The 44,554-nt window shown below is 68.8% G+C and carries 47 protein-coding genes and 1 tRNA gene; 26 read left to right on the top strand and 22 right to left on the bottom strand.

What is annotated here, in order from left to right; translation table 11 throughout:
• Window positions 1-141: 141 nt before the first annotated feature.
• Both ACZ7GZ_RS36220 and ACZ7GZ_RS36215 read right to left on the bottom strand, forming a co-directional pair.
• Window positions 142-477, bottom strand: a complete 336-nt coding sequence (locus tag ACZ7GZ_RS36220; protein ID WP_031172594.1) for a Rieske (2Fe-2S) protein — start codon at window positions 475-477, stop codon at window positions 142-144.
• The gene (locus tag ACZ7GZ_RS36215; protein WP_363216110.1) at window positions 474-731 is read right to left on the bottom strand and encodes a hypothetical protein; all 258 of its coding nucleotides are present in this window, start codon (window positions 729-731) and stop codon (window positions 474-476) included. The genes ACZ7GZ_RS36220 and ACZ7GZ_RS36215 overlap by 4 nt, the downstream gene beginning before the upstream one ends.
• 113 nt (window positions 732-844) lie before the next feature.
• Here ACZ7GZ_RS36215 and ACZ7GZ_RS36210 point away from each other — a divergent pair, with 113 nt between their 5' ends.
• Window positions 845-1,828, top strand: a complete 984-nt coding sequence (locus ACZ7GZ_RS36210; RefSeq protein ID WP_471031026.1) for a helix-turn-helix transcriptional regulator — start codon at window positions 845-847, stop codon at window positions 1,826-1,828.
• On the opposite strand, the gene ACZ7GZ_RS36205 is transcribed toward ACZ7GZ_RS36210, so the two are convergent.
• On the bottom strand, window positions 1,791-2,837 hold the full coding sequence (locus tag ACZ7GZ_RS36205) for a helix-turn-helix transcriptional regulator (RefSeq protein WP_471031024.1): 1,047 nt from the start codon (window positions 2,835-2,837) through the stop codon (window positions 1,791-1,793). The two genes, ACZ7GZ_RS36210 and ACZ7GZ_RS36205, sit on opposite strands and share 38 nt — an antisense overlap.
• Before the next feature lie 184 nt (window positions 2,838-3,021).
• Window positions 3,022-4,128: a sugar ABC transporter substrate-binding protein gene (locus tag ACZ7GZ_RS36200; RefSeq protein ID WP_471031021.1), complete on the bottom strand. Its 1,107-nt coding sequence runs from the start codon at window positions 4,126-4,128 to the stop codon at window positions 3,022-3,024.
• A 410-nt stretch (window positions 4,129-4,538) separates the two neighbouring features.
• On the opposite strand from ACZ7GZ_RS36200, the gene ACZ7GZ_RS36195 reads away from it, so the two are divergent.
• Entirely contained in the window at window positions 4,539-6,542 is a 2,004-nt protein-coding gene (locus ACZ7GZ_RS36195) for a fibronectin type III domain-containing protein (protein WP_471031019.1), read from the top strand.
• A gap of 54 nt (window positions 6,543-6,596) precedes the next feature.
• Here ACZ7GZ_RS36195 and ACZ7GZ_RS36190 read toward each other — a convergent pair whose 3' ends face one another.
• The 5 genes from ACZ7GZ_RS36190 to ACZ7GZ_RS36170 form a co-directional block, all read right to left on the bottom strand.
• On the bottom strand, window positions 6,597-7,046 hold the full coding sequence (locus tag ACZ7GZ_RS36190; RefSeq protein WP_450801484.1) for a heat shock protein transcriptional repressor HspR: 450 nt from the start codon (window positions 7,044-7,046) through the stop codon (window positions 6,597-6,599).
• Window positions 7,047-7,051: 5 nt separating this feature from the next.
• The gene (dnaJ, locus tag ACZ7GZ_RS36185; protein ID WP_471031016.1) at window positions 7,052-8,224 is read right to left on the bottom strand and encodes a molecular chaperone DnaJ; all 1,173 of its coding nucleotides are present in this window, start codon (window positions 8,222-8,224) and stop codon (window positions 7,052-7,054) included.
• 36 nt (window positions 8,225-8,260) lie between these two features.
• On the bottom strand, window positions 8,261-8,932 hold the full coding sequence (gene grpE / locus ACZ7GZ_RS36180; RefSeq protein WP_471031015.1) for a nucleotide exchange factor GrpE: 672 nt from the start codon (window positions 8,930-8,932) through the stop codon (window positions 8,261-8,263).
• Complete coding sequence (gene dnaK / locus ACZ7GZ_RS36175) at window positions 8,929-10,776, bottom strand: molecular chaperone DnaK (RefSeq protein ID WP_471031014.1); 1,848 nt, start codon at window positions 10,774-10,776, stop codon at window positions 8,929-8,931. The genes grpE and dnaK overlap by 4 nt, the downstream gene beginning before the upstream one ends.
• 94 nt (window positions 10,777-10,870) lie before the next feature.
• Window positions 10,871-11,890 carry an MraY family glycosyltransferase gene (locus tag ACZ7GZ_RS36170; RefSeq protein WP_471031011.1) on the bottom strand — a complete coding sequence of 340 codons (1,020 nt, stop codon included), beginning with the start codon at window positions 11,888-11,890 and terminating at the stop codon, window positions 10,871-10,873.
• A 199-nt stretch (window positions 11,891-12,089) separates the two neighbouring features.
• Here ACZ7GZ_RS36170 and ACZ7GZ_RS36165 point away from each other — a divergent pair, with 199 nt between their 5' ends.
• Together ACZ7GZ_RS36165 and ACZ7GZ_RS36160 are read left to right on the top strand one after the other, a co-directional pair.
• Window positions 12,090-14,357, top strand: a complete 2,268-nt coding sequence (locus ACZ7GZ_RS36165) for a (Fe-S)-binding protein (protein WP_471031009.1) — start codon at window positions 12,090-12,092, stop codon at window positions 14,355-14,357.
• A gap of 306 nt (window positions 14,358-14,663) precedes the next feature.
• Entirely contained in the window at window positions 14,664-15,404 is a 741-nt protein-coding gene (locus ACZ7GZ_RS36160) for an SDR family oxidoreductase (protein WP_471031008.1), read from the top strand.
• A gap of 53 nt (window positions 15,405-15,457) precedes the next feature.
• Here ACZ7GZ_RS36160 and ACZ7GZ_RS36155 read toward each other — a convergent pair whose 3' ends face one another.
• Window positions 15,458-15,730: a hypothetical protein gene (locus tag ACZ7GZ_RS36155; protein ID WP_471031005.1), complete on the bottom strand. Its 273-nt coding sequence runs from the start codon at window positions 15,728-15,730 to the stop codon at window positions 15,458-15,460.
• Window positions 15,727-15,960 (bottom strand): hypothetical protein, encoded by a 234-nt coding sequence (locus ACZ7GZ_RS36150; RefSeq protein ID WP_471031003.1) that lies wholly within the window; start codon window positions 15,958-15,960, stop codon window positions 15,727-15,729. The genes ACZ7GZ_RS36155 and ACZ7GZ_RS36150 overlap by 4 nt, the downstream gene beginning before the upstream one ends.
• A 162-nt stretch (window positions 15,961-16,122) precedes the next feature.
• Here ACZ7GZ_RS36150 and ACZ7GZ_RS36145 point away from each other — a divergent pair, with 162 nt between their 5' ends.
• Window positions 16,123-16,371 (top strand): GntR family transcriptional regulator, encoded by a 249-nt coding sequence (locus ACZ7GZ_RS36145; protein ID WP_471031002.1) that lies wholly within the window; start codon window positions 16,123-16,125, stop codon window positions 16,369-16,371.
• A gap of 33 nt (window positions 16,372-16,404) precedes the next feature.
• Here the strand turns inward: ACZ7GZ_RS36145 and ACZ7GZ_RS36140 are convergent, their stop codons facing one another.
• Complete coding sequence (locus ACZ7GZ_RS36140) at window positions 16,405-16,728, bottom strand: antibiotic biosynthesis monooxygenase family protein (protein ID WP_471030999.1); 324 nt, start codon at window positions 16,726-16,728, stop codon at window positions 16,405-16,407.
• Window positions 16,729-16,835: 107 nt separating this feature from the next.
• Between ACZ7GZ_RS36140 and ACZ7GZ_RS36135 the strand changes: the two genes are divergently transcribed.
• Window positions 16,836-17,909 carry a Yip1 family protein gene (locus ACZ7GZ_RS36135; RefSeq protein ID WP_471030997.1) on the top strand — a complete coding sequence of 358 codons (1,074 nt, stop codon included), beginning with the start codon at window positions 16,836-16,838 and terminating at the stop codon, window positions 17,907-17,909.
• 648 nt (window positions 17,910-18,557) lie between these two features.
• On the opposite strand, the gene ACZ7GZ_RS36130 is transcribed toward ACZ7GZ_RS36135, so the two are convergent.
• From ACZ7GZ_RS36130 to ACZ7GZ_RS36115, 4 genes are all read right to left on the bottom strand, one after another.
• Complete coding sequence (locus tag ACZ7GZ_RS36130; protein ID WP_471030995.1) at window positions 18,558-18,770, bottom strand: hypothetical protein; 213 nt, start codon at window positions 18,768-18,770, stop codon at window positions 18,558-18,560.
• 47 nt (window positions 18,771-18,817) lie between these two features.
• Window positions 18,818-19,327, bottom strand: coding sequence for a phosphoribosyltransferase (locus tag ACZ7GZ_RS36125; protein ID WP_471030992.1), 510 nt, complete (start codon window positions 19,325-19,327; stop codon window positions 18,818-18,820).
• 14 nt (window positions 19,328-19,341) lie between these two features.
• On the bottom strand, window positions 19,342-19,917 hold the full coding sequence (gene dcd, locus ACZ7GZ_RS36120) for a dCTP deaminase (RefSeq protein ID WP_471030990.1): 576 nt from the start codon (window positions 19,915-19,917) through the stop codon (window positions 19,342-19,344).
• A gap of 156 nt (window positions 19,918-20,073) precedes the next feature.
• Window positions 20,074-20,232 carry a hypothetical protein gene (locus tag ACZ7GZ_RS36115; protein ID WP_471030989.1) on the bottom strand — a complete coding sequence of 53 codons (159 nt, stop codon included), beginning with the start codon at window positions 20,230-20,232 and terminating at the stop codon, window positions 20,074-20,076.
• Window positions 20,233-20,512: 280 nt separating this feature from the next.
• Here ACZ7GZ_RS36115 and ACZ7GZ_RS36110 point away from each other — a divergent pair.
• Together ACZ7GZ_RS36110 and ACZ7GZ_RS36105 are read left to right on the top strand one after the other, a co-directional pair.
• A tRNA-Gly gene (locus tag ACZ7GZ_RS36110) sits at window positions 20,513-20,586 on the top strand.
• Window positions 20,587-21,124: 538 nt separating this feature from the next.
• A complete protein-coding gene (locus ACZ7GZ_RS36105) occupies window positions 21,125-21,643 on the top strand; it encodes a hypothetical protein (protein WP_471030986.1) in 519 nt (172 codons plus the stop codon).
• 39 nt (window positions 21,644-21,682) lie between these two features.
• Here the strand turns inward: ACZ7GZ_RS36105 and ACZ7GZ_RS36100 are convergent, their stop codons facing one another.
• The 5 genes from ACZ7GZ_RS36100 to ACZ7GZ_RS36080 form a co-directional block, all read right to left on the bottom strand.
• Window positions 21,683-22,162, bottom strand: coding sequence for an ASCH domain-containing protein (locus ACZ7GZ_RS36100; protein ID WP_470810838.1), 480 nt, complete (start codon window positions 22,160-22,162; stop codon window positions 21,683-21,685).
• Window positions 22,159-24,225: a GNAT family N-acetyltransferase gene (locus ACZ7GZ_RS36095; RefSeq protein WP_471030983.1), complete on the bottom strand. Its 2,067-nt coding sequence runs from the start codon at window positions 24,223-24,225 to the stop codon at window positions 22,159-22,161. Before ACZ7GZ_RS36095 ends, ACZ7GZ_RS36100 begins: the two co-directional genes overlap by 4 nt.
• Window positions 24,226-24,426: 201 nt before the next feature.
• Complete coding sequence (locus tag ACZ7GZ_RS36090) at window positions 24,427-25,575, bottom strand: tyrosine-type recombinase/integrase (RefSeq protein ID WP_471030982.1); 1,149 nt, start codon at window positions 25,573-25,575, stop codon at window positions 24,427-24,429.
• A complete protein-coding gene (locus ACZ7GZ_RS36085; RefSeq protein ID WP_470810841.1) occupies window positions 25,575-25,787 on the bottom strand; it encodes a helix-turn-helix domain-containing protein in 213 nt (70 codons plus the stop codon). The genes ACZ7GZ_RS36090 and ACZ7GZ_RS36085 overlap by 1 nt, the downstream gene beginning before the upstream one ends.
• 132 nt (window positions 25,788-25,919) lie before the next feature.
• On the bottom strand, window positions 25,920-26,177 hold the full coding sequence (locus tag ACZ7GZ_RS36080) for a helix-turn-helix domain-containing protein (protein WP_471030980.1): 258 nt from the start codon (window positions 26,175-26,177) through the stop codon (window positions 25,920-25,922).
• Between the two features lie 477 nt (window positions 26,178-26,654).
• On the opposite strand from ACZ7GZ_RS36080, the gene ACZ7GZ_RS36075 reads away from it, so the two are divergent.
• From ACZ7GZ_RS36075 to ACZ7GZ_RS36010, 14 genes are all read left to right on the top strand, one after another.
• On the top strand, window positions 26,655-27,506 hold the full coding sequence (locus ACZ7GZ_RS36075; protein ID WP_471030978.1) for a helix-turn-helix domain-containing protein: 852 nt from the start codon (window positions 26,655-26,657) through the stop codon (window positions 27,504-27,506).
• 7 nt (window positions 27,507-27,513) lie between these two features.
• A complete protein-coding gene (locus ACZ7GZ_RS36070; protein WP_471030977.1) occupies window positions 27,514-28,203 on the top strand; it encodes a zinc finger domain-containing protein in 690 nt (229 codons plus the stop codon).
• 700 nt (window positions 28,204-28,903) lie between these two features.
• Window positions 28,904-29,362, top strand: coding sequence for a plasmid mobilization protein (locus tag ACZ7GZ_RS36065; protein ID WP_471030975.1), 459 nt, complete (start codon window positions 28,904-28,906; stop codon window positions 29,360-29,362).
• A gap of 375 nt (window positions 29,363-29,737) precedes the next feature.
• Window positions 29,738-30,400 (top strand): HAD-IA family hydrolase, encoded by a 663-nt coding sequence (locus tag ACZ7GZ_RS36060; RefSeq protein ID WP_471030972.1) that lies wholly within the window; start codon window positions 29,738-29,740, stop codon window positions 30,398-30,400.
• Window positions 30,401-30,506: 106 nt separating this feature from the next.
• Window positions 30,507-31,709: a helix-turn-helix domain-containing protein gene (locus ACZ7GZ_RS36055; protein WP_471030970.1), complete on the top strand. Its 1,203-nt coding sequence runs from the start codon at window positions 30,507-30,509 to the stop codon at window positions 31,707-31,709.
• A 188-nt stretch (window positions 31,710-31,897) separates the two neighbouring features.
• A complete protein-coding gene (locus ACZ7GZ_RS36050) occupies window positions 31,898-32,341 on the top strand; it encodes a recombinase family protein (RefSeq protein WP_471030968.1) in 444 nt (147 codons plus the stop codon).
• Window positions 32,338-32,544: a hypothetical protein gene (locus ACZ7GZ_RS36045; RefSeq protein ID WP_471030965.1), complete on the top strand. Its 207-nt coding sequence runs from the start codon at window positions 32,338-32,340 to the stop codon at window positions 32,542-32,544. The genes ACZ7GZ_RS36050 and ACZ7GZ_RS36045 overlap by 4 nt, the downstream gene beginning before the upstream one ends.
• Complete coding sequence (locus ACZ7GZ_RS36040) at window positions 32,544-32,747, top strand: hypothetical protein (RefSeq protein ID WP_471030962.1); 204 nt, start codon at window positions 32,544-32,546, stop codon at window positions 32,745-32,747. The genes ACZ7GZ_RS36045 and ACZ7GZ_RS36040 overlap by 1 nt, the downstream gene beginning before the upstream one ends.
• 104 nt (window positions 32,748-32,851) lie before the next feature.
• Window positions 32,852-33,739 (top strand): glycosyltransferase family 8 protein, encoded by an 888-nt coding sequence (locus ACZ7GZ_RS36035; protein ID WP_471030960.1) that lies wholly within the window; start codon window positions 32,852-32,854, stop codon window positions 33,737-33,739.
• Window positions 33,736-34,617 carry a phosphotransferase family protein gene (locus ACZ7GZ_RS36030; RefSeq protein ID WP_471030957.1) on the top strand — a complete coding sequence of 294 codons (882 nt, stop codon included), beginning with the start codon at window positions 33,736-33,738 and terminating at the stop codon, window positions 34,615-34,617. Before ACZ7GZ_RS36035 ends, ACZ7GZ_RS36030 begins: the two co-directional genes overlap by 4 nt.
• Entirely contained in the window at window positions 34,614-35,345 is a 732-nt protein-coding gene (locus ACZ7GZ_RS36025; protein ID WP_471030955.1) for a glycosyltransferase, read from the top strand. The genes ACZ7GZ_RS36030 and ACZ7GZ_RS36025 overlap by 4 nt, the downstream gene beginning before the upstream one ends.
• Window positions 35,346-35,359: 14 nt before the next feature.
• On the top strand, window positions 35,360-36,238 hold the full coding sequence (locus ACZ7GZ_RS36020) for a PIG-L deacetylase family protein (RefSeq protein WP_471030954.1): 879 nt from the start codon (window positions 35,360-35,362) through the stop codon (window positions 36,236-36,238).
• Window positions 36,235-36,849, top strand: a complete 615-nt coding sequence (locus tag ACZ7GZ_RS36015; protein ID WP_388327475.1) for a hypothetical protein — start codon at window positions 36,235-36,237, stop codon at window positions 36,847-36,849. Before ACZ7GZ_RS36020 ends, ACZ7GZ_RS36015 begins: the two co-directional genes overlap by 4 nt.
• A gap of 7 nt (window positions 36,850-36,856) precedes the next feature.
• The gene (locus tag ACZ7GZ_RS36010; protein ID WP_471030953.1) at window positions 36,857-37,918 is read left to right on the top strand and encodes a glycosyltransferase family 4 protein; all 1,062 of its coding nucleotides are present in this window, start codon (window positions 36,857-36,859) and stop codon (window positions 37,916-37,918) included.
• Here the strand turns inward: ACZ7GZ_RS36010 and ACZ7GZ_RS36005 are convergent.
• Window positions 37,888-38,931 carry a phosphotransferase gene (locus tag ACZ7GZ_RS36005; protein WP_471030950.1) on the bottom strand — a complete coding sequence of 348 codons (1,044 nt, stop codon included), beginning with the start codon at window positions 38,929-38,931 and terminating at the stop codon, window positions 37,888-37,890. The genes ACZ7GZ_RS36010 and ACZ7GZ_RS36005 overlap by 31 nt on opposite strands.
• Window positions 38,932-39,611: 680 nt before the next feature.
• Here ACZ7GZ_RS36005 and ACZ7GZ_RS36000 point away from each other — a divergent pair.
• The 4 genes from ACZ7GZ_RS36000 to ACZ7GZ_RS35985 all read left to right on the top strand — a co-directional run bounded on the left by ACZ7GZ_RS36000 (window position 39,612) and on the right by ACZ7GZ_RS35985 (window position 44,259).
• Window positions 39,612-40,049: a hypothetical protein gene (locus tag ACZ7GZ_RS36000; protein ID WP_137207577.1), complete on the top strand. Its 438-nt coding sequence runs from the start codon at window positions 39,612-39,614 to the stop codon at window positions 40,047-40,049.
• Window positions 40,046-42,124 (top strand): hypothetical protein, encoded by a 2,079-nt coding sequence (locus tag ACZ7GZ_RS35995; protein WP_471030947.1) that lies wholly within the window; start codon window positions 40,046-40,048, stop codon window positions 42,122-42,124. Before ACZ7GZ_RS36000 ends, ACZ7GZ_RS35995 begins: the two co-directional genes overlap by 4 nt.
• Window positions 42,125-42,605: 481 nt before the next feature.
• Window positions 42,606-42,887: a hypothetical protein gene (locus ACZ7GZ_RS35990; RefSeq protein WP_471030946.1), complete on the top strand. Its 282-nt coding sequence runs from the start codon at window positions 42,606-42,608 to the stop codon at window positions 42,885-42,887.
• A gap of 277 nt (window positions 42,888-43,164) precedes the next feature.
• Window positions 43,165-44,259, top strand: a complete 1,095-nt coding sequence (locus ACZ7GZ_RS35985) for a DUF4238 domain-containing protein (RefSeq protein ID WP_471030944.1) — start codon at window positions 43,165-43,167, stop codon at window positions 44,257-44,259.
• The last annotated feature ends 295 nt before the right edge of the window (window positions 44,260-44,554 follow it).

The raw sequence follows: 44,554 nt of genomic DNA, 5'->3' as shown, positions 1-44,554 counted from the left end.
CCCCCCCCCCCCCCCCCCCCCCCCCCCCCCCCCCCCCCCCCCCCCCCCCCCCCCCCCCCCCCCCCCCCCCCCCCCCCCCCCCCCCCCCCCCCCGCTGCGGGGGGAAGCACCTGAGCGATCTTTTACGACGGGGGAATCGCGTCAGGCACTGCGGGGGGTGGCTGAGATGGTCCTGAGGTCCTGGTCCGTCGGCTCGGCGAGCCGGTGGTCCCGCTGGTCGAGGTTCACAAAGATCATTCCGTACCGGATGGCACATCGCACCGGCTGGGGCGCGCCACGCGGCTTGCGCAGGCACCGGTACGCCCGCACGTCCTCGTCATCGTCCCGGGTGACGACGACCGGCTCTCCGAACACGGTCACCATCAGCGAGTCACCACTGTGGGGGATGGCGGTGACCAGGTCGATGAAGTGCCAGCCGGAGCGGTAGGCCGTGGCCATTTCACGGCGGAAGGAGCGGTCGTCGGGTGGAGTGGTCATGACTCGGCGACCCATGTGCTGTCCCTGGGAGCGAACCACGTGCTGTCACCCGGGGCAGCGGAGGCCTTGACGACCCACGTGCTGTCACCGGCACCGGCAGCAGACACGGTGCTCGTGCGCCAGGTACTGTCGCCCGCCGCATCCGCCTTCGTCCCCGCGAGGCCATTCAGCGCCCCGAAGGCCACCACGGCGGAGAAGGCGGCGACAAGCGCCGAGCGAAGCATTTTCTTACGCATAGTCGGCTTCGTCCTCATGTGAAGGTCACCTCTCCCCCGTCCGAATACGACGATGGCCCATTCCGGCACGTCATGGCCACACAAACGATGCATCATGTTCCTGCACGTTCAGGACCCTGGGGGGTGGAGATTTGGCAACGAACGGGACTAAGCGGACACATCCCCACGGGCTGACCGACCTGTGCGAGGACGGACGCCGTCTTTACGGGAACGCTCTCCGAACGGGACGCCTAGCCCGTACGGATGCCGAACCAGCACCGTGTCTGATGGAGTTCGCCCTTCTTCATCCCGATCCTGACGACCCGAACTGGCTCCGCCCGGTACCCCCGTCCATCGCCCTGGCCCAGCGGCTCACCCCCATCGAGCACGAGATCACCCAGCGAAGGCGGCAGTCGATCGAACTGGCCGATGCTTTCGAGCCGTTCATGAGCATCAGTGCGCAGCCCACGGCGACCACACACTCGATCACCGTGCTGGAAGGCCTCGACCGGATCAACGCGGCACTCGATCTGGCCACGGCCCAGTGCCAGACCGAGATGCTCACCGTCCAGCCCAGCCGCCGCCGCCTCGAACACACCCTCACTCAGGGGCTGAAGCGCGACAGACCACTGATCGAGCGGGGCTGCCGTATCCGGACGCTCTATCAGCACCCCGCCCGCTACAGCCCCGAGACGCTCGCCTACGTGGCCCAGTTCACCGACGGCAAGGTGGAGTACCGCACCATCGACGAACTCGTCGAGCGGCTGATCATCTGCGACGAGACCGTGGCCTTCATCCCGACCCGCGACGACGGGGAGATAGCCCTCGAACTCCGGCACCCGGGACTCGTCCGCTACCTGATCAAGGTCTTCGAGTTCATGTGGTCCCGCGCGGTCCCGCTGAGCGCCGGCGCCCCCTACGAGACCGCCCCCGACGGCATCCCGGAGATCCAGCACTCCATCGCCAAGCTTCTGGTGGAGGGTCACGTGGACGAGGCCATCGCCCGCCGCCTCGGGATGAACGTCCGCACCTGCCGGGCCCACATCGCCAAGCTGGCCTCGGCCCTCGGCAGCGGCAGCCGCGCCCAGCTCGGCTATCTCATCGCACGCTCCGGGATTCTTGATCAGGAGCCCTGAGCGCCCCCGCCGGCAGCGCGGGGCCGCGGTGGCCGTCCAGGCCGACCTGGGCGATCCGGACGCCCAGTTGGGTGCGGCTGGCCGCGCCGAGGGTCTCCGAGAGGCGGGCGATGTGGGCGCGGCAGGTGCGCACACTGATGCCGAGCCGCTCGGCGATCACGGCGTCCTGGTGGCCCTCGGCGAGCAGCGCGGCGATGGACTGCTCGCGGTGCGAGATGCCCTCGATGCCGGTGTCGGGGAGGGGGGCGGTGAGCGGGATGGCGAGGCGCCAGAGGCGTTCGAAGACCGTGACCAGGTACTCGACCAGGGCCGGATGGCGCAGCTCCAGGGCCATCGTGCGGTCGGCGTTGGCGGGGATGAAGGCGACCGTGCGGTCGAAGAGGATGAGCCGGTCGATGACCTCGTCCAGGGTGCGGGCCTCCACCGTGTCGCCCATCAGCTCCAGGTAGTTGAGCAGCCCCTGCCCGTGCCGGGCCACGTGCGTGTACAGGTCGCGCATGCGCACGCCCCGGCCGCGCAGCGCCAGCGCCCGGTGCAGCCCCTCGGTCAGCTCGGCCTCCCGGCGGATGCCGCCGGGCTGCACGGTGAGCACCTCCGTCGTGCACGCCTCGGTCGCCTCGTCCATCGCGGCCTGGATCCGGGACAGCCCGTCCAGTACCCGGATCGCGCTGCCCTCGGCGGGCGCGGCGAGCGCGCCCAGCTGACGGCCGAGTCCGGCGTACCACTCGAAGGCGGCCACCGCCGAGCCCACCCGCCGCTGACTCTCGCTGACCTCGTCGTAGACCCCGCGCAGCAGCCTGGTCATGACCTCCTGCGGGGAGGTCGGCACCAGCCAGTCCATGTCGTCGGGGTCCGGGTGCAGCAGGGCCAGTTCCAGCAGGCAGGGCACCGTCTCGGCATCAGTGCGCGGCACCCGCCCGCGGCGTACCGCCCGGGAATACACCCGATCCCCGGCCGCGCACAGTCGGTCGGCGCCGTGTGGATGCTCGTCCGCCCCGCGCCCGGCCATCGCCCATTTCACCCCCGGTGTGCTGCCACTTCCGCAGCGCAACTATGCGCGGCGCCGACCGGGTCCGCAACACGGCTCGACTCAACGGGGCCCGCGGCAAACGCGTCTATGTCCGGGTATCGACCAGGCTCCGCCCCTCGCCTTGCAACAAGCTGAAGCGCTTCGCCGGGGGCGCGGGGGACGCCTACTTCAGGCCGAGCGTCGCGCAGGCCACCTTGTACTTGGGGGTGCAGATGTCGCCCACGGAGTAGATGCCGTCCGCGATGACCGTGGACTTGATGGTGCGCTTGGTCAGGGCGATCGGCTGGATCAGCTTGGCCGGGATGTCCTTGGCGGTGGGGCTGTCGACCTTGTCCTGGGTGAGCGCGTCGAACTGGATGTCCTTGCCCTGGACCCTGGCGACGGCCATCTGCGCGGCGGCCTCGGCCTCGTCCGGGTAGGCCTTGTAGACGCTCATGTACTGCTCGCCGGCCACGATCCGCTGGACCGCGTCGAGTTCCGCGTCCTGGCCGGTGACCGGGGGCAGGCTCGTGACCCCCGCCGCCTTCAGGGCCTTGATGACACCGCTCGCCATGCCGTCGTTGGCGGCGTAGACACCGGCGATGTTGTTCTTGCCGATCTGGCCGATCGCCTGGGTCATGTGGGCCTCGGCGATCTCCGGCTTCCAGTCCGTGGTGTCGTACGACTCCGCGATCGTCACCTTGCCGTTCAGCTCGGAGAGCGCGCCCTGCTTGAACTGCTTGGCGTTCGGGTCGGTGGGCGAGCCGTTCACCATGACGATCTTGTCGGAGGTGTCGGTGTTCGGCCCGAGGGCCTCCAGCAGGGTCCGGCCCTGCACCTCTCCGACGAGCTCGTTGTCGAAGGAGACGTAGGCGTCGATCGGGCCCTCGGCGAGACGGTCGTAGGCGATGACCGGGATGCCCGCGTCCTTGGCCTTCTGCACCCCGGCGGCGACGGCATGCGAGTCGACGGCGTCGAGCAGGATGATGTCGACCTTCTCGTCGATCATCTTCTGCAGCTGCGAGGCCTGCCGGGAGGCGTCCGCGTCGGCGTTGTCGTACTCGACCTTGCCCCGCTTGTTGGTGAGTCGGGCGACCTTGTCCTTGATGATCGGGTAGTCGAACCTGTCGTAGCGGGTGTTCGCCTTCTCCGGCAGCAGCAGGCCCACGGTGATGTCGTCACCCTTGCTCGGGCTCGCGCTCGCGCCGTCCCCCGTCGCGTCCAGCACGCCGCATCCGGCGAGCGAGAGGGTCATCGTGGATGCGGCCACGGATATGGCGATACGACGCATTCGAGAGCTCACTTCAGGTGCGTTCCGGACGTAGGGCTGCTATACGCCCCAGGTGTCTGAAAAGACAACGCGCAGGCCACACCCGGCGTCAAGCGGAACTACTTAACGAGTCCGCAACATCACCCTCAGCTGACACTGTGAAGGACGAACGGAATCTTCTCCAAACACTCTTTACGGACCCTTCGTCCAAGGGGTGTTCAGGAGACGGCAAAGGAGACGGCAAGAGAACGGGAACACCGGGGCGCAGCCGATGTGGATGATCGCGGTCGAGATGGCCGGCGACATGCTCTCCGGCTGACCGGCCAACAGCGTTTCAAAGATCGGCAAAGATCCGCACAACCAACCCCCTCGCTCGCGAGTCGTGATCACCGCGGCCGTCCGCCGCTTCCCCGACTCGACCAGAGGACCGAATGATCCCAGCCAGATGCGCGACCGCAGCCGCCGTCGTACTCGCCACCGCCGGCGGCCTGCTGGGCGCGGCCACCGCGTCCGCCTCCGCCGCCACGGCCTGCGCCTCGCCGACGTACAAGCGCACGTTCTACGCGAACACCACGTTCTCCGGCACTCCGAAGAAAACGGACTGTGACAGCGCCATCGACCAGAGCTGGAGCGGCGCTCCCGCCTCCGGCCTGCCGAAGGACTACTTCGGCGTCCGCTGGACCGTCACCCGCGACTTCGGCTCCGGCGGGCCCTTCGCGTTCGCCGTCTCCGGGACCGACGGCATCCGGGTCTACCTGGACGGCGTCCGCAAGGTCGACCTCTGGTCCGGCACCTCGGGTGCGCGAGCCAGGACCGTCGACGTCAGCGTCCCCCAGGGCAGGCACACCCTGCGGCTCGACTACGTCAACTGGACGGGCGCGGCGAGCGTGAGGTTCGGCTACACCCCGCGCACCTCCGCCACCGTCGACAAGGTCAAGCCCCTCGTTCCGGCCGGGACTTCGGTCCGCTACGACCCCGCGACCGGCAGGGCCGGGATCAGCTGGGCGAGGAACGCCGAGATGGACCTCGCCGGTTACCGCGTCTACCGGCGGCCGAAGGGCTCGTCGTACCCCGCCGAGCCGCTGGCCACGACCACCTCCACGGCGTACACCGACACCACTTTGCCGAAGACCGGCGCCGCCTACTACTACGAGGTCCGCGCCTACGACAGGGCGGGCAACGAGTCGGCGGGCACGGCGGACCAGGGCGTGACCACCGTGGACACCACCGCTCCGGCCGCGCCCGCCGACGCCGCGGACTGGTCCATGGACCCGGTTCGCGAGGTCACGCTGTCCTGGAGCCGGAACACCGAGCCCGACCTCGCGGGCTACCGGGTGTACCGCTCCGTCGCGCGGCCCGTCACGACGACCCCGGACCACCTGCTGAGCGGTGACACGCTGCTGCAGTCCACGTGGTGGACCGACCGTCCGCCGCAGACCGGAGACCGCTACTTCTACGTCGTCACCGCCGTCGACACCGCCGGCAACGAGTCGGCGCCGTCCGGTGTTTCCGAGTACTACACCCGCGACGAGACCCCGCCCGCCTACGTCCCGGACGTGACGGCCGAGGACGGCGAGCGGGGCGTCACCCTGAACTGGCCCTGGGGCCCCGAGGGCAGCGGCGTCTCGCGGTTCCTCGTCTACCGGGACGGCGACCGCCTCACCGAGGTGGCCGGCACCTCGTACACGGACACCGGCGTCGAGCGCTCGACCACACACACCTACACCGTCCGGTCCCTGGACGACGCGGGCAACGGCGGCCCCCTCTCGGCCCCCGTCACCGTCCAGCACGTCGGCGACTACACGCCCCCGCCCGCCGTGACCGGGCTGACCGCCACCCCGCAGGGCAACGGCGTCCTGCTCGACTGGGACGACAGCACCGCCGCCGACGTGGACCACTACGAGATCCACCGGGGCGTGTACCGCGACGGCACCTGGACCTACACCGACATCACGCCCAGCCTCCCGTTCGGCACCGTCTGGTCCGGGAACCGGGACGTGAGCCTGCCCGACGGCGAGCACCTGCGCTATGTGGTCGTGGCCGTCGACCGGGACGGCAACGCCCTGGACACCGGCGCCTCGACCGGCGTGGAGGTCACCGAGCTGGACCTGATGCCGGCGGAGACCTATCCGGACGATTCCGGCCATCTGTGGATGCGGGTCCTGGACACCGCCGAGGGTCCCGACATCGACGCCTCCGCCTACGGGGACGACCCGAAGGGCACCCCGACCGGCTACCACGTGTACCGCTGGGACCGCGACGCCGGCGCCTACGTACGGCTGACCGGCACGCCCGTCGGCTTCGGCACCGGCTACCGGGACACCACCGCGCCGGCGGCCGACACCGTCTTCTACAAGGTCACCGCCGTCTACGCCGACGGCACCGAGTCGGACCCGGTCGGCGCTCACGTGTTCCGGATCGGCATCGCGCCCTGAGGCACGGGAAAAGGGGCCCGGAGGTCTCCCTCCGGGCCCCTTGCCACCGCTGTCTCAGTCGCTCTGCTGCCGTTTCGGCCGCCACACCACCAGCGCGCTGGTCTGCTGGACCTCCTGGTACGGGACCAGGTCGCGGCGGTAGGAGGCGTGGACGGCGGCCTCGCGCTGCTGCATCGCGGCCGCCGCGCCGTCCAGGGCCGCCTCCAGTTCCACGACGCGGGACTGGAGGGCGGCGACCTGGTTCTCCAGTTCGATGATCCGCTTGATGCCGGCCAGGTTGATGCCCTCGTCCTGCGACAACTGCTGCACCTGGCGGAGCAGTTCGATGTCGCGGGCCGAGTAGCGCCGGCCCCGGCCCGCGGTGCGGTCCGGGGAGACCAGGCCGAGGCGGTCGTACTGGCGCAGCGTCTGCGGGTGGAGTCCGGAGAGCTGGGCCGCCACCGAGATGACGTAGACCGGGGTCTCCTCGGTCAGTTCATACGGGTTACGTCGACGGCCGTCCATCTCTCTCAGTCTCCCTTCGCGGCCTCGAACAGCTCCGCCCGCGGGTTCTCGCCCGCGGTCGCCTCGCGATACGCCTCCAGTGCGTCACGAGCCTTCCCCGACAGGTCCTTGGGGACACGCACCTCGACGGTGACCAGGAGGTCGCCGCGGGTGCCGTCCTTGCGGACCGCGCCCTTGCCGCGGGCGCGCATGGTGCGGCCGTTGGGCGTGCCGGGCGGCAGCTTCAGGGTGACGGACGGGCCGCCCAGGGTGGGGACCCTCACCTCGCCGCCGAGCGCGGCCTCGACGAAGGTCACCGGGACGGTCACCGTGAGGTTGTCGCCCTTGCGCCCGAACACCGGGTGCTCGCCGACGTGCACGACCACGTACAGGTCGCCCGCCGGTCCACCCCGCTCGCCGGGCGCGCCCTTGCCGCGCAGCCGGATGCGCTGCCCGTCGGTCACGCCGGCCGGGATGCGGACCTGCATCGTGCGCGAGGACTTGGCGCGGCCGCTGCCCTTGCACTCCATGCAGGGGTGCTCCGCGATCAGCCCGCGGCCCTTGCAGTCGGGGCAGGGATCGGTGAGCGAGAAACCGCCGCCCGAGCCCCGCGCCACCTGCCCGGTGCCGACGCAGGTCGGGCACACGCGCGGTGTGCCGTTCTTGTCGCCGGTGCCGGAGCAGGCCTTGCAGGGTGCCTGGGAGGACATCCTGAGCGGCACCGTGGCGCCCTCGATGGCCTCCGTGAAGCTCAGCGTGACCTCGGTGTCGATGTCCTGGCCGCGCCGGGGCTGGGTGCGTGTGCCCGTGGCTCCGCCGCGGTTGAACAGGCCCCCGAAGACGTCACCGATTCCGCCGCCGAAGCCGCCGGAACCCCCGCCCTGGGCGCCGCCTCCGAAGAGGTCGCCCAGGTCGAAGTTGAAGGAGCCGCCGGTGCCCGGCCCGGGGCGGAAGCCGCCGTTGCCGAACAGGGCGCGTGCCTCGTCGTACTCCTTGCGCTTCTTGGGGTCGCCGAGGATGTCGTTCGCCTCGGAGATCTCCTTGAAGCGCTCCTCGGCCTTGGTGTTGCCCTTGTTGGCGTCCGGGTGGAACTCGCGGGCGAGCTTCCGGTACGCCTTCTTGATCTCGGCCTCGGTGGCGTCCTTGGGGACGCCGAGGACCTTGTAGTAGTCCTTCTCGATGAAGTCCTTGGTGCTCATCCTCGACGCCCCTCCTTCCTGTCTGCGGTGATTACGTCAGCCCTCGTCCGGGCCACCGTTCTCCTTGTCGTCGGCGGAGCCGGCCTGCTTCGCCTCGGTGTTCTCCTCGGCGCCCTCGGCCTTGACGGTCTGCGCGCCGGGCTGCGGCTCGGCGACGGCCACCCGCGCGGGGCGGATGGTGCGCTCGCCGATGCGATACCCGGGCTGCAGGATCGCCACGCAGGTCGTCTCGGTGACGTCCGGCGCGTAGGAGTGCATCAGGGCCTCGTGGATGGTCGGGTCGAAGGGCTCGCCCTCCTTGCCGAACTGCTGCAGGCCCATCTTGGCCGCGACGGTCTCCAGCGACTCGGCCACCGACTTGAAGCCGCCGACCAGTTCGCCGTGTTCCCGCGCGCGGCCGATGTCGTCCAGCACGGGCAGCAGCTCGGTCAGGAGGTTCGCGATGGCGATCTCCTTGACCGCGGCGCGGTCCCGCTCGACCCGGCGGCGGTAGTTCTGGTACTCGGCCTGGAGGCGCTGGAGGTCGAGCGTGCGCTCGTTCAGCGCCGTACGTACCTGGTCCAGCTGGGCCACCAGGCCCGCGTCTGCGTTTCCGTCCCCGGCCGGGGCCGCCCCCTCCTCGGGGGCGGCCTTCGGCTCGGCGTCGTCGGAGGTGGCGCCGGAGGGGACGTCGGGCTTCTCCTCGAAGCCCGGGGTCTCCTCCGTCACGCGGCACCGTCCTTGCGCTCGTCGTCCACGATCTCCGCGTCCACGACGTCGTCGTCAGCGGCCTTGCCGCCCTGGGCGGCGCCCTCCGGGCCGCCGGCGGCCTGCGCGGACTGGGCGTCGGCGTACATGGCCTGGCCCAGCTTCTGCGAGACGGCCGCGACCTTCTCGGTGGCGGTGCGGATCTCGGCGGTGTCCTCGCCCTTGAGCTTCTCCTTCAGCTCGGCGACGGCCTCCTCGACCTCGGTCTTGATCTCGCCCGGGACCTTGTCCTCGTTGTCCTTGAGGAACTTCTCGGTCTGGTAGACGAGCTGCTCGCCCTGGTTGCGGGTCTCGGCGGCCTCGCGGCGGCGGTGGTCCTCCTCCGCGTACTGCTCGGCCTCCTGGCGCATGCGGTCGACCTCGTCCTTCGGCAGCGAGGAGCCGCCGGTGACGGTCATCTTCTGCTCCTTGCCCGTGCCCAGGTCCTTGGCGGTCACGTGCATGATGCCGTTGGCGTCGATGTCGAAGGAGACCTCGATCTGCGGGACGCCACGCGGCGCCGGCGGCAGACCGGTCAGTTCGAACATGCCGAGCTTCTTGTTGTACGCCGCGATCTCGCGCTCGCCCTGGTAGACCTGGATCTGCACGGACGGCTGGTTGTCCTCGGCCGTCGTGAAGATCTCGGAGCGCTTCGTCGGGATCGTGGTGTTGCGCTCGATCAGCTTGGTCATGATGCCGCCCTTGGTCTCGATGCCGAGGGACAGCGGGGTGACGTCGAGGAGCAGGACGTCCTTGACCTCGCCCTTGAGGACACCGGCCTGGAGCGAGGCGCCGATGGCGACGACCTCGTCCGGGTTCACACCCTTGTTGGCCTCCTTGCCGCCGGTCAGCTCCTTGACGAGCTCGGCGACGGCGGGCATACGGGTGGAGCCGCCGACCAGGACGACGTGGTCGATCTCGTTGATGGAGATGCCGGCGTCCTTGATGACGTTGTGGAACGGCGTCTTGCAGCGCTCCAGCAGGTCGGCGGTCAGCTGCTGGAACTGGGCGCGGGTGAGCTTCTCGTCCAGGTGCAGCGGGCCCTCGGCGGACGCGGTGATGTAGGGCAGGTTGATCGAGGTCTCGGTGGAGGAGGACAGCTCGATCTTGGCCTTCTCGGCGGCCTCGCGGAGGCGCTGGAGGGCCATCTTGTCCTTGGCGAGGTCCACGCCGTGACCGGACTTGAACTGCTGCACCAGGTAGTCGACGACGCGCTGGTCCCAGTCGTCACCACCGAGGTGGTTGTCACCGTTGGTGGCCTTCACCTCGACGACGCCGTCGCCGATCTCCAGGAGCGACACGTCGAAGGTGCCGCCACCGAGGTCGAAGACGAGGATGGTCTGGTCGTCCTTGTCGAGGCCGTAGGCCAGCGCGGCGGCGGTCGGCTCGTTGACGATGCGCAGGACGTTCAGACCCGCGATCTCACCGGCCTCCTTCGTCGCCTGACGCTCGGAGTCGTTGAAGTAGGCCGGGACGGTGATGACCGCGTCGGTCACCTTCTCGCCCAGGTAGGCCTCGGCGTCCCGCTTCAGCTTCTGCAGGATGAACGCGGAGATCTGCTGCGGGTTGAAGTCCTTGCCGTCGAGCTGGATCTTCCAGTCGGTGCCCATGTGGCGCTTCACCGAGCGGATGGTCCGGTCCACGTTCGTGACCGCCTGGCGCTTGGCGACCTCGCCGACGAGCACCTCACCGTTCTTGGCGAAGGCGACGACGGACGGCGTGGTCCTGGCGCCCTCGGCGTTGGTGATGACGGTGGGCTCGCCGCCCTCCAGAACGCTGACGACGGAGTTAGTCGTGCCCAGGTCGATGCCGACCGCACGTGCCATGGTTGATTCCTCCAGCTGACTTGAGTGGAACGGACTCAAGTGTGCATGACGCCCGGCGATGGGTCAACAGACCTGAGCCGCAGGGACTCAAGTCTTATCCGTTCCTTACACGCAACTGGCCGCTGACCTGCGTCGATTCGGTGCGACGCGGCGACTGGACAGGCATCCGAAGGAGGACGAGCACCACCAGCAGCGCCGCCCCGGCCACCCACAGCACGGCCCCCTCCCCCGTCCACCCGGTGTGCACGAGCACCCCGACGAGCACCGAGGAGAAGGAGCCGGCACCCAGCAGCACGACGGAGCCCGGCGGGGTGAGCCCGAGCGGCCGCATCCGGTGCGCGAGATGGTCGGGGCCGCGCCGCAGCAGCGGACGCCGGGCCAGTCCCCGGGCGAGGACCACGAGGACGGCGTCGGCGACCGCCACCGCGCCGAGGCAGAACATCACGGCCGCGCTCGGCACCAGGTCGTACCCCGCGCGCGTGAAGACGAGGGACGACGACAGCAGGAACCCGGTGAACAGCGAGCCGCAGGTGCCGAGCCCGATCCGCGCGGGATGCCAGTTGTGCATCAGGAAGCCGGTGAGGGCGGCGGCGAACACGCTCAGCAGGACGGCGAGCCCGTCCATCAGCTCGGCGGCGGCACAGACCCCGGCCCCGAAGGCGGTGACCACCCCGACGGTGCCGGCCAGCCCGTCCGCGTGGTCGAGCCCCTTGAAGGCCAGGGAGGCGACGACGATCCACACCAGCGCGAGCAGCCCGCCCAGCACACCCGTCGCGTCGTACGGCACCACACAGGCCGCCGCCACGGCCGTACCGGCGACGAGCACCCGCGCGCGCAGCCGCCACACGTCCGCGACCAGCCCGAGCGCGGCGACCGAGCAGGCGGCGACCAGCAGGCGGACGACCCCGTCGCCGAGCGGGGCGACCCGGGTCCACTGCCCCATCCAGGTGACCAGGCAGGTGACGACCACCACGGCGAGCCCGCCGAGCAGCGGCAGCCGCCGCTGCCGGCGCCGGTCGACGATGCCGGCCCGCAGCGCGGGGACCCTGAGCAGCGCCGCGAGGACGGCGGCGAGGAGCAGGGCGGCGGTGGCGGCGGTGATCCCGTAGAGCACGGCTCTAAGGTAGGGGCGAATGTAGCAATTCGGTACGAATAACACGATCCGATGACCCGCAGGATGATGCGCATCACCCCGCGCCCGGCTGCATCCCGACGGAAGATGGGGGTAGTCTCAGACGGACTACCTAAGTTACCGCTTAGTAATGTCGTCCGTTAAGTCGCTCAGTCAGTTCGAGGCCGCCTCAGGAGCCCCAATGCAACTCGCCGCGATCATCGTGTCGCTGGTCCTGATCGTGGTCGGCGTGGCACTGTTCGGCCGCGCCCTCCTCCAGATCTTCAATTTCATGCGGCTGGGCCAGTCGGTACCGGCCGGCACGCGGACCAACGACCCCGCACAGCGCACCCTCACCGTGGTCCGGGAGTTCCTCGGCCACACCCGGATGAACCGCTGGGGCGTCGTCGGTGTGGCGCACTGGTTCGTGGCGGTGGGCTTCTTCACCCTGCTGCTGACGATCGTCAACGCGATCGGGCAGCTGTTCAAAGCGGACTGGATCCTGCCGGTCATCGGCGAGTGGGCGCCGTACAACGTCTATGTCGAGTTCATCGGCACCATGACGGTCGTCGGCATCCTCGTCCTGATCGGCATCCGCCAGCTGAGCCACCCGCGCAACCCGGGCCGCAAGTCCCGCTTCGCCGGCTCCAACTTCGGCCAGGCGTACTTCGTCGAGGCCGTCATCCTCATCGTCGGCGTCTGCATCTTCATGCTCCACGCCCTCGAAGGCGCCCAGCACCACGTCGACGGCTACGAGGCCTCGTTCTTCCTCTCGTACCCGGTGGTGTCCTGGCTGAAGGGCATGGACGTCTCCACGCTCCAGAACCTCACCTACTTCTTCGCCGGCCTGAAGATCGCGACCTCCTTCATCTGGATGATCACGGTCGCCCTGAAGACCGACATGGGTGTGGCCTGGCACCGCTTCCTGGCGTTCCCGAACATCTTCTTCAAGCGCAACGCCGCCGGTGAGACCTCCCTCGGCGCCCTGCTCCCGATGACCTCCGGCGGCAAGCCGATCGACTTCACCGACCCCGGTGACGACGACGTCTTCGGTGTCTCCCAGGTCGAGCAGTTCTCCTGGAAGGGCCTGCTGGACTTCTCCACCTGCACCGAGTGCGGCCGCTGCCAGTCACAGTGCCCCGCCTGGAACACCGGCAAGCCGCTCTCCCCGAAGCTGCTGATCATGTCGCTGCGGGACCACGCGCACGCCAAGGCGCCGTACCTGCTGGCCGGTGGCGGCAAGACCATGGAGGGCGAGGAGAAGGCCTCCGAGGAGCAGCTGGCCGGCGTCCCCGCCGCCGCCCTGGCCGAGGCCGAGCGCCCGCTGATCGGCACCGCCGAGGAGAACGGCGTCATCGACCCGGACGTGCTGTGGTCCTGCACCACCTGCGGCGCCTGCGTCGAGCAGTGCCCGGTGGACATCGAGCACGTCGACCACATCGTCGACATGCGCCGCTACCAGGTGATGATCGAGTCCGCGTTCCCGTCCGAGGCGGGCACGATGCTCAAGAACCTGGAGAAGAAGGGCAACCCCTGGGGCCTGGCCAAGAAGCAGCGCCTGGAGTGGACCAAGGAGGTCGACTTCGAGGTCCCGGTCGTCGGCAAGGACATCGAGGACCTCTCCGAGGTCGAGTACCTGTACTGGGTCGGCTGCGCCGGCGCCCTGGAGGACCGCGCCAAGAAGACCACCAAGGCCTTCGCCGAGCTGCTGCACATCGCGGGCGTCAAGTTCGCGATCATGGGCGGCGACGAGAAGTGCACCGGTGACTCCGCCCGCCGCCTCGGCAACGAGCCCCTGTTCCAGGAGCTCGGCATGGAGAACGTGGCCGCGCTGAACATGGCCTTCGGCGAGGACGACGAGGACGAGTCGACCAGGAAGCCGAAGTCGGCGAAGAAGATCGTCGCCACCTGCCCGCACTGCCTCAACACGCTCGGCAACGAGTACCCGCAGCTCGGCGGCGACTACGAGGTCATCCACCACACCCAGCTGCTGCAGCACCTGGTGGACGAGGGCAAGCTGATCCCGGTGACCCCGGTCGAGGGCATCATCACCTACCACGACCCGTGCTACCTGGGCCGCCACAACAAGATCTACACGCCCCCGCGCGAGATCATCGGCAAGGTCCCGGGCCTGCGCAACGAGGAGATGCACCGCCACAAGGAGCGCGGCTTCTGCTGCGGCGCCGGTGGTGCCCGGATGTGGATGGAGGAGCGGATCGGCAAGCGCATCAACAACGAGCGCGTCGACGAGGCCCTCTCCCTGAACCCGGACATCGTCTCCACCGCCTGCCCGTTCTGCCTCGTCATGCTGACCGACTCGGTCAACGGCAAGAAGAACGACGGCACGGCGAAGGAGTCCATCCAGGTCGTGGACGTCGCCCAGCTGCTCCTCGACTCGGTCAGGACGCCGGTCGACCCGGCGGGCGAGCCGGAGACCGAGAGCGAGCCGGAGCCCGAGCCGGTCAAGTAACCGCGGCTCCACGGACGGACGGCGCCCCCTGCTACGCACAGGCAGGGGGCGCCGTCGTGTCCCGAGGGGGCCGGATTCCCCGGGTTCGTCCGCACCCGGAGCCGGTGACCCTCCCGTGGCCGGCACTGGTGCCCACCGACGCCTGAACCCGGCTGGGCCAACGGGTGGGGACCCGGCACGGCACCGGCGTGCCTCCGCTGTCACGGAACCGCCCGCTGCCTTGTCTGGCTGGTGTGCGCGGTGGCGCACCGGGTCCGGGGCGTGCCCCGGCATCCGTCGCAAACGCATCAGCGAACGGAGACAGCGATGAAGATCGTGGTCATCGGCGGTACGGGGCTCATCGGCTCGCAGGTGGTGACACGCCTGCGCGGGAGCGGTCACGAGGCCGTGCCGGCCTCTCCCTCCAAAGGCGTCGACGCCCTCACCGGCGAGGGCCTGGCCCAGGCCCTCGAGGGCGCGGACGTGGTCGTGGACGTCTCGAACTCCCCGTCCTTCGACACCGAGCCGGCGATGGACTTCTTCACCCGCTCCGCGCGGAACCTGTTCGAGGCCGAGAAGGAGGCGGGTGTCCGCCACCACGTCACACTCTCCATCGTCGGCGTCGACCAGGTGCCCGACTACGGCTACTACCGGGCCAAGGTCGCCCAGGAGGAAGCCGTGCGCGGCAGCGGTGTGCCGTACAGCATCGTGCGCGCCACCCAGTTCTTCGAGTTCATCGCCCCGGTGATGGACATGACGACCGGGGGAACTCAGGTGCGCCTGCCGTCCGTCCGGCTGCGTCCGATGGCCTCCGCCGATGTCGCCGCCGCCGTCGCCGACGCGGCGCAGGGCGAACCGTCGAACGGCGTGCGCAACATCGCGGGCCCCGAGGTGCACGGACTCGACCGGCTCGGTGAGATCACCCTGGCGGTGAAGCCCGACGGCCGTACCGTCGTCACCGACGAGAACGCCGGCCTGTTCGCGGGCATGCCCCACGAGGTGCTGGCCGGCGACGACACGGCACACATCGCGGCCACCCGCTACGAGGACTGGCTCAAGCGGAACTGAGCGGGGACTGCGCCGGAACCGAACCGGCGGCCGGTCCTCACGCGTTCATGCCCTCAACTCCCCAGCCGCCGCCCCCGGCTCTCCGCGACACGCAGGACGTCGTCCAGGGCCTGGGTCAAGCACTCGGCGAGGAAGCGGAGTTCGCCGGGCGGGGTGTCCGGCAGGATCTCCCGGGCGTGGGCGAGCAGTTGACCACCCATACCGAGCTGCACGGACTCCGTTGCGTCGGCCAGCCGGGAGAGCGTTCCGCCGTCTCCGTCGGTGATGAGATAGCAGGGCTTGCCCTCTGCCCCCGACCAGGGCAGCAGACGCGGAGGGTATGTCATGCGGCCTCCAACGCCCGGACCCGGTACGGCTGTTCAAGAGCGTCCACATACGGCCGTACGGCCCTGTGGGCGGTGGCGTCGAGGGGGGTGTCGAGGCCGTAGGGACTGCGGTGAGGCGGGAGGGGCGGCGCTGGTGGCGGCTCGAAATCGACGTACGGGGGCCGCTGAGCGCCGGGCGGAAACAACAGGAGGCCCACGCGGGCGATTAAGCGGCGGATAAGGTCGGTCATGTCATCAGCTCCGTTCAGGTACGGCTGGTGGCCACGCCCCCGGACGGCTCCACCCGTCGCGGGGGTCTTTCGTTGCCTCACTGTAGCGGTAGTGAGGCATGGTGTACTAGGCCCTATCACGGATCGCACTGGTGTACCCGCTACAGGCATGGTGGTGTAGTGATGCAGTTCGCACCAGATATTCCACGTTGGCGGCAGGTCGCCGAAGTCATCCGTGGCCGGATTGACGACGGGACCTATCCGCCCCGCACCCGAGTACCGTCCGTCATGCAGATCATCGCCGAGTTCGGAATCGCCACGGCGACGGCCCAGAAGGTCCTCCAGAACCTGCGCAAGGAGGGCCTCATCTACACAGAGCCCGGCCTCGGCTCCTTTGTATCGGAACGCCCCGCCACCGAACCGTCCGCATAGGGACCGTCGGCAACGGGGCGCCCGGCGCGGTGGCTACTCGCTCTTCGGGCCCGCCTGCTGCACCACCTCGAACGACCACAGCGTGGAGCCGGAGGCGGCCGGCTTCGGCCGTTCGCCCTCCGCGCCGCCCTGATGCGCGGTCTTCATCGGGCCCTCCATCCACGCCTGGAACGACTCCTCGTCACGCCAGCGCGTGTACACGAGGTACGTGTCGGTGCCCTCGACGGGCCGCAGCAGCTCGAACCACTCGAAGCCGTCGGAGTTCTCCACCGCGTGGGCCCGCGACGCGAACCGCTTCTCCAGCACCTCCCGCTGCTCGGCGGGCACGGTCAGCACATTGATCTTCACTACGCTCATGCCCCCATCCTTACCCAACTGTGGACGGGAGCCGGAGACCCCCGAGGGGAAACGGGGGGGAAACCCCTGAAGGCTCCCTGGTCGAGTCGCTGACGGTCCCTTAGGGGATGTCACAGGTCGGCCGCAAAGCCGGGCCCGGACGCCCGGGCCCGGCACGTCACCCTCCGGGACCAGGTACGTTCGATGACGTGGCTGGATTCAGGATCGGACGCGGGGGCCGGGACAACCGCACCCCCCAAGGACAGCAGGCGCAGCAGGGACCGTCGTACGGCCGGCCCGGACCGCAGCAGGGGCAGCCCGCGGGGCCGTCGTACGGGCAGCCCTCGGGGCCCTCGTACGGCTACCCGCAGGCGCCGCAGCGGCCGTACCCGCAGCCGGGCCAGCAGCAGCCCTCGTACCCGCAGCAGGGACAGCCGTACGGCCGGCAGGGCCAGTCGTACGGACACCCGGGCCCGGCCGACGACGGGCCGGAGTACTTCGGGGACGACGGCGGCTACCCGGGCGCCGGCGCTTCCGGCCGGGACCCGTACGCGGCCAACCAACCGGGCCACACCCAGGCGTTCTCGATCGACGAGGCCGCCGACTACACCCAGGGCGGGACCTACCAGGCCGGCTCCGCCGCACCCGCCGCCCCGCTCGGGCCGCCCCTGCACTGGAAGGAACTGCTGAAGGGGGTCATCCTCTCCCCCGACCGGACCTTCCTGCGCATGCGGGACTACACGATGTGGACCCCGGCGCTCATCACCACCTTCCTCTACGGCCTGCTGGCCGTGTTCGGCTTCGACGGCGCCCGCAAGGACGCGATCAGCGCCACGCTCTCCAACGCGGTGCCGATCGTGCTGATAACCGCGGTCGTGATGGTGTTCGGCCTGTTCATCCTGGGCGTGGTCACCCACACCCTGGCCCGCCAGCTCGGCGGCGACGGCGCCTGGCAGCCGACGGTCGGCCTGTCCATGCTGATCACCGCCCTCACGGACGCGCCCCGCCTGGTCGTCGCCATGTTCTTCGGCGGCGACGCCGGCTTCGTCCAGCTCCTCGGCTGGGCCACCTGGATCGGCGCGGGCGCCCTGCTGACGCTGATGGTCTCCCGCTCCCACGACCTGCCCTGGCCGAAGGCACTGGGCGCGTCGGCGATCCAGCTGACCGCGCTGCTGTCGATCGTGAAGCTCGGCACGTTCTGATCGTTCACGCAGACGAAAGGGCCCCCGGCACGGCAGCCGGGGGCCCTTTGCGCGTAGAGACAAGGGTTACCCCACCCCCGCCGGTGGTTCTGCCCGACCGGGAAGGGCGGTGGCGTTGGCTTGGCATAGGCGTCCTTCTTGGGATCGCCATATCGATCGTGGTCGTGACCTACGCGTAGCGCGAACGGCCGTGACGGACTCACTTCTGGTTCCTTCACACCGACCAGCCGTCCATGAACGCACGTGAACGCCCCCGCACGCACCCCAACACCCCACCAACACAGTTGGAAAGCGTGTTGGCCGGGTGATGAGGGGGGTGGGGTCTGGGGCCTGCAACATAGTCCCGAGGTGGCTCCCGGGGACCTTTATGCCCACCCCCCTTGACCGCGGACCTCGAAGGTTCTCTGACCGGTCTCACTCCACCAGGCAAGCTAGCAAGGGGCACTGACAACCGCCTGGCGCGTGGCCTGCGGTACAGCAGCGAAGTACAGCAAGCCCCAGCAACCGGCAGTGGCGTCGAGCGGGCGTCGGCACAACACAACGGCCCCTGACCGATTCAGCTGGTCAGGGGCCGTTCGCCTGCGCGGTGGGGGTGGGATTTGAACCCACGGTGGCTTGCGCCACGACGGTTTTCAAGACCGCACCGGCTCAGGAGTAGAAGTTCTTCCAGTAGTCCCCGTGACTCACCGAGAAGTCGGCCGGCCTCTCGCGGCGCAGCTGCTCGTAGCGCCTCGTGTAGGCGTCAAGCGCCTCATGCAGCGAACACCCGAGGTGGTCTCGTAGTGCCTTGATGCCCAGGACGATGCGCCCAGCGATGATCTCGCCGTCCGCCACACCTATGCCCTCGTCCTTGGGGTCCATGCAGAGATCAAAACGAGGACTCTCGACCCACGCAAGGGAGCAGCAGGTCAGAGCGCTTCCTTGTTCTCCTTCGGCGCCTCGCCCGACTTATGTACTGGAGGCAAGACACTCCACGGGAAGTTGATCCACTCATCCGTCCGCTTCCAGACGTACTCGCACTTCACGAGGGAGTGGGACTTCTCATAGATCACCGCGGAGCGCACCTCGGCGACGGTGTCGAGGCAGAAGTCGCGGACGAGCTTCAGCGTCTTGCCGGTGTCGGCGACGTCGTCGGTGATCAGGACCTTCTTGTCGGAGAAGTCGATCACGTTCGGGACCGGCGCGAGCATGACCGGCATCTCGAGCGTCGTACCCACCCCGGTGTAGAACTCGACGTTCACCAGGTGGATGTTCTTGCAGTCCAGGGCATAGGCGAGCCCGCCGGCGACGAACACGCCACCGCGCGCGATGCTGAGCACGATGTCCGGCTCGTACCCGTCGTCGGCGACGGTCTGCGCGAGCTCGCGGATGGCGGCACCGAACCGCTCGTAGGTCAGGTTCTCGCGAACATCGCTCATGTTTGTGGCTGCCCTCACACCTGGGTCCGATGGAAATTGACGTAGGACCGCGAGGCGGTCGGCCCGCGCTGGCCCTGGTACCGGGAGCCGTAGCGCTCGCTGCCGTACGGGGACTCGGCGGGCGAGGTCAGCCGGAACATGCACAGCTGGCCGATCTTCATCCCAGGCCAGAGCTTGATCGGCAGCGTGGCGAGATTGGACAGTTCGAGCGTCACGTGCCCGCTGAATCCGGGGTCGATGAACCCGGCGGTGGAGTGCGTGACCAGCCCCAGCCGCCCGAGCGAGCTCTTCCCCTCCAGCCGCGAGGCAAGATCGTCGGGAAGCGAGATGACCTCGTACGTGGAGGCGAGCACGAACTCCCCGGGGTGCAGGATGAACGGCTCGTCCCCCTCCGGTTCCACGAGCCGCGTCAGGTCGGGCTGCTCGACGGCGGGGTCGATGTGCGGGTAGCGGTGGTTCTCGAACACCCGGAAATACCGGTCCAGCCGTACGTCGATGCTCGACGGCTGCACCATGGATTCGTCGTAGGGATCGATCCGTACCCGCCCGGCGTCGATCTCGGCCCGGATGTCCTTGTCTGAGAGAAGCACGTAGCGAGGATACGCAAGGCGCGCGGAGCCGTGACAATCGTGACGACTCCGCGCGCCTGAGTTACCACCGCGGCGTGTGCCTGCCGCGCAGTCCGGGACACCGCTGCGGCTTCTGTTCCCTGCCTCGGGCCTGCCCCGGCTTTCCCGCCGACGCCTCTAGCGCTTCTCCAGGGCGACCGGCACCACACTGCGGAGCCGGGCGCACCGGGGGCACCTCATGAGCCGGCGGGGGCCGAGCCGATCGGCCTGCTGCATCGGGAACGAAGCGGTGCTGAAGACGTGCCCGTCCGCGCAGCGGACGACGGTGCGTTCCATCAAGTCCCTTAAGTCCCTTCCCCAAGAGCCTCGTCGGGCTTACCGCCCTGACGACAAAAGCCACATTACGGGATCAAAGAGACGACTCTCCAGGCGGCACTCCGGCCCCACCCGGACCCTCCCTCAGGCCTCCACGGTACGCCCCAACTCGGCCCGGCCGCAGCCGGATCCCACCCCTGAAACAGACTCAGACCCCAGGGCTTCGGCACCAGGGGTCCGCGATGAGGTAAAGTGAGCGATGTCCGGACACCGGCTCCGCGAAGGGCATGTCCGTACTTACGCGGGTGTAGTTTAATGGTAGAACATCAGCTTCCCAAGCTGAGAGCGCGAGTTCGATTCTCGTCACCCGCTCCAGAGAGAAACCCCAGGTCAGCGGCCTGGGGTTTGTTTGTTGTCTAGTCCAATTTGAGGGCGGCATGCCCTCCGCGTGCCCTAAGTCGAGGCTGAGCGGTCATTTCAGGGGTGCCTGGACGCCTCTCTGGCCGCCCCCACCCTGGTTCGTCTCGAATAGCGAGACGTATTTCGCGTGATCCGAGCCACAAGTTGTGCAAATGATGGTGAAGTCGCTTACGCAAAGGGCGGCTTGCGGGCTGGCACGCAGCTGTCGACCATCCGGACTGCACTTCGGTCGTTTCGCAGCGGCAGCATGAGCGGGTGGTTCACAATGCGCGCCATGCCCACGAGGTACGACCGTTCTCGAAGACGCCGAACGTCATCGCGTTGTGGGCGTCCCACGAAGAAAGGGACGCCCTGCAAGCTCCCCCAGGAGATCGGCCGAGGCTGTCGGCACCACGCCACCCGAGCTGAGCGTGAAGCTGCCGCCGAGGAGGCAAAAGCTCGGACCGAGACGGCGAGGCAGCAGGCAGAACGAGAACAACGGACGATCAGAGTCGTGCTCTCGCTCGTCACCCTGGCCGTGTTTGTTGGCCTTGGCGTCGGTGTCTGGGATGCCTGGAAGGACGATCAGCACGAGTCCATGTGCCGGCCACACCGAACCGAGGCCCTTGCTCTGAGCGACAAGGCTCGCGCCGTACGGATTCCTTTGGTGTTCGCCGGCGACCCGAACATCAGCATCCTGCAGCTCGGGACCAAGCTCCCCGCCGATCTCGGAAACCTCGACACCACATCAGCCACCGAGCTGGACATAGCAACGGCGTACGCCAAGAAGCGCGACCTGGCTGGTCAGGCTGCACGCATCGTTCTCGACCATCAGGAGTGCTTCGACAGCGACTTCATCGCCGAGGCCACCCGCATAGATCAGGCCCCTACCGAGGTCAGCCGGGTAGAAATGCCCTCACCCGTTCACTGCAGCGACGGGTGGCCGTCCAGCTCCATCGGCCGACGAGGTGCATGTTCGCACCACGGCGGCGTTGTCGCTGGGCTCCCATGGGCCACGTTGTTCTTCGACTGATCACGTAGGACGCGGCAACCCAGGGCTTCGACCCTTGCCTTAGGCAGGCACCAGGTCTCCCAACGCTTCACGAAGGGCGGTGCCTACGACAGGTCCTGCCACGGCTACCTGCCGAAGCTCTTCGCCCTTCATGTAGCGGTAGCTCTGTGGAGGGTGGAAAGCCCCCGCGGAGCGCAGCGCGCTGAGCGTCACCGGCTCGCCGAAGGAGACGGGATCCTCCAGCGTGAGGCCGCTCGCCTGAGTCGCGCCACTCATGTAGGCGTCGTACTCACGCCGAGTGATTCCCGTCTGGGTGCTGTGGGCGGACCACACCTCCTTTGGGGAGGCGACATGGACTGAAGCGATGCGCGCCATGCCCACCACAGCCATGGTGGGCGCGGTCGCGTACAGCAGAACCGGGGTTCCGGGTGGCGCAGCGACGCGTTGGCGGCGGACCTCCACCGTCTTGCTGCCGGCCAAAATCGCGGTGGCGAAGCGCGGGTGGACGGACAGCAGCATCGCGCGTTCCGGATCGTTCACGTCGTTCGGTGCCCCTCTTGGTAGATCGCCTGGAACAGCTCCTCGCTGATCTTGGACAGCGAGATCAGCGAACTCGGCGACCACGGTAGTCCCCGCTCCCTGGCCAGCGAGGTCAATCGCCGCAGCGTCACCGGCTTCGGGAAGATCTCGGTGTCCGAGAACCTCAGTGCCATGGCGTGGCCGGAGGTGTCAGCAGCTGCTTGAACCTCAGCCCGACCATATACGCCCAGGTGTTCGAATTTCGAGAAGAGGGTGTCGGGCGTGTCGATGAGCACCTCGTCGAGTCGCGAACTGCCCACCACCATTTGGCCTTCGCCCGGGGAGCTGCCCTCGCTGACGTACCAGAGCAGGCGAGCCGGGACGCTCTCCCCGCGACGGCCCGAGGAACGGTAGTAGACGTGCTCCCTGCTGATGCCCAGGGCGTCACTCCGAGGAATGAGCATGGCCGGGACGTTGAACAGCTCGGTTGACCAGCGCGGCTTGATGGGCACCAGGAAGGACGGCAGCTCCGAGTCGATGACCTTCGCCGGCCACCACGCCCGCTCAACCACGGCGGCCACCTCGGCGGGCATGCCGGCGCGGAGCGCGGTCGTCTCCACGGTCAGCTCGCGGGCCAGTCCGCCAGCCACAGCCTCCACCTCGGCAGCCGTCCCGCACACATTCACGAGGAGGGCGACAAGCCTGCCGTCATGCTCGAAGAACCCGTCGTCGCCTGCTGCGGACTTGGCGGCCGCGGAGGGATGCGGATCGCTGATGCGGATGATCTCTGCACCGCAGTCCCGGCCAAGCCGCTTGATCAGGAAGAGGAGCTGCCGGGCCAGAGTCTCTTCCAGTGGGTGGCTGGCCGTACGAAGGACGGGGACAACCAGCGTTCGCCCATCCAGCGCCCATGCGTAGAGGGCAACTGGGTGGCCCTGACCATCCCTGAGCAGTTCGCGGCGCCAGGCGACCGCACCCCCGTTCAGCGACCGCAGGCGCTCGGCGAAGGCCGAGCCATCGTCGCCACCCGCCTGGTGGAAGAAGGCGACCAGTTCGCCCTCTGCGCCTGGTGCCACCTCGCCGGACCGGAACTCCGTCCCCATCAGATCGGCCGGGCGATACACCTGGGCCTGCCGCAATTCATCCACGTGCAGCGTCACGGTCGAAGGCGAGACGACCCGGACCCGGGCGACCTCCCAGGCCACGTCAGCCAGGCGGGACAACAGCGGATCGCGGGTCGCCAGGACTTGCAGACCGGCACATGAGGTCTCGGCCACGTACCGCAGGCAGAGCCGAAGCTCAGCGCCGACGGTCAGACTGGGGATGGCCTGCGTGGCGGCCACGAGCAGTTCACGGGTTCGCTCGTCCACAGCTGCCGAGTCGGGGGACAGCTTGCGCAGGCCGGTCAGAGCCGCCCGCTGGTGCTGACGCTCTGCCGTATCTGCGAGGTCCCGGATCTGATGAACCAACTGGGGTGTGTAGGCGAGCTCGACGAGATCCGCCATCCATCCGGCTTCCAGTGCGCGGGATTCCTCCGCGCCAGCCGTGTCAGCGAGGCCGCGCAGATCGGCGAACACTCCGTGGTCGACCGTCACTACCAGAAGCGCGTCGCTCTCCATCTCCGTGAACAGGTCCGGATGGCCGAGGTCCAACCACCATCCATCCAGGATCTCGCCGTCACGGCCCCGCCCTCGGACCTCGCCATCCGGGACGAAGCCCAGACTCTGCCACATCCCGCTCAGGTTGTAGTCCCGTCGGCACTTGGCCTTGATCCCGAGTCGTTGCGGGTACCGCTCTTTGATGCCCTCCACCAGCCGGCGGGCGATTCCCCGGCCGCGCTGTTCCTCCGCCACACACAGGTGTGCGAGCCGAATACGCGCGCTCCTCTTCGGCAGTCCGAACAGCGCATAGCCGAGCACCTCGTCCGCTTCAACCGCGGCCAGAAGGCCGCCATCCTCCGCTGCCTTCCGGTAAGCAGGAGGCGTCAGAAGCCCCAGCGTCTTCGTGTAGCGATCACCCAGGGCTATGGCCTTGTCGATCAGCTCGTCCTGCGCAGGCGAAACGGACACCAACTTGATAGCCATTGCCCCCCCTCCAGTTGGGCCGATCACGGCCGCCCACAACTCCCCTGTCAGTGCATGCAGGAAAAGCTGATCTCACTCACGGCCGTCTCTCAAGGGGGCACGAGGGGCGCACGGCACTGCGGAGGCTGTCGCACGCGGTGCCGACGTGTCGGAGTCCGGCCGACGAAACCGTCCGGCCGGACTCCGTCGGTCAGGGTTTCCTCACGCCTCCATGGCTCCCTGCTCGACGGCTGAATCACGAAACTGTTGCCGCACCTCGGCGTCGATGCCCCGCGCCAGCTTGCGCTGGTGCTTCGTCGTCGAGTGCTGGTAGATCAGCTGGGCCCGCTCGGAGGACTGGCCAGCGCGGACCATGAGGTCCTTCAGCTTGGCTCCGGTGTCGGCGGCGAGGGTGTTGCCGGTGTGCCGGAGATCGTAGAAGCGGAAGTTGTCCGCCATGCCGACCTTCTTCCTGGCCTTGCGCCACTTCCGCCCGAAGGTCGAGCGGCGGAACGGTGCGCCCTTCTCCCCGACGAAAAGGAGGCCGTCCGGCTCCTTCTCGGCGAACCACTGCAGGTGGCGGCGCAGCTCGGGGAGCAGGAAGTCGGGCAGGTAGACGGTGCGCTTGCCCGCCCGGGACTTCGGATCGCCGGTGACCCGCTTGCCGTTCGTCAACTCCGGGGAAGCCTGCGTGATGCGCACGGAGCATTCGTCGAGATCGACACTGCGACGGCGCAGCTCGGCCAGCTCCTCGGGGCGGAGTGAGGCGAACGCGCCGAGCAGGACCATCAGGCGCCAGCGCGGGCCCATTACGTCGGCCAGGTCGAAGACCTGCTCGATCGTGGCCGTTGGACGCTCGTCGGCCTCCTCCTTGCCGGCGCCCTTGATACGGCATGGGTTGCTGCGGAGCAGGTCATCGTCGACCGCCGTCTGCAGGATGGCCTTCAGCAGCCGGTACGACTTCGCGACAGTGGTGGCGCCGGTCGCCTTCAAGCGCTCGGCCCGCCAGGTACGGACGCTGGGCGGGGTGATCTCGTCCAGGTCCTTGCCCCCGAAGCTCGGCAAGATGTGCAGGTGCAGGAGACCGCTGTAGCGGTCGACCGTCGTGGGGGCCAGTCCACGCTCCTTCAGCCAGCGCTGGGCGTACTTCTTGAAGTTGACCGCACCGGCGTCCGGATCGCGCCACTGATTGCGCTCGATGTCGGCGCGGGTGAGGTTGAGCCACTCCTGCGCGTCGGACTTGGTGTCGAACGTCTCCGGCGCGGTGTACCGCTGCCCGTCCGGTCCCAGGTAGCGGGCCTGCCACCGGCCGGAGGAGAGCTTGCGCACCGTGCCGAACTCGCGCCGCCGCTGCGGCTTGCGTCCCGCCATCAGGCCGCCTTCCCGTAGCGGGCGCGGATACGGCGGACCGGCTCAACGGTGCGTGCCTCGATGTACTCGGCAATCGCGCTTTCCGGAATGCGCACCGGGCGGCCGAGCTTGACGTAGCGGATCCGGCGCTCGGCGATCAGACGGCGGACGAAACGCTCGCCCGTGCCGAGCAGGTCGCCGGCCTCGGCCACCGTCAGCAGTCGGTCAGCCATTCGCGGTCACCTCCTTGGCGGTGCGCTGGGGGTAGGCAAGGGCAGGGGGTATTGCGGGTCGGCGCAAAGGCGGTACGTCCTTAACTCGGAGAGGTTGTTTCGAGGCAGCAGCCCAGGCCGAGACACACGGGCCTACGCGGCATGCACCCCGTGGAGAAGAGCCAGGGGTGAGACGCGGAGGGCCTGGGCGAGAGCGACGAGGTCGTCGATGTCGCAGCGGCGCTGGGCGCGTTCGATGCGGGACAGCATCGTGTTGGACATCGGGCGGCCGAGGGCGGTGACGCGGGCGGCGAGCTCGCGTTGGGCTAGACCGCGCTCGGTACGGAGGATTTCGAGAGTGCGGGCGGTCCGTATTCCGGCGGGACCTATTTCCAGGGATCGCGCTGCCATGGCTCCAAGTTGTAACTTGCGATCGCCGGTTTGGATAACCGGCGATCGTCGGCTATGTTTCGCCCGGCGCGCGGCCGGGCGTTGCCTCCGGGTGGGGTTCTGGGTATCCGGCAGAGGTTGGCTACGCCAGCCCGATGAGGCCCTCTGACGTGGAGTGTTGTGTTGTAGCTTGCCGCCGCAGCGGGGGTCAACGGTTTCCCGAAGTGATCCTTCTGGCTCGACATGCAGGGCAACTTTTTTGTCAACCGGCGATCCGGGTTTATGGTTTTGGAATTGCCGCGCACAGGACACGTTCGCCGTCAGCTGTCTGATTTCCCCGGCGGAATGCTGGACTTGTGCAGCATCCATGTGGCTGTCTTGGCTATGCGACGCCACCAGCCCTCCCCAACGCCGGGGCCGGGGCTGCGCCGCCCCTCCCCGCGCACCGCCCGACAAGGGCCCACCGCATCCCCGCCCCGACCTAGGAGCCGCCGCCCTATGAGCCACGACGCCCGCGAATGGGTGTGGGACCACAGCCACAGCAAGGGCACCGCCCGCATGGTGCTCGCCCTGATCGCCGACCGCTGCCGCGACCGGCGCTGCATCGCGTACGCGTCCGTGCCCGCCCTCATGAAGCGCGCGAACGCCTCCCGCACCGCCGTGCGCGACGCGCTGGACAAGCTGATCGCCAGTGGTGAGCTGGTGCAGCTTGCCGGCCGCAAGGGGCCGCGGGGAGAGACGTACTACCACCTCCCGGCCGCCGCCCGGTTCCTCGCCGAACAGGCCCCCGAGGGGGACCACAATCCGGCCGTCCCAGGGGATCGGAATCCGACCCCTGGGGGACCGGAATCCGACCCTGCCGACCCCTTCGAGGGGGGACCGGAATCCGACCTGGGGGAACGGAATCTGGCCCCCGGGGGATACGGATTCCGACCCGGAGGGGGCACGGATTCCGACCCCCAGAACAGTAGAGAACCGAAGGTGAACGGTAGTAAGAGCAGCAGCTCTGCCCCGCTCATCGAAGCCACCGAGTGGCGGATCGACGACGGCGCCCGGGCCTGGCTCCAGCAGCACGGCCACCTCGACCGGCTCGGCGAGCACGCCCTGCAAGCGGCCGACGAGAAGTGGCGCTCGTACCGGGCGGCCTGGGCCCCTCGCGCTGCCGCCGCGTGGGCTGCCGACTGGCGTGCGTGGATCGCCCGCGAACGCACCCCCGCCCCTGGCCGGCCGAACCTCTACGCCCTGCCCGGCGGCACCACCGCCCCCACATCCACGGCCGGCATGACCCGTGCCGAGGCCCACACCGCTGCCCTGCTCGCCGCCCTCGACGAACCGACCGGAACGGAGTAATCCGCCCTTGGACCGACGCGAAATCGCCGCCATCCTCGCCTACATCGGCCGCCTCGCCCCCCGGATCACCCGCAGCGGCACGCGCGAAGCCCGTGACCAGATTGCCCAGTGGCACGAACTGCGGCACGACGTACCCTTCTCCACCGCCCACGGCTGGGACGTCCGCGAGCTGATACGAGCCCACATCCTCGGCTTCCCGTACCCGATCCTGCCGGTGGATGTCGCCCGTGCGCGGCGCGCCCACCGACGCGACCGCCGCGACCGGCACACCGACCCCACGCCGGTCGCCGATCCGGACGATCCAGCCGCCTGGCGTGCCGAACTGCTCGGCACCCGGCACGCCGTCGCCATCGGGCAGACCGCACCCGCGACGTACCGACAGATCACCAGCGGTGACTCTCGCCCGGCCATCGAGGCCCGCCTGCGCACCATCGGATCGTGCATCCCGCCGGCCGTCCGCGCCGAGCTGGCCCGCTACCGGCCAACCCGTTCTGCACGCGAAGCCGCCGTCGCCGACGGGCGCCCGGACGTGCTCAGCGTCCGCTGCGCGTGGTGCCACGCCCGCGCAGGCGACCCGTGCCGTCAACGGCGCCTGGGCCCTGACGGCACCGCCCGAGGCAATGAGGTACGCGCCACGCCCCATCCCTCGCGCGTCGACCTCTCCGCTGCCCGGCTGGACCCGCAGCAGGCTGCCTGACGCACTCCAACATGCCTCGCTCCTCACCGCCGCTGCCCCCGCAGTCCGATACCCGGCGGTCCCCGACAAGCCGTGCGCGGCAGGTGGGGACCGTCCCGACGAACACCATGCGGGACCGCGCATCGGGGACCGAGCCCACCGCAGCCGGGGGACCGCAACGACCGCTCCCCCGGGGACCAGCAGGGGCAGCGATGGGACCGGTCCCCTGAGAAATCCCTGCTCCGGGCGCTATGAGGCCGGTCCCCGCAACGGTCCCCAACCACGGGGACCGGTCCCCACATACGACTCGTTCCCTTGGGGACCGTGGACGACATCGCTTCGGGGACCAGTCCCCGCAAGTCACGGACCGTCCCCAGTGGTCGGCCGAGAACAGCTGGGCCCCTACCCCGGTCGCCGTCCCGCCTTTTACCCGCGTGGAACGACGCCCTGCGCTCGTGACGCGGCGGCACCTCTCTTCCCACATCCCCACGGAGTACCGCACGTGCACAACCAGCACTTCGAAAGCCCCGTCCCCCGGCATGAGACGAACGCAATGCCGACCTCAGCCGGAGCAAGTTATCCCCTTGGATACTCCACCGCAGGCGGAGTATCCAAGGGGACCCCACCCCCCACCTGGCAGGGAACCGCCCGGCGGCGGGGAACGCCAGGCGAGGAGGCTGCGACCGAGGGCGGATCGCAGCATGAGGTGCGTGAACAGGGGGTGGTGGCCGCGACCGATGAGCCCGCCGCTCTGACGCAACCCCCGATCCGTCGCCGCCCGTACCGTCGTCGCCAGCGCCCCCATGTTCGTACCACGCGCCTTGGCGACGATGAACTCGCCCGCATCACGGCTGGCGCCCAGGCCGCCGGTCTGACCGTCTCCGGCTTCCTCGCCCGGTCAGCGCTCGCAGCCGCCCTCGACCTGGACCGGACCGCCGGCGTGATCGCAGCCGACCGCGACCTGATCACGGAGCTGTTCTTGGCACGTCGACATCTCGGGCAGGTCGGCAACAATCTCAACCAGGTCGCCCGCGTGCTCAACTCCGGTGGCCGGACACCAGAACTCGACGCCGTGCTCGCAGTGACCAAGCAGGCTGTTCAGCGCGTGCAGCTCGCCACAGACCAGCTCATCGGCCGAAGCCAGGAGACCAACGTCCAGCACAGCCGGTCCAGGGACTGAACCGCCGTCGCGACTCAAAACGGTGCCCAGACTCGTCGTGCTGATCACCTCCGACGCCGAGCTGGCTTCCGTCCGCCTGCCCTGAGTCCCATTTGTCACGGCATCCCGAGGAACTCGCGGCCAAGGGCCAACGCAAAACGCCAGGGCCGAGTCCGCGTGCTTCCGGTCGCACGCACGGGTTATGTGCTGCACGGTCACCAGTAGTACCACGCAGTGGTGGCGACCATGCCGGAGTCCGGCAGTGCTGAGTGCGCCCCTCTGCAAGCCGCCCGAAGCGGGGCCCACGCGCCGTCCAAGCCCTGCGGCTTGTACGGCATCCGTGCGGCCGTCGCGCGGTAGCGTCTATGTGAGGCCGAGCGAGAGGGAGCACGCAGCATGCCACAGCCCGTGGAGACCGCGGACCGCCAAGCCAAGCACGGGCTCATCCTGGACTTCGCCGGGGTGCTGACTGCCAATCCGCTCGCCGTGCACCGCGCCTGGTGCGAGTCGGAAGGGCTTCCCCCAGAAGCGTGGCGCGCCACCCTCAACGACGACCCTGAAGGCCGACGGCTTTACACGGCACTGGAGATCGGTGAGATCGGCCAGGAAGAGTGGAACAAGCGCACCGCAGCCCTTCTCGGTGCGCATGTCGCGCCGGACAACCTGATGGGACGCGCCTGGGCCGCGGTGCCCCCGGCTCGGCGCATGGCCGCGCTCGCCCGAGCTGCCAAGGGCGCAGGGTACCGTCTCGCCCTCCTGTCGAACAGCTTCGGCACGGATCCCTTCAACCCGTACGAACAAGCAGGAATTTGGGACCTATTCAATGTGCACGTCATCTCCGAGCAGGTCCGCATCGCAAAGCCCGACCCTGCCATCTATGAGCTGACGTTGGAGCGTCTCGGGCTTCCTGCTCAGGCGTGCGTGTTCGTCGATGACCACCCTCGGAATCTGCCACCGGCCGAGGCCCTGGGCATCACGACCGTCCTCGCGACGGATGAAGCCGCAACGGTGGCCGAGCTTGAGGCATTGCTCGGAGTGAGCGCCGCGCTTTCCGTCTAGCGGCGACTTCCAGCCAACTCACTGTGCCGACGGTGCCCATGGGTGTTGTCGGTCGTAAAGCAGTGGGTACGGTCCGTGCCTGGCCGGTCGGGGAGGAGTTGCTGCCATGCAGTGGTCCGAGTACAGCACCGCTGAACGGCTCAAGACGCTGCGCGGTGCCATGACGCAGGAGCAGTTGGCGGAAGCAGCCAACGTCTCCGTGGGTGTCGTGCGGAAGCTGGAACGCGGCGGCACCGCTTCCCTTCCTTCGCTTCTGTCCATCGCCTCCGCACTCGGGACTGACATCGCCGTGCTCCTCGGCCAGCAAGCGCCCCGCCGCTCCATGGACCGCGACGAGCGGGCAGCGCTGCGCACGCTGTCCGCAGCCACGCACGATGCCGCCATCGGCATCCCCACCGGCACCGAGCCGGGCACCGTCGAAGAACTCCGTGGTGTCGTTCGGCGCGCTGACGCGGCCTACTGGGCGGGCCGCTACACCGAACTCGGTGCGCTTCTGGGCGCCTTGCTGCCCGAAGCCCGCGCCCGATACGACGCGGCGGACACCGACGAGCGGGAGGCAGCGGCCGGCGTCCTGGCCGATGTCTTCCAGACTGCCGGGATGGCTGCGAACGTGTGGGGTTCGCGGGACCTGGCCTATGCGGCGCTCACTTACGGCCGGCAGATCGCCGTGCAGGCCGGCGACGATCTGCGGGATGCCCACCTCGCCGCCACCACGGCTTGGGTGAATCTCCGCGACGGGCGGACCGCGCAGGGCTTCGCGCTCGCCGCCGCGCAGGCCGACCGGATCGAGCCGAAGATGTCCGAGCATGATCCTGACCGGCTGTCGGTGTACGGGCAGCTCGTCACGAACGCTGCTGTGGCGGCATCCCGGGGTGGCTCTGCGCCGGACACTGCGCGGGAGTACCTCTCCCAGGCGCACGCAGTTGGCGCCCGCCTCGGCGCGGAGCATGCTCGTGGGCGGCATGCCCAACCCTTCGGACCGCTCTACGCCGCCACCCAGGCGATGAGCATCGCCGTAGCCCTCGGCGACACCGGCGGTGCGCTCCGACTCATGGACACGATCCGACTGGACGACACGGTGCCCCTCGCCACTCGGGCCCGGTACGGCCTCGACGTGGCGTTGACGCACGTGGAGTGCCGTCGGTGGGACCAGGCTGCCGGCACCCTGGAAAAGGTCTGCGGCATGGCGCCGGGGTGGGTACGGCACCAAATGCTGCCCGGAGTGATCATCTCTCGCCTCGTCGGCGTGTCCGTCGCGCGGCTCCGCGGGCTCGCCCACGCAGCCGGTGTTCCCTTCGCCGTCCGCTGACTGCCCACCGCCACGCCCCGTAGCAGCCCCGGAAGCCGCCATCAGGCCCACTGCCATGCTCCATGGCAGTCCTGCCGCAGGACGACAGCGCAGCAGCACGGGACATGGCAGCCCATCGCCACACGACTTGCTGGCGCCGCCACGAGCCGTGCCTGTCCCGCGCACAGGATCGACAGCACGCTGAGCGCATGCCGAAATCCCCATCCGGCGGCATCGGGCACGTGCCGGTCGCCGTCTACTCCTGTGCGGCCGAGTCGGCCGCTATCCGCGAGGCCGAGCGGCGTGCACGCCATTACGCTGACGCCCGGCACTGGCATGTGGCCGGCACCTGGTCCGATGACGACCCGAGCACGCCCTTGGACGCCCGCCCGGCTTGGGCTGCCGTCACGAGCGCACTGTCCTCCGGTCTGATCCGCGGCATCGTCGTCGCTGGAATCACCCACCTCGCCGAAGACGCCGGTCAGTTCGCTGCGCTCGGCGTCCTCATCCGTGACCGGGGCGGCTTCCTCGCCGAGGCGACGTCGCCGCCGGCCCGCCAGACGCCGGGGCAGCACGAACGCCGCCGCATCTTGCTCGAAGCCTCCTCGGGCTGGTGGCTGTGGGGAGACCTCGTGCCGGGAGCCGCCTCGTGACCCGGGCACGGGCGGAGGTCGGTGACCTGGTCTCGGACGCTGACGGACGTCGCGCCATCGTCACCGACATCAGGCAGGGCACCGACTGGGTCCTGCGTCCGGAGTCGGGCAGCCCCACGACTGAGTGGGAGACGGACGAGCCCGGCACCCTCGACGTCATCGAGACGCGCGCAGACCGCCTGAGCCGAGAGAAGACCACCTGATGCGCAGCCGCCACAAGGCCCGTGGCGGGGCCGTCGATTCCGTCGAGCGGTTCTGCGTCGGTGTGTGGTTCACCGGCCACCTCGCTGCCGCAGTCACGCTCGGCACGCTGATCACCAACGACCATCAGGACCTCGCCGCCGGCCAGCGGCCGACGGTCAGCCAACCGGACGCCAGCCCGGACGAGGCCGACCGCGCGTTCTAGCCCCCCTGCGCTTCGCTGCCAGCTCAGCCGCTGGGCGGGCGCTGACGGCTCACAGCTCATCACCAGATCACTTTCCCAGACCACGCCCGGAAGGCGGACCCGCCGTGTACGCATTCGGCATCTGCATCGACCGGCACTACCTCACCCCCGGCCTCGCCACGATCACTTCCCTGGCGGACAGCCTCAGCCCCCGCGCCCGCAAGGCGGCAGCGCTGCGCTTCCTCACCTTCGACCTCGGAGCGCCCCAGGTGCAGCTCCTGGCCCACCTCGCCAAACGGGTCGGCTTCGGCTCCTTTGCCCTGGCCCGCCGCTCCCCGCTGCGCTCCGCGCGGATGGCGGACACCTCGTACATCACGGTCACCACCTATCTGCGCTTCGAGTTCGCTCCCGAGTTCGTCGGCCGCCCGTACCTGATCTACGTGGACGCCGACGTCCTGGTCCGCGGCGACCTGACCGCCCCGCTCGACGCTCTCCGCCCCGGCGAGGTCGGCGCCGTACGCGACGAGTTCAACCCGGCAGTCGGCCGCTGTCCCGCCCTACCGGGCGCCGCGGAACGCTGGCCGCGTCTGAGGGACCGCCCCTACTACAACGCCGGTCTCCTGTGGGCTCACACCGCCGATCTGCCGCGTATCCGCCACGGTGTCGAGCAGGCCCTGGTCAGACATCGGCAGCACATCCTCCACAACGACCAAGACGCCCTGAACCTGTGGCTCCTCCACGCCGGCCGCGTGCGGGCGGTCGACGCCGCGTACAACCGGTTCGAGGTGGGCCGGTACCTCGAACGCGGCGACTGGGTACGCCGCGTCGTCACCCGCCCCCTACGACCGGACCCGTCCGCCCGCCTCATCCACTTCGTCGGTCCGGAGAAACCTTGGCAGGCGGACTGTTCCGATACGGACGACGTGCGGGAGTACCGCACTGTCCTGAAGCGGACCCTGCGGCACGTCCGCGCGCTGGGCGCCGCCCATCCCGAGCCGGCGGGGCTTCGATGAGCGCGCCGCCCGCGATGGTCGCCCGCGCGTGCAGCACCCTGCTCGGAACACCCGCCCGGACCGCGGAGCGCTTGTCGGCGGCCTCCCGGACGGCCGTGTTCCGGGTCGGCCTCCGCGACGGCCGCAGCGCGATCGTGAAGCTGTACGACCACACTGCTCGCCGCAACGCGCTGACCGAGGCCGCCGCCATCCGTGCAGCTGGTGTCGCTGTGCCTGTCCCGCAGGTGCTCGGCAGCGGCACCATCTCCAGCGAGGGGGCCACCGCGCTCATCACCTCTGACCTCGGCGGATACACCCTGGGTGCCGCCGTGCGCTCCGGTCACATCCCCCATGCCCAAGCCCTCAAAGACCTCGGTGGCCTTCTCGCTCGCCTGCACCGAGCACAGGTCGAGCAGACGGTGCCCCGCCGCCCGTTCTTCGACTCGGTCTCCTCCCTGGCCCGCCGCTGCCCACCCGACCTGCTGAACCGGATCGGCCCCGCCCTCGCCGTCATCGCCGACACGCCGGAGCGAGCACCCAGCGTGTGGTGCCACGGCGACATCCACTTCGAAAACGTCGTCCTCTCCCGCCCGCGCGGCACGCGCTACCTGGTCGACTTCACCGATGCCGCGCCGGGCCGGCGGGAGGCAGACGTCGCCCACGCCCTCGTCATGACCGCGGCTCACGCCCCATGGGACCGCCGCACGCTGCTCGACGCCTACGCGGCGCCCCTGGACAACACCCGGCTCTCGGCCTGGGTGGTCGTTCACACCGCCCGCTGCTGGGTCCACGCCTCGCCCGGTACCAGCCGCCGTTTGTGGTCGGACCGCCTGACCGACCTGACCCGACAGACGCCGCACCTCTTCCGCACGCTACGCAGCGAAGGGACACCTCGATGACCAGCCCTGGACTGACGGTGGTCATTCCAGCCCACAACGAAGCCACCTACCTGCCCCGCTACCTCCCCACCGTCCTCGCCTCCCTCGAACGATGGCAGGAGACGAGCGGCGAACGAGGAGAGGTGATCGTGGTGGACAACGCCTCCACCGACGCCACCGCCGACATGGCCGCCTCCTACGGCGTCCGAGTGATCAGCGAGACCGTCCGCAACATCGGCCGGGTACGCAACACCGGCGCGGCTGCCGCCGAAGGCCGCAGGCTCTTCTTCACGGACGCCGACGTCGCCCTGCCTATGGAGGCGATCACCGCCGCGGCCACCGCCATGGACAACGGCGCCGCCGGCGGGGCCATCCCACCCCTCTACACACCCAAGCGGCTCGGCGCACGACTGCTGTGCGCCTACTGGGACCACTACCGCACCAACCACGGCGGCGCACAGGGCGTCGCCCAGTTCGCCACCGCAGCGGCCTTCCACGCAGTCGGCGGATACCGCGACGACCTGTTCATGAGCGAGGACGTCGAGTTCTTCCACCGTCTGACGGCCCACGGCCGCATCAAGAACGCACCGGTTGTGATCCTCGACGAGCTGCGCGTACGCCCCTCCACTCGCCGTTACGACCAGTGGTCCAGCCTCCGGATGCTGTGGTGGCAGAACCCCGTCACCGCCCGGCTGCGGCTCAACTCCCCGCGGATGTGGCGCCACTGGTACCAGACCACCGTCCGATGACCCCGGAGCCCGCCATGACCGTGACGCTGCCCGTACCGGATGCGGAAGGGATCTACACCTTCCCCGACGACCTCATGCACGCCCACCAGCAGTGGACCGAGCACCTGTCCGAACGCCACCGCGCGCAGGACCGCCAGATCATCGAGCTCAGGGCGCCGCACAGCGGGCACCGCTACTTCATCGAGATGCGGCGCCCGGCCGGACGCCCGGTGCTCGCCATCGAACCGCACCACGACGACTTCGCCCTGTCCGCCTCCGGAACCCTCCTGAGCCATCCCCGGCCGCTCACCGTGGCCACGGTGTTCACCCGCTCGACCAGCGTCCACCCGGCCCTGGAGGACACCTACGGCACCGAGACCGTCGTATCCGACCTGCGCAGCCGGGAAGGCGCGGCTGCCCTGGCACCCTTGGCCGCCGACCGGATCCTCCTCGGCCACAAGGACGCCGAGCCCCCGTACCAGCCCTTCGACCAGGACCGCCTGGACCGGATCACGGACGAACTCCGCGAGATCGTCGAAGCCCACCCCGGCGCCGAACTCCTCGCCCCGGCCGCCGTCACCCGCCACCCCGACCATCTCCTCGTGCACGCGGCAGCAGTACGACTCGGATGCCGCTGGTTCTGGGAAGACCTCGCGTTCTGGGCCACCTACGCCCTGGCCGACTGCGACCAGCACCTCTTCCGAGCACGTACCGGCCACGCCCTCGTACCCGAGCTGGTCGACATCACCGACGTCGTGCTCGACAAGGTCACGGTGCTGCACATGCACGGCTCTCAGATGCACCCTGCCCGGAAGATGTACCGGCCGATCCGGCACGCATGGACCACGGCGGCCGACCTCCTGAGCGGCACGGGGATGTTCGCGGAACGCTTCTACCGGACGGAGTCTCTATGAAGATCATCGCGCTCGAAGGCCCGTCGTACGCCGGGAAGTCCACCGTCATTGGCCACCTGCGCACGCGCGGCATCGAGGAGCGGGCCTTCGTCTCGGACTGCTACGTCCAGCACATCGACCGCCGCGCCGACATCCCGCCCGCCCGCACCGCATCCGCAGCCGAACAGCTCGCCGCATTCGAGACATTCATGGGCATCGAAGGCGCTCGCGTGCGCAAGGCACTCGTCAGCGCCAAGCCCGTCGTCCTCCTGGACCGTTCGGTGGACACCCTCCTGGCCCACGCCCACGCGCTGGACGCCCTGTTCGGCTACGACGTCCACCACCGTCTGCGCGACCGCCTCCAGGAGCTTCCTTTCCTGCGCCCCCACCACACCCTCTACCTCGACGTGCCGGCCGAAGAGCTGGCCCTGCGACGCAAGGCGGCCGGGCACACGGCGGCCGAGTCCGAGTACTTCCTTCACGAGCCGGCGTTCCTCGCCCACGCTCGGGACTACTTCGTCTCCGCAGGGCAGCCACCCGTGTCGAGGGAAGTGACCGTCATCCCCGCCGACACCAATCCCGATGCGGTCGCGCATGCGGTGGAGGCCCTCGTCACGTACTGGACCAGGTGACCGACTCATGCCCACAGCCCTCTTCGCGTGGCGACGCACCCCACCGCCGTTCCTCATCGGCGGAGCCGAGGTCACCCAGCAACTCCTCGCCGAGGAACTCGCGGCAGCCGGATGGCGCATCATCTACCTCGGCTCCTACCAAGCGCCCTGGGACCAGGCCCCACAGACCGCCCAGATGCGGACCTGCCTGGACGAGCACGACACCGCGTACGAGGAATCCCAGGAGGAGCTGCGCTACAGCTGGAACGGAGTGGACTGCCTCGCCGTACCGCAGCAGAGGATCACGACAGCTCTCCGGAGCCTGCTGACCCAGGCACGACCGGATGTGGTGTTCACCTCACAGGAAGGCGCGGCCGACATCGCCGCTCAAGCCCGGCCCGCCGCCCTCGTCGCAGGAATCCTGCACTCGATCTCCAAGACGGGACTCGGGGTCCTCTCCGGCAGCCCTCACCATGGTCTGGCCGTCTCCGAATTCGTTCTCCGGCAAGCGCCTCCGACCGACGGCACGCGGCTGTCCGTCCTGTACCCGCCCTTCACACTGCCGGAGCCGGGGCACCACCGGCGTGGGCGAACCGATGCCGTGCTCATGGTCAACCCGATCCCGCCGAAAGGCGCCGACCTCCTGCACCAGCTGATCCGTCGCATTCCCGAACAGCACTTCACTCTGGTCGAAGGCTGGTGGAACACCGCCGAGCAGTTCGCCGGCTACCCCAACGTGACCTATGTGCCCAGGGTCTACGACATGAGTCCCCTCTACCGCAGCCACCGCCTCCTGCTCGTGCCGTCCGCGGTGGGAGACGCCTTCCCCCGCGTCATCATCGAAGCCGCGCTGCACGGGACTCCGAGCGTCGGCAGCGACCGGGGCGGCATCCCGGAAGCCATAGGCGACGCGGGCATCGTGCTTCCCGCCGAGGCCGGCGTGGAAGAGTGGGCGCAGGCCATACGCACCGCTGACCACCACACCCTGGGGGAGCAGGCGCGGCGACGAGCGATGGCATTCACCCGCCCCCGCCTGCCGGACCTCGAACGCCTCGGGATCTACCCTGCGGCGAACGCGTCCTCGACCTGATCCAGCCGGTCAGTCCACCAGTGCAGCAGCGCCTCGTCCGCGGTGAACAGCTCATCGAAGGAGAAGTCACCGCGGTCGTAGTGGAACTCCAGCTGCCAGAAGTCCGTCATCCGCTTCCACCACAGCCGACGAGCACCGTCCACCAGCGCAGACGGCTCCAGCGGCACCACCGACCGATACCCGCCGACGAAGGCAGACACCCGCGCCAGGTCGAACACCCCGCCCACTCCAAACTGCACCTGCGCCGTCCGTACGACCTCTTCCGCGTACGGGCGCACCGCGATCCGGTCCCAGTCCAGGACGGCGGCAAGTGCCCCGTCTTCCCAGAGCAGATTGCGGTACTGCACGTCGCCATGCGTCCACCCGTGGTCACCCTGAGGTGTCGTAGATCGCGGACGGTGATCGGCGTGCTTGAAGATGAGGGCCTTCCGGTGGTCCAAGGCAGCAGCGGCTGCTTGGTCGAAGTCGCTGCCGGTGCCCTTGTCGCGTACGGCTACGGACAGCCGCTCGGCCTTCTCCACCGCTCGCTCCGGCGAGGTGATGTCCGCGATGATCGTTTCGGGCACCCCTGGCAGCATCCCTCGGCCACAAGCCCTGCTCAGGCTCACGTGCAGGCGCCCCAGGTGCGCGCCCAGCGCACTCACCAGGGCCGGGCTGAGGTCGACACCTCGGACATGTGAGCCGGCCACCCACGGGAACAGGCACCAGGCGCCACCTCCGACCTGCGCCACCAGCGACCCCGAGGCCGTGGGTACTGCGGCACTCACCGGGACTCCGTCGGCGGCGAGGGCCGCCAGCACCCGGAGATTGCGCTGCAACCGCTCCGGCGAGACATCCGTGACCCGCTTCAAAGCGAACTGCCCGGCCAGCGTGTCCAGCCTCCAGTTCGCATTCATCAGCCCATCGGCGAGATAGCGACGCTCCCGCACGCCTCCGAGATCGAAGGCATCGATCAACTCTGAGAGCGCACTGTCGGGGATGTCGCTGCTGGCTGCCACGGTGGCATCAATCACCCCACGGACGATACGCGAGCACGCCCCATCTGAGCACAACGATCACCTGGGTGCCTGCCACACTTCCTGGGCGCTTCCACCCCGTCGTCAACAATGCCGCCCTCAGTCACTCCTTTCGGCGATCACTGGGCTGATCGACTTCGCAGAGGCCGACTGTGTCGCGACATTCGCAGGTGGCGGACACAACATCGCGCGCCGCAGGCAGCCCCGACTCTTCCCCGGACAATGAAGCCGTCCCCGCAGGCAGGACTTCGGCTGGCACCGCGCCACGTACGGTTCCCACCCGTGCGCCGGGTGCTCGCACCTCAGGCGACGTGGCAGGCGCGCCGTTTGGCGGCCGGGTGGGGGAGCAGGTCAGTGGTCTGAGGTTTGCATTCCCCTGACGGGACGGCGCGGCGCCGAAGAGGCGCAAATCCGCCAAATTGCGATCCCACGGCGCCCTCCCACTCTGGCTGGTAAACCCGTCGCCCGAATGGAGTAGCCACCGTCACAACCAGGACATCTACCCCGCCTGCAGATACGGAGGAGATGCGTCCGCCGTCCTAGCTGACTCGATTCTGCCTGTTTTCCCATCAATCGTTTCTAGACGAGGCAATGCATTTCGATTGAGGCCGTCTGATGATCTCCGCACGCTGTGCTGGCATATGTCGCTAATCCAGAGCATCAGGGGGGAATTGATCATGGGTGATGCACTGAACGTCATGCAGGTGGCCACCGGTGGGGCCGCGGTGTTGGTGGCCGAGATGGCCAAGAGCAGCTGGGAGACCGTCCGTGCAGCGATGGCCCGGCTATTCCGCAGGGGTGGCGAGGAGACGGCCGAGCAGGAGTTGCGTCTGCTGGACGCCGCACATGATCGGCTGGTCGGTAGCCCCGACAGCGAGCGTGCCGGCATCACGCAGACCTTGGAGCAGGAGTTGATGATCCAGCTAGCCGCGTTCCTGCAGAAGAACCCCGACGCGGCAGCTGAGCTCAAAAGCCTGGTGGACCGGTCCGACGAGGCCGACGAGGTCTGGGGGCGCGTGAGCGTGCACCACAACACCGGCAGCCAGGTGGTCATCGCGGGAGGCTCAGCCACCGCCGGCGACTTCTCCTACGGCATGCCGGAGGGCAAGAAGTGAGCGACCTGAACGAGGTACCCCCGACCGCACCACCGCTGCCGTCGGCCTCTCCCGAACGGGCGAGGATGAACGTCGACGTCCACAGCGTGGAGAGATCGCAGATCATCATTGCCGGCGGCGATGTCACCATGGTGGACAAGCAGCGTCTGACCGTTGCCGACATCCCCCAGGTCGAGCTGGACGTCGTGAGCAGGGCGTGGGTGGACACGGATCACAGCGGCGGTACCGTCATGACGGCCAGCGACGCGGTATCCCTGCTGACGTCGGACGGACCAGCACTGGCAGTGATCTCAGGAGCCGTCGGCTACGGCAAGCGCACCGCCGGCATCAGGGCCCTGTGGCAGGTGTCCCGCTCCGAGCGAAATACCGACGGTGAGCCGCTTCCGCTCAAAGCCATCAGCCCGGACTGGGACAGGCCGGAGACACCGGACATCGGCTCCCTGCCAGATCAGCCGGGCACGGCCTTTCTACTGGACGTCGCAGCGGAGATCAGCGGCTGGGAACAGCCAGCCGAGGTCGCTCAGGCGCTGGTGACGCACGGCGAGAGGCTTCGGCGGATCGGCTCCTACCTCGTCGTCATCGCAGACGAGCACTCCTGGCCCGAGGGAGCGTCCGGAACGCTGGGCCGGGTCGTCGTCCGGGCAAAGAGCAGGCCCGCCCCGCATCGGGTAGCCGAGAAACACCTTGAGTTCCTTTACCGCAAGCCTGAGCGCATCCGCTGGCTCAACACCACCCTCAGGCCCGACGGTACGGGCATGGTGGGCCAGGCAGCACACCTGCTGACAGAATCCTCCGCACCCGCTGCCGCCGCGAGGCTGGCCGGCGACCTCGCCCAGGCCGAGGACTCCACTGAGGGACTGAACACAGCACTGTCCGCCTTCCAGCAGTGGCGCACAGAGGTGAACACGGTCTTCAAGGAGACGGGTCCCGCCGACCGCGCCTTGCTGGTCGCGACAATCTTCCTGAGCGGCAGCGAAGCCGTCGCCACCCAAGATGCCTCTCGGCGCCTGCTGGGCAAGGGACCACAGAACGACGTGGAGGCCATTCTCACGGGCCCCGACCTCTCCACTCGGCTTCGCGCAGTCGGTGCCGAAGTGGATGGTCGTCACGCCACGTTCGACCACAAACCCGGCTACGCCCAGGCTGTGCTGAACCACCTCTGGCAACAGCGCCCAGACATCCACATGCACCTGCTCAAGTGGCTCGACACCATCACCGCACCTGGCGAACCCGGTGCTTCCCGGCTGGCGGTCATCAGTGATCTGCTCGTTGAGCTGGCCATCACCGAGAACGACGTGAGGATCATCGACCAGATCCGCACCTGGATCGGCAACGGCAACACAACCACCCAGCACGAAGCGCTAATCGCCGGAGTCTTCACCAGGGCCGCCCTGGCCGACGCTCTCGGTGCGAAGGTGCGTACAAAACTGCTGGACTGGGCCCAGTCGGACGAGGAACGTGTGGCTAAGGTCGTCGCCCTCGTCTGCCAGGGAGAGTTCGCCACCCACTACCCACGTCAGACTCTCGTGCGCCTGCGGCACATCCTCGACCGCCCGGAACCGGATACCGCCGTACGAGCAGCGGAGACGGCCGTGCGTGCCATGGCCGTCCAGCCAGGCCAGCTGTCCCGGGTGTGGGAAACAGTCATCAAGTGGGCCACACAGCATGGTCACCTGGCCGGCCACCGCGCCTTCCTCTCCCTGCTCGACCCGCAGGACGACGCATACGTCCTTCAGGTGCTGATGGAAGCCGCGAGCCGCACGCCTGGGGTGAGGGCCGCCATTCTGCGGGGCTGGCACGCCGCGCTGGCCGACATCCGTGTCGCCAACCAGTGCCGTGACCTGATGGTCGCCTGGGCACGCGTCCGAGCCGAGGGCCTGGTCCCCCGCGATCTCGTCACCGACATCCTCCGCCAAGTCATCACCGAGCACCTCTACACCAGCCCGGTGACGGCCCTCGTCTTCGGAGAGCCCGGCGTCCAGTACGACGAGCCCGTCATCGCCCTCCGCAAAGACCTCCACCTGCCGATCCTCACCGAAACGCCACCCACCGGCTCTGAAACCGCGGAGCCCTGAGCCGTGACTCTTTCCCGATGGTCACGGCGCCGCATGCGGCGAATGCTGCGGCGCCGCTTATCCCGCTTCGAGGTCCGCCTGCCCAGCAAGGTTCCGGGCATCGGCTTCACTGCCCGGATCACCGCCACCGTCATCACCGAACCCCCGTACTCAGAGAGGACGGACGACCTCGCCGCAGCCATCAGGGCCACCCTGCGCGAGGCGGCATCCGACGTTTCACACAAGTGCGATCCCGCTGACCTCGCCACCGCACGAGACACGTGCGGACGCCACCTCGCTCGCAGACGGTCGCTGGCCACCGAGCCACCCGTCGAATACGAGGCCGTGCTCACCCTGGAGCTGCTTCCTGACGATCAGGCGGCCGTCAGATCGTTGCTCGCCGCACAGCGCCGCCAGGCGGTGACCGACCTTCTCCGTCGGCAGACCACCGAAGCCATAGCTGAGGAGCTCACCCACCCTGCCGCGCTGCTCGTACGGTGGCTTGAGCAGCAACCCGACGAACCTCCCGAGCCCGGAAACCCTCCGCAAGATCACTGAAGCCTTCTCCCAATACCGCCCCGAAGCCGAGCGCACTGTCGAGTACGCGGCCCTCGAAGTGATCCGGGAATTCCTCGACAGCTTCCAGGACCCACCGCAAAGGCGCATGGTCTACGAGGTCCTCGCCGCCGGCATGCGCCACGCGAAGCGCCCCGATCACGCGGCGAAAGCAGAAGCCCTGGTCAATGGGCATCCAGGCCCATCTGCTCCGGAGAACGGCTCATGAGCGGACCAGGGCCGGGAACAGCTGACGACCGCGGAAGCTGCCAATGAGCACGACCGTCTGGCGCTGGGTCCTCTCGCCGAGGACCAGTTGGCACGCCTGGCGCCTGGTCCGGGCCAGTCGGCGGACCGTCTCCTTCGACACTGCTTGGCGGCGCAGCCGCATTCGTCTCCATCCCGACGAAGTGGCTTACCGGCGGCACGGCCACTTTCCTGACGGCACGAGGGAGGGGTGAAACAACGCAGTACCCGATGTCAGTACCTCGTGCGAGGCTCGTGGGATGGACGAGTGGGATCTGGAGAACGCTGATCCGAGCCAGCAGGTGGGAGCACGGCACCACACGGTGCCCGCCTTCTACCTGCGCAGGTTCGCCAACTCCCAGAATCAACTGTGGGTCCGCGATCGCCGATCGCCCGTACCCGGGCTTCGCAAGGAAAGTGACCTGGCCATCAGGGACTTCTACACGTTCCAGAACATCCACGGTGAGCCGGACGGGCGCATGGAGCAGGTGCTGCAGAAGGTCGAGGGCAACGCTGCGAGCGCGCTGCGCCGCGTGACCTCGGCCGTGACCTGGGGACGACCGATCACGCCCGAGGACAAGACTGACCTCTGCGTCTTCATCGCCTTCCAATACGTCCGCGGGCTCCGCAAGCGCCGCGAGATCGAGCTCATGTCGGACTTCTACGTCCGCGTTATGCAGCTGAACGACCCCGTCGGCGCCGGGCGCCGAGAGGTCATTGCCTACCGGGACATGCTCCGCAACTTCAGGACCCTGGAAGTCACCAGCCACCCCAACGAGCATGTGAGCCTTATGGGCAAGCTGGCCGAGCCTCTCGCCGAGCACATGCTCAGCAGACCGCTGACCGTGATCGAGCTGACCGATGGCGCGCTGCTCACCTGCGACGAGCCCATCGTCACCTTCGACGATGAAGAGGACAAACCTGACTCCGTGATCCCGCAGGCGCGTCGGCGGACCCGGAGTCGTCGGCGCCGGGGACAGCGAGAGATCCGGCAGACCAGGACCCTCATCCAGGTCCAGAGCACCCGGAACCGAGGGCTGGCCAGAGTCGATGAGATCGTCATGCCTGTGGGCCGGCGCACCCTACTGGTCTTCAGTCACCCTGCCGCCGCCAGGCCCTCGCACCTCCGGATCACCCCGGAAGAGAGCCACGAAGCAGCGGAGGAGGTCAACGAGCGCATGCTGGCCCAGGCGTACTTCACGGCCTTCGCTCATCCTGATGACCGACATCTCCTCGCGGACCCTCTCCCCGAAGTCGGCCCGCTCTATCGCCTCGGCGGTGTCCACCCCGAGCAAGCCCGTATCGCGGGAGTCGCTCCGAGCCATCTCCGCCCCGAGTTGTTCGGCCGCCGCTGAGCCCTCCTCCATGTGCTTCCGCAACGGCGGCCTCCCGGCGAACGCTCGCTTTCAGAGCTCGGCCGCTCGTCAGCCGCCAAGAGGGGCCCTCTGCACCTCGACCCGACGGCGTGCCCACAGCGTGCCCATAAGACCGGTAAACCACGGTCAATAACGGTGCGATCCTGCCCTCCCGGGCCCCACGCCAGAGCACGTATGCCCAGGTCAGACATCCCATGGCGTAGGGATGTCAAGCGGCTCCGGCGAGGGTTGCGTGGTGTGACCACGCGGTGGCCTCGTCGTAGAGGGTGCGGGT

It is taken from the genome of Streptomyces sp. NPDC037288 (assembly GCF_055603265.1).
The sequence above is the reverse complement of the archived record's forward strand: the minus strand, read 5'-3'. Positions and strand labels throughout refer to the sequence as shown.

Excerpts from the sequence above, each read along its gene's own strand:
- ACZ7GZ_RS36010 (WP_471030953.1), top strand. The coding sequence starts at position 36,857 with ATGCCCACAGCCCTCTTCGCGTGGCGACGCACCCCACCGCCGTTCCTC.
- ACZ7GZ_RS36015 (WP_388327475.1), top strand. The coding sequence starts at position 36,235 with ATGAAGATCATCGCGCTCGAAGGCCCGTCGTACGCCGGGAAGTCCACC.
- ACZ7GZ_RS36190 (WP_450801484.1), bottom strand. The coding sequence starts at position 7,046 with ATGGACGGCCGTCGACGTAACCCGTATGAACTGACCGAGGAGACCCCG.
- ACZ7GZ_RS36160 (WP_471031008.1), top strand. The coding sequence starts at position 14,664 with ATGAAGATCGTGGTCATCGGCGGTACGGGGCTCATCGGCTCGCAGGTG.
- ACZ7GZ_RS36020 (WP_471030954.1), top strand. The coding sequence starts at position 35,360 with ATGACCGTGACGCTGCCCGTACCGGATGCGGAAGGGATCTACACCTTC.
- ACZ7GZ_RS36085 (WP_470810841.1), bottom strand. The coding sequence starts at position 25,787 with ATGGCTGACCGACTGCTGACGGTGGCCGAGGCCGGCGACCTGCTCGGC.
- ACZ7GZ_RS36060 (WP_471030972.1), top strand. The coding sequence starts at position 29,738 with ATGCCACAGCCCGTGGAGACCGCGGACCGCCAAGCCAAGCACGGGCTC.
- ACZ7GZ_RS36090 (WP_471030982.1), bottom strand. The coding sequence starts at position 25,575 with ATGGCGGGACGCAAGCCGCAGCGGCGGCGCGAGTTCGGCACGGTGCGC.
- ACZ7GZ_RS36155 (WP_471031005.1), bottom strand. The coding sequence starts at position 15,730 with ATGACATACCCTCCGCGTCTGCTGCCCTGGTCGGGGGCAGAGGGCAAG.
- ACZ7GZ_RS36095 (WP_471030983.1), bottom strand. The coding sequence starts at position 24,225 with ATGGCTATCAAGTTGGTGTCCGTTTCGCCTGCGCAGGACGAGCTGATC.
- ACZ7GZ_RS36200 (WP_471031021.1), bottom strand. The coding sequence starts at position 4,128 with ATGCGTCGTATCGCCATATCCGTGGCCGCATCCACGATGACCCTCTCG.
- ACZ7GZ_RS35985 (WP_471030944.1), top strand. The coding sequence starts at position 43,165 with ATGGACGAGTGGGATCTGGAGAACGCTGATCCGAGCCAGCAGGTGGGA.
- ACZ7GZ_RS36140 (WP_471030999.1), bottom strand. The coding sequence starts at position 16,728 with ATGAGCGTAGTGAAGATCAATGTGCTGACCGTGCCCGCCGAGCAGCGG.
- ACZ7GZ_RS36220 (WP_031172594.1), bottom strand. The coding sequence starts at position 477 with ATGACCACTCCACCCGACGACCGCTCCTTCCGCCGTGAAATGGCCACG.
- ACZ7GZ_RS36125 (WP_471030992.1), bottom strand. The coding sequence starts at position 19,327 with ATGAGCGATGTTCGCGAGAACCTGACCTACGAGCGGTTCGGTGCCGCC.
- ACZ7GZ_RS36150 (WP_471031003.1), bottom strand. The coding sequence starts at position 15,960 with ATGACCGACCTTATCCGCCGCTTAATCGCCCGCGTGGGCCTCCTGTTG.
- ACZ7GZ_RS36215 (WP_363216110.1), bottom strand. The coding sequence starts at position 731 with ATGAGGACGAAGCCGACTATGCGTAAGAAAATGCTTCGCTCGGCGCTT.
- ACZ7GZ_RS36025 (WP_471030955.1), top strand. The coding sequence starts at position 34,614 with ATGACCAGCCCTGGACTGACGGTGGTCATTCCAGCCCACAACGAAGCC.
- ACZ7GZ_RS36145 (WP_471031002.1), top strand. The coding sequence starts at position 16,123 with ATGCAGTTCGCACCAGATATTCCACGTTGGCGGCAGGTCGCCGAAGTC.
- ACZ7GZ_RS36205 (WP_471031024.1), bottom strand. The coding sequence starts at position 2,837 with ATGGCCGGGCGCGGGGCGGACGAGCATCCACACGGCGCCGACCGACTG.
- ACZ7GZ_RS36165 (WP_471031009.1), top strand. The coding sequence starts at position 12,090 with ATGCAACTCGCCGCGATCATCGTGTCGCTGGTCCTGATCGTGGTCGGC.
- ACZ7GZ_RS36115 (WP_471030989.1), bottom strand. The coding sequence starts at position 20,232 with ATGGAACGCACCGTCGTCCGCTGCGCGGACGGGCACGTCTTCAGCACC.
- ACZ7GZ_RS36080 (WP_471030980.1), bottom strand. The coding sequence starts at position 26,177 with ATGGCAGCGCGATCCCTGGAAATAGGTCCCGCCGGAATACGGACCGCC.
- ACZ7GZ_RS36000 (WP_137207577.1), top strand. The coding sequence starts at position 39,612 with ATGGGTGATGCACTGAACGTCATGCAGGTGGCCACCGGTGGGGCCGCG.
- dnaK (WP_471031014.1), bottom strand. The coding sequence starts at position 10,776 with ATGGCACGTGCGGTCGGCATCGACCTGGGCACGACTAACTCCGTCGTC.
- ACZ7GZ_RS36055 (WP_471030970.1), top strand. The coding sequence starts at position 30,507 with ATGCAGTGGTCCGAGTACAGCACCGCTGAACGGCTCAAGACGCTGCGC.
- ACZ7GZ_RS36030 (WP_471030957.1), top strand. The coding sequence starts at position 33,736 with ATGAGCGCGCCGCCCGCGATGGTCGCCCGCGCGTGCAGCACCCTGCTC.
- ACZ7GZ_RS36040 (WP_471030962.1), top strand. The coding sequence starts at position 32,544 with ATGCGCAGCCGCCACAAGGCCCGTGGCGGGGCCGTCGATTCCGTCGAG.
- ACZ7GZ_RS36130 (WP_471030995.1), bottom strand. The coding sequence starts at position 18,770 with ATGGACCCCAAGGACGAGGGCATAGGTGTGGCGGACGGCGAGATCATC.
- ACZ7GZ_RS36195 (WP_471031019.1), top strand. The coding sequence starts at position 4,539 with ATGATCCCAGCCAGATGCGCGACCGCAGCCGCCGTCGTACTCGCCACC.
- ACZ7GZ_RS36075 (WP_471030978.1), top strand. The coding sequence starts at position 26,655 with ATGAGCCACGACGCCCGCGAATGGGTGTGGGACCACAGCCACAGCAAG.
- ACZ7GZ_RS36050 (WP_471030968.1), top strand. The coding sequence starts at position 31,898 with ATGCCGAAATCCCCATCCGGCGGCATCGGGCACGTGCCGGTCGCCGTC.
- dnaJ (WP_471031016.1), bottom strand. The coding sequence starts at position 8,224 with ATGAGCACCAAGGACTTCATCGAGAAGGACTACTACAAGGTCCTCGGC.
- ACZ7GZ_RS36135 (WP_471030997.1), top strand. The coding sequence starts at position 16,836 with ATGTCACAGGTCGGCCGCAAAGCCGGGCCCGGACGCCCGGGCCCGGCA.